At 73.0% G+C, this 43,813-nt stretch carries 38 protein-coding genes; 24 read left to right on the top strand and 14 right to left on the bottom strand.

What is annotated here, in order from left to right:
- Positions 1-833 (bottom strand): ABC transporter permease (locus CKO43_RS12735; protein WP_200378858.1); only part of this gene is annotated, 833 nt, incomplete at its 3' end.
- An 80-nt stretch (positions 834-913) separates the two neighbouring features.
- Here CKO43_RS12735 and CKO43_RS12730 point away from each other — a divergent pair.
- Both CKO43_RS12730 and CKO43_RS12725 read left to right on the top strand, forming a co-directional pair.
- Complete coding sequence (locus tag CKO43_RS12730; RefSeq protein ID WP_200378857.1) at positions 914-1,993, top strand: ABC transporter ATP-binding protein; 1,080 nt, start codon at positions 914-916, stop codon at positions 1,991-1,993.
- Positions 1,994-2,251: 258 nt separating this feature from the next.
- Entirely contained in the window at positions 2,252-3,691 is a 1,440-nt protein-coding gene (locus CKO43_RS12725; protein ID WP_200230044.1) for a S41 family peptidase, read from the top strand.
- A gap of 44 nt (positions 3,692-3,735) precedes the next feature.
- Here the strand turns inward: CKO43_RS12725 and CKO43_RS12720 are convergent, their stop codons facing one another.
- On the bottom strand, positions 3,736-4,320 hold the full coding sequence (locus CKO43_RS12720) for a PEP-CTERM sorting domain-containing protein (protein ID WP_200378856.1): 585 nt from the start codon (positions 4,318-4,320) through the stop codon (positions 3,736-3,738).
- Positions 4,321-4,431: 111 nt separating this feature from the next.
- Between CKO43_RS12720 and CKO43_RS12715 the strand changes: the two genes are divergently transcribed.
- The 3 genes from CKO43_RS12715 to rocF are packed head-to-tail and all read left to right on the top strand — an operon-like array spanning position 4,432 to position 7,008.
- A complete protein-coding gene (locus tag CKO43_RS12715; RefSeq protein ID WP_200378855.1) occupies positions 4,432-5,190 on the top strand; it encodes a molybdopterin-synthase adenylyltransferase MoeB in 759 nt (252 codons plus the stop codon).
- Positions 5,187-6,086: an LOG family protein gene (locus tag CKO43_RS12710; protein WP_200230037.1), complete on the top strand. Its 900-nt coding sequence runs from the start codon at positions 5,187-5,189 to the stop codon at positions 6,084-6,086. The genes CKO43_RS12715 and CKO43_RS12710 overlap by 4 nt, the downstream gene beginning before the upstream one ends.
- Entirely contained in the window at positions 6,076-7,008 is a 933-nt protein-coding gene (rocF, locus tag CKO43_RS12705; RefSeq protein WP_200378854.1) for an arginase, read from the top strand. Before CKO43_RS12710 ends, rocF begins: the two co-directional genes overlap by 11 nt.
- 3 nt (positions 7,009-7,011) lie before the next feature.
- Here rocF and CKO43_RS12700 read toward each other — a convergent pair whose 3' ends face one another.
- Positions 7,012-7,218 (bottom strand): hypothetical protein, encoded by a 207-nt coding sequence (locus tag CKO43_RS12700; protein ID WP_200378853.1) that lies wholly within the window; start codon positions 7,216-7,218, stop codon positions 7,012-7,014.
- Positions 7,219-7,474: 256 nt separating this feature from the next.
- On the opposite strand from CKO43_RS12700, the gene CKO43_RS12695 reads away from it, so the two are divergent.
- A complete protein-coding gene (locus CKO43_RS12695; RefSeq protein WP_200230034.1) occupies positions 7,475-7,858 on the top strand; it encodes a DUF4398 domain-containing protein in 384 nt (127 codons plus the stop codon).
- Positions 7,859-7,878: 20 nt separating this feature from the next.
- On the top strand, positions 7,879-8,745 hold the full coding sequence (locus CKO43_RS12690; RefSeq protein ID WP_200378852.1) for an OmpA family protein: 867 nt from the start codon (positions 7,879-7,881) through the stop codon (positions 8,743-8,745).
- Positions 8,746-8,761: 16 nt separating this feature from the next.
- On the opposite strand, the gene CKO43_RS12685 is transcribed toward CKO43_RS12690, so the two are convergent.
- The 3 genes from CKO43_RS12685 to CKO43_RS12675 are packed head-to-tail and all read right to left on the bottom strand — an operon-like array spanning position 8,762 to position 17,741.
- A complete protein-coding gene (locus tag CKO43_RS12685; RefSeq protein WP_200378851.1) occupies positions 8,762-16,993 on the bottom strand; it encodes a GH36-type glycosyl hydrolase domain-containing protein in 8,232 nt (2,743 codons plus the stop codon).
- Positions 16,993-17,223, bottom strand: coding sequence for a hypothetical protein (locus CKO43_RS12680; RefSeq protein ID WP_200230031.1), 231 nt, complete (start codon positions 17,221-17,223; stop codon positions 16,993-16,995). Before CKO43_RS12680 ends, CKO43_RS12685 begins: the two co-directional genes overlap by 1 nt.
- The gene (locus CKO43_RS12675; RefSeq protein WP_200230029.1) at positions 17,220-17,741 is read right to left on the bottom strand and encodes a sterol desaturase family protein; all 522 of its coding nucleotides are present in this window, start codon (positions 17,739-17,741) and stop codon (positions 17,220-17,222) included. Before CKO43_RS12675 ends, CKO43_RS12680 begins: the two co-directional genes overlap by 4 nt.
- Before the next feature lie 213 nt (positions 17,742-17,954).
- On the opposite strand from CKO43_RS12675, the gene CKO43_RS12670 reads away from it, so the two are divergent.
- The 3 genes from CKO43_RS12670 (at position 17,955) to CKO43_RS12660 (ending at position 20,405) form a co-directional block, all read left to right on the top strand.
- Positions 17,955-18,671, top strand: a complete 717-nt coding sequence (locus CKO43_RS12670) for a Crp/Fnr family transcriptional regulator (protein ID WP_200230028.1) — start codon at positions 17,955-17,957, stop codon at positions 18,669-18,671.
- Between the two features lie 110 nt (positions 18,672-18,781).
- Complete coding sequence (locus CKO43_RS12665) at positions 18,782-19,471, top strand: helix-turn-helix domain-containing protein (RefSeq protein WP_200378850.1); 690 nt, start codon at positions 18,782-18,784, stop codon at positions 19,469-19,471.
- A 166-nt stretch (positions 19,472-19,637) separates the two neighbouring features.
- The gene (locus CKO43_RS12660) at positions 19,638-20,405 is read left to right on the top strand and encodes a GGDEF domain-containing protein (RefSeq protein ID WP_200378849.1); all 768 of its coding nucleotides are present in this window, start codon (positions 19,638-19,640) and stop codon (positions 20,403-20,405) included.
- 47 nt (positions 20,406-20,452) lie between these two features.
- Here the strand turns inward: CKO43_RS12660 and CKO43_RS12655 are convergent, their stop codons facing one another.
- Positions 20,453-20,863 (bottom strand): PRC-barrel domain-containing protein, encoded by a 411-nt coding sequence (locus tag CKO43_RS12655; protein ID WP_200230023.1) that lies wholly within the window; start codon positions 20,861-20,863, stop codon positions 20,453-20,455.
- A gap of 113 nt (positions 20,864-20,976) precedes the next feature.
- On the opposite strand from CKO43_RS12655, the gene CKO43_RS12650 reads away from it, so the two are divergent.
- The 6 genes from CKO43_RS12650 (at position 20,977) to CKO43_RS12625 (ending at position 26,482) form a co-directional block, all read left to right on the top strand.
- A complete protein-coding gene (locus CKO43_RS12650) occupies positions 20,977-22,089 on the top strand; it encodes an NAD(P)/FAD-dependent oxidoreductase (protein WP_200378848.1) in 1,113 nt (370 codons plus the stop codon).
- A 321-nt stretch (positions 22,090-22,410) separates the two neighbouring features.
- Positions 22,411-22,854: a type IV pilin protein gene (locus tag CKO43_RS12645; protein WP_200378859.1), complete on the top strand. Its 444-nt coding sequence runs from the start codon at positions 22,411-22,413 to the stop codon at positions 22,852-22,854.
- Positions 22,851-23,321: a prepilin-type N-terminal cleavage/methylation domain-containing protein gene (locus CKO43_RS12640; protein WP_200378847.1), complete on the top strand. Its 471-nt coding sequence runs from the start codon at positions 22,851-22,853 to the stop codon at positions 23,319-23,321. The genes CKO43_RS12645 and CKO43_RS12640 overlap by 4 nt, the downstream gene beginning before the upstream one ends.
- The gene (locus CKO43_RS12635) at positions 23,296-23,718 is read left to right on the top strand and encodes a type IV pilus modification PilV family protein (RefSeq protein ID WP_200230018.1); all 423 of its coding nucleotides are present in this window, start codon (positions 23,296-23,298) and stop codon (positions 23,716-23,718) included. Before CKO43_RS12640 ends, CKO43_RS12635 begins: the two co-directional genes overlap by 26 nt.
- Positions 23,715-24,365, top strand: a complete 651-nt coding sequence (locus CKO43_RS12630; protein ID WP_200378846.1) for a PilW family protein — start codon at positions 23,715-23,717, stop codon at positions 24,363-24,365. Before CKO43_RS12635 ends, CKO43_RS12630 begins: the two co-directional genes overlap by 4 nt.
- 11 nt (positions 24,366-24,376) lie before the next feature.
- Complete coding sequence (locus tag CKO43_RS12625) at positions 24,377-26,482, top strand: hypothetical protein (RefSeq protein ID WP_200230016.1); 2,106 nt, start codon at positions 24,377-24,379, stop codon at positions 26,480-26,482.
- Here CKO43_RS12625 and CKO43_RS12620 read toward each other — a convergent pair.
- Positions 26,460-28,178 carry a SulP family inorganic anion transporter gene (locus CKO43_RS12620; protein WP_200378845.1) on the bottom strand — a complete coding sequence of 573 codons (1,719 nt, stop codon included), beginning with the start codon at positions 28,176-28,178 and terminating at the stop codon, positions 26,460-26,462. The two genes, CKO43_RS12625 and CKO43_RS12620, sit on opposite strands and share 23 nt — an antisense overlap.
- A 21-nt stretch (positions 28,179-28,199) precedes the next feature.
- On the bottom strand, positions 28,200-29,870 hold the full coding sequence (locus CKO43_RS12615) for a Na/Pi cotransporter family protein (RefSeq protein ID WP_200230014.1): 1,671 nt from the start codon (positions 29,868-29,870) through the stop codon (positions 28,200-28,202).
- A gap of 119 nt (positions 29,871-29,989) precedes the next feature.
- Here CKO43_RS12615 and CKO43_RS12610 point away from each other — a divergent pair, with 119 nt between their 5' ends.
- Both CKO43_RS12610 and CKO43_RS12605 read left to right on the top strand, forming a co-directional pair.
- Positions 29,990-30,799 (top strand): gamma-glutamyl-gamma-aminobutyrate hydrolase family protein, encoded by an 810-nt coding sequence (locus CKO43_RS12610; RefSeq protein ID WP_200378844.1) that lies wholly within the window; start codon positions 29,990-29,992, stop codon positions 30,797-30,799.
- A gap of 40 nt (positions 30,800-30,839) precedes the next feature.
- Complete coding sequence (locus CKO43_RS12605; RefSeq protein WP_200378843.1) at positions 30,840-32,429, top strand: ABC transporter substrate-binding protein; 1,590 nt, start codon at positions 30,840-30,842, stop codon at positions 32,427-32,429.
- A gap of 242 nt (positions 32,430-32,671) precedes the next feature.
- Here CKO43_RS12605 and CKO43_RS12600 read toward each other — a convergent pair whose 3' ends face one another.
- Genes CKO43_RS12600 through CKO43_RS12585 form a run of 4 tightly spaced genes read right to left on the bottom strand, consistent with a single transcriptional unit; the run spans position 32,672 to position 36,831 of the window.
- Complete coding sequence (locus CKO43_RS12600; protein ID WP_200230007.1) at positions 32,672-33,154, bottom strand: thermonuclease family protein; 483 nt, start codon at positions 33,152-33,154, stop codon at positions 32,672-32,674.
- A gap of 16 nt (positions 33,155-33,170) precedes the next feature.
- Positions 33,171-33,563 (bottom strand): YkvA family protein, encoded by a 393-nt coding sequence (locus tag CKO43_RS12595; RefSeq protein WP_200378842.1) that lies wholly within the window; start codon positions 33,561-33,563, stop codon positions 33,171-33,173.
- Complete coding sequence (locus CKO43_RS12590) at positions 33,560-36,007, bottom strand: ligase-associated DNA damage response DEXH box helicase (RefSeq protein WP_200378841.1); 2,448 nt, start codon at positions 36,005-36,007, stop codon at positions 33,560-33,562. Before CKO43_RS12590 ends, CKO43_RS12595 begins: the two co-directional genes overlap by 4 nt.
- A complete protein-coding gene (locus CKO43_RS12585; protein WP_200378840.1) occupies positions 36,004-36,831 on the bottom strand; it encodes a DUF429 domain-containing protein in 828 nt (275 codons plus the stop codon). Before CKO43_RS12585 ends, CKO43_RS12590 begins: the two co-directional genes overlap by 4 nt.
- Before the next feature lie 33 nt (positions 36,832-36,864).
- On the opposite strand from CKO43_RS12585, the gene CKO43_RS12580 reads away from it, so the two are divergent.
- From CKO43_RS12580 to CKO43_RS12555, 6 genes are all read left to right on the top strand, one after another.
- Positions 36,865-37,881, top strand: a complete 1,017-nt coding sequence (locus CKO43_RS12580; RefSeq protein WP_200378839.1) for an asparaginase — start codon at positions 36,865-36,867, stop codon at positions 37,879-37,881.
- A 115-nt stretch (positions 37,882-37,996) separates the two neighbouring features.
- Complete coding sequence (locus CKO43_RS12575) at positions 37,997-39,265, top strand: ABC transporter substrate-binding protein (RefSeq protein ID WP_200378838.1); 1,269 nt, start codon at positions 37,997-37,999, stop codon at positions 39,263-39,265.
- A gap of 7 nt (positions 39,266-39,272) precedes the next feature.
- On the top strand, positions 39,273-40,187 hold the full coding sequence (locus CKO43_RS12570; protein ID WP_200378837.1) for a carbohydrate ABC transporter permease: 915 nt from the start codon (positions 39,273-39,275) through the stop codon (positions 40,185-40,187).
- Positions 40,184-41,023, top strand: coding sequence for an ABC transporter permease subunit (locus CKO43_RS12565; RefSeq protein WP_200378836.1), 840 nt, complete (start codon positions 40,184-40,186; stop codon positions 41,021-41,023). Before CKO43_RS12570 ends, CKO43_RS12565 begins: the two co-directional genes overlap by 4 nt.
- 5 nt (positions 41,024-41,028) lie before the next feature.
- Positions 41,029-42,168 (top strand): ABC transporter ATP-binding protein, encoded by a 1,140-nt coding sequence (locus CKO43_RS12560; RefSeq protein WP_200229990.1) that lies wholly within the window; start codon positions 41,029-41,031, stop codon positions 42,166-42,168.
- 58 nt (positions 42,169-42,226) lie between these two features.
- Positions 42,227-43,375: an MFS transporter gene (locus CKO43_RS12555; protein ID WP_200378835.1), complete on the top strand. Its 1,149-nt coding sequence runs from the start codon at positions 42,227-42,229 to the stop codon at positions 43,373-43,375.
- A gap of 3 nt (positions 43,376-43,378) precedes the next feature.
- On the opposite strand, the gene CKO43_RS12550 is transcribed toward CKO43_RS12555, so the two are convergent.
- A partial coding sequence (locus CKO43_RS12550; protein ID WP_200378834.1) for an MFS transporter occupies positions 43,379-43,813 on the bottom strand: 435 nt, incomplete at its 5' end.

The following is a 43,813-nucleotide window of genomic DNA, read 5'->3' as shown; positions in this document are numbered from 1 at the left end:
CGCAGCCGCAGCGGCCGCGTCTCGGCCGAGCCGGCGCCGCCCGGGCGCGCTGCGGCGAAGCGCAGGCGGCGCTGCGCGCGCCGCTCGACGAACAGCAGCAGCGCCACCGCAGCCAGCAGCAGCGAGGCCAGCTGCGCCGCCGCGACCCGGTCGTACATCACCAGCCAGGCTTTGTAGATGCCGGTGCTGAAGGTGGACAGGCCGAAGTAACTACCGACGCCGTAGTCGGCCAGCGTCTCCATCAGCGCCAGCGCAACGCCGGCGGTGATCGCCGGCCGCGCCAGCGGCAGCGCCACCTCGAAGATGCGCCGGCGCAGCCCGGCGCCGAGCAGGCGCGCCGCTTCCATCATCGGCGCCGCGCGTTCGCCGAGCGCGGCCCGCGCCAGCAGGTAGACGTAGGGGTAGAGGCAGAGCACGAACAGCAGCACCGCGCCCCAGAGGCTGCGCACGTCGGGCCACAGCGCGCCCTGGGCGCCGGTGAGCGCACGCAGGCCCACCTGGACCGGGCCGCTGTACTGCAGCGCGTCGGTCCAGGCGTAGGCCAGCACGTAGGCCGGCATCGCCAGCGGCAGCAGCAGCGCCCATTCGAAAGCGCGCCGGCCCGGAAAGTCGAACAGCGCTACCACGACCGCGGCCCCGGTGCCGACCAGCGTCACGCCCAGGCCCACGCCCAGCACCAGCAGCGCCGACTGCAGCGTGTAGTCGGCCATCACCGTCTGCGCCTGGTGGCGCAGCAGCGCCAGCGCCGCTTCGTCGAGTGCGGCCCAGGCGCCGAGCACGCCCAGCACCGGCAGCGCCAGGGTCACGCAGAGCAGGGTCAGCAGCAGGCGCATCGCGATGGAAACCCGGGCCGGGCGGCGCGCCTCCCGGTGATCTGGATCAATTAAAAGATGCGAACGATTATCATCTTCCGATGTTTCTGAGCGTGGAATCCGTATCGGTGCGCTACCCGCGCGCCGCCACCCGCGCCGCGGTCGACCAGGTCTCGATCGCGCTCGCGCCGGGCCAGATCGGCGTGCTGCTGGGGCCTTCGGGCTGCGGCAAGACCTCGCTGCTGCGGGCGGTCGCCGGGCTCGAACGCTGCGCCGGCGGCCGCATCACGATGGCCGGGCGCACGCTGTCGGACGCATCGGCCGGTGTGCACGTCGCGCCCGAGGCGCGCCGCATCGGCATGGTGTTCCAGGACTACGCGCTGTTCCCGCACCTGAGCGTGGCCGACAACATCGCCTTCGGCATCAAGCCGCTGCCGCGCGCCGAGCGCGAGGCACGCGTGGCGGCGATGCTGGACCTGGTCGGGCTCGCTCACGCCGCCAAGCGTGCGCCGCACCAGCTCTCGGGTGGCCAGCAGCAGCGCATCGCGCTGGCGCGGGCGCTGGCGCCCAGCCCGGGGCTGCTGCTGCTGGACGAACCCTTCTCCAGCCTGGACGCCGACCTGCGCGAGTCGCTGGCGCACGAGCTGCGCGCGATCCTGAAGGCCAGCGGCACGACGGCGCTGCTGGTCACGCACGACCAGTTCGAGGCCTTCGCACTCGGCGACCTGATCGGCGTGATGCAGCAGGGCCGGCTCGAGCAGTGGGACGATGCCTACACGCTCTACCACCGGCCGGCGAGCCGTTTCGTCGCCGGCTTCATCGGCCACGGCGTGTTCGCGCCGGCGCGCATCGAGGCCGTTGCCGGCGTGCCCAGCGTGCGCACGCCGCTGGGCACGCTGAAGAACGTCACCGAATGCCCCCTGCCCGGCGCTTACGCCGAAGGCGAATGCGAGCTGCTGCTGCGCGCCGATGACATCGTGCACGACGACACCAGCCCGGTGAAGGCCTGCATCGAACGCAAGGCCTTCCGCGGCGCCGAGTTCCTCTACACGCTGCGTCTGGCCAGCGGCGAACGCCTGCTGGCGCACGTGCCTTCGCACCACGACCACCAGATCGGCGAATGGATAGGCATCCGGGTCGAAGTCGACCACGTCGTGGTGTTTGGCCCCCAAGCTCGCTAGCGCTCGCTACCCCCCATGGGGGCCGTCCGCCTACGGACCGGCGGAGCCGGTCCGTGGCGGGTAGCTTGGTGGCGGGCGGGGGCGGGGGTGGTGCTGGCGGTTGACCGCGATCGCCGGGCGCGCGCGCGCCGCTGCGCCCGTATCCGTGCAGGACGCACGCCCGATGCGGGAAGTCCGCCATCTCCCTGTCGGGCCGCGGCACAACCCGGCCCCCTATACTGATGCGCAGAGCAGGTCTGCCATCGGAGTTGGACGTCTATGGGTGCAAAACTGAGAGTGGCCGGGCTGCTGGCCGTGGGCGCGCTGGCTGGCGCGATGACGACGCTGCAGTTGCAGGCGAATGCGCGCAGCACGCTGGCGCCGCTGCCGCTGGAAGAGCTGCAGCAGCTCGCCGCGGTCTTCGGCATGATCAAGAGCGACTACGTCGAGCCGGTCGACGAGAAGAAGCTGATCTCCGACGCCATCGGCGGCATGGTCGCCGGGCTGGACCCGCACTCGCAGTATTTCGACAAGAAGAGCTTCAAGGAATTCCGCGAGAGCACCGGCGGCAAGTTCGTCGGCATCGGCATCGAGATGGGCATGGAAGACGGCCTGGTCAAGGTGGTCTCGCCGATCGAAGGTTCGCCCGCCTTCCGCGCAGGCCTGAAGCCCGGTGACCTAATCACGCGCATCGACGACACCGCGGTCAAGGGCCTGTCGGTCGACCAGGCGGTCAAGCGCATGCGCGGCGAGCCCAACACCAAGGTCAGCCTGACGGTGCTGCGCAAGAGCGAGAACCGCAGCTTCCCGGTGACGATCACGCGCGAGGAGATCCGCGTGCAGAGCGTGCGCGCGAAGATGTTCGAGCCCGGCTACGCCTGGCTGCGCGTGAGCCAGTTCCAGGACCGTACCGTCGACGACTTCGTGCGCAAGCTCGATGAGCTCTACAAGCAGGACCCGAACCTCAAGGGCATCGTGCTCGATCTGCGCAACGACCCGGGCGGCCTGCTCGACGGCGCGGTCGCGATCGCCGCGGCCTTCCTGCCGCAGGACGTGGTCGTGGTCTCGACCAACGGCCAGATCGCCGACTCCAAGGCCACCTTCAAGGCCGCGCCCGAGTACTACCTGCGCCGCGCCGGCAACGACCCGCTGAAGAAGCTGCCGGCGGCGCTGAAGACGGTGCCGCTGGTGGTGCTGGTCAACGAAGGTTCGGCCTCGGCCAGCGAGATCGTCGCCGGCGCGCTGCAGGATCACAAGCGCGCGACCGTGATGGGCGCGCAGACCTTCGGCAAGGGCTCGGTGCAGACCGTGCGCCCGCTGTCGGCCGACACGGCGCTGAAGATCACGACTGCGCGCTACTACACGCCTTCGGGCCGCTCGATCCAGGCCAAGGGCATCGTGCCCGACGTCTGGCTCGACGAAACCGCCGAAGGCAACGTCTTCGCCGCGCTGCGCATGCGCGAAGCCGACCTCGAGAAGCACCTGCAAGGTGCCGAGGAGAAGAAGGACGCGGCGCGCGAGAAGGCACGCGAGGAAGCGCGCCAGAAGCTCGAGGAGCAGTTCGCCAAGAGCAAGGAAGTGCCCAAGCCGCTGCCCGAGTTCGGCAGCGCCGAGGACTTCCCGCTGGTGCAGGCCTTCAACCAGCTGCGTGGCAAGCCGGTGATCGTCAGCAAGACCGCCGTCGAACGCCAGGCCGAAGCGCCCGAAGACAAGCAGTGAAACGAAGTGCCGGCACGGACGACGGCGTCCGCGCCGGCCGCCCCTCAGCCCGGGCGCCGGCGCCTGGCCGCGCCCAGCGCCGCCAGGCCGAGCGCGAAGCTGGCCCAGGTGGCCGGCTCGGGCACCGCGCTGATCGTGATGTTGTCCAGCGCGACATAACCACCACCGAGCGAGCCGTCGGTGAGGTCGAAGTGCACCGCGGTGACCGCCAGCCCGCGCGCGAAGCTGCTGAAGTCGTGCGTCAGCGTCAAGGTTTCGCTCGTCGTGCCGCCGCCCACCCGGTCGTAGCTGACCGTGACCGACGCCGTCGGCGCGGACGTGAACCAGCTCTGGCCGATGTCGAAGCTGTCCAGCACGAACGCCTGGCCGTCGCTGCGAGCGAAGCCGAAGCTGCCGCGCGCGTCGACGAGGTAGGGCGTGCCGTTGTCGGCGCCGTTGGCCGGCGCGGCGATCTCGACGCCCAGGTAACCCGAGTCCGAGCTGAATGTCAGCGGGCCCGAGACGAAACTGGCCGCGCCCTGGAAACGTTCGCTGAACTCGTCGAAGTCGACGAGCTCGGCGGCCCGGGCGCTGCTGCCCAGGCCGGCGGCCAGCACAGCGGCCGCGACACAATGCTGCAAGGTCGGCACGGCAGTCTCCTGCAGGTGGTGAGGCCTCCGAGCCTGCCCAAGCCGCCGCCCGTGCCCCACCCCGCGTCCCGAGCCCGAAAGGGCTGTTTCTGGAAAGAGCTGTAGCCGGACGTGAGAGACGACCAGCTTCTGCGCTACTCGCGCCACATCCTGCTCGACGCCATCGGCATCGAAGGCCAGCAGCGGCTGCTGGCCGCGCACGCACTCGTCATCGGCGCCGGCGGCCTGGGCTCGCCGGTCGGGCTGTACCTTGGCAGCGCCGGCGTCGGCCGCATCACCGTCGTCGACGACGACCGCGTCGACACCACCAATCTGCAGCGCCAGATCGCGCACCGCATGGACCGCGTCGGCACGCCCAAGGCCGAGTCGCTGGCCGCGGCGATCGCGGCGCTGAACCCCGAGGTCGTGGTGCAGCCGCTGGTGCGCCGCGCCGACGCCGCGCTGCTGGCCGAACTGGTGCCGCAGGCCGACGTCGTCATCGACTGCAGCGACAACTTCCGCACCCGCCACGCCGTCAACGCCGCCTGCGTGCAGCACCGCCGGCCGCTGGTCTCGGGCGCGGCGATCGGCTTCGACGCCCAGATCGCGGTCTTCGACGCGCGCCGCGCCGACGCCCCCTGCTACGCCTGCCTGTTCGCACCCGACGCCGGCCACGAAGACGCCGCCTGCGCGACGATGGGCGTGTTCGCGCCGCTGGTCGGCATCGTCGGCAGCACCCAGGCCGCCGAGGCGCTGAAGCTGCTGGCCGGCATCGGCGAGCCGCTCGCCGGCCGGCTGCTGATGCTGGACGCGCTGGCGATGCGTTTCGACGAGATCCGCGTCGCGCGCACCGACGCCTGTCCGGTCTGCCGTTTAAGCTCGCCCACATGAACGATCCTGGACACCCGAACCTGACCTCGCGCAACTTCCCGACCGCCGAGGAAGACGCGCGCACGCTGGAAGCCCAGCGCTACGCCGGCCCCGAGAGCGCGTACCGGCTCGCGTTCACCGACACCCAGTTCCTGCTGCGCGAGGAGTTGCGCACGGTGCGCATGCAGCTCGAACTGCTCAAGCCCGAGATGGTGCAGCGCGAGCAGGGCATCGAGTCGACGATCGTGATCTTCGGCAGCGCGCGCGTGCTGCCCGAGCAGCAGGCACGCGAACGCCTGGAGGCCGCGCGCAGCACCGGCGACGCCACCGCGCTGGCGCGCGCCGAGGCGGCGCTGGCGATGAGCGCCTACTACGAGCAGGCGCGGCGTTTCGCCGCCATCGTCACCCAGCGTTCGGCCTCGCTCGAGACGCCGATCTACGTCGTCACCGGCGGCGGCCCCGGCATCATGGAAGCCGGCAACCGCGGCGCCTACGAGGTCGGCGGCAAGAGCATCGGCCTGAACATCGTGCTGCCGCACGAGCAGGCGCCCAACCCGTACATCACGCCGGAGCTGTGTTTCCAGTTCCACTACTTCGCGCTGCGCAAGATGCACTTCGTGATGCGCAGCATCGCGCTGGTGTGTTTCCCCGGCGGCTTCGGCACGCTGGACGAGCTCTTCGAGACGATGACGCTGATCCAGACCGGCAAGAGCCGGCCGCGCCCCATCCTGCTGTTCGGGCGCGCCTTCTGGGAGAAGCTGATCAACTTCGAACACCTGGTCGAGACCGGGATGATCGGCCCCGGCGACCTGAACCTGTTCCGTTTCGTCGAGACTGCCGAGGAGGCCTGGGAGCACCTGGCCTCGTTCTACGGTTTCGATTCCCGCCCCACCGAGGAGCCGCTGCATGCAGCCTGAACCTCTCCACCGGGTGAGCCTGATCGGCGCGCCGACCGACGTCGGCGCCGGCACCCGCGGCGCCAGCATGGGCCCCGAGGCGATGCGGGTCGCCGACCTGCAGGCCACGCTCGAATCGCACGGCGTCGAGGTGCTGGACCGCGGCAACCTCACCGGCCCGTCCAACCCCTGGCAGCCGCCGGTCGAGGGCTATCGCCACCTCGACCAGGTCGTCGCCTGGAACCAGGCCGTGCACGACGCGGTGCACGCCGAACTGGCGCAGGGCCGCATGCCCATCCTGCTGGGCGGCGACCACTGCCTGGCGATCGGCTCGATCAGCGCCGTCGCGCGCCACTGCCGCGAAGCCGGCAAACGCCTGCGCGTGCTCTGGCTCGACGCCCACGCCGACTTCAACACCAGTCTGCTGACGCCCAGCGGCAACATCCACGGCATGCCGGTGGCCTGCCTCTGCGGCCACGGCCCCCAGGAGCTGGTCGAGATCGGCGGCCACGCGCCGGCGCTGAACCCGAAGTGGGTGCGCCAGATCGGCATCCGCAGCGTCGACCCGGGCGAGAAGCGCTTCGTGCACGAGATGGGGCTCGAGGTCTTCGACATGCGCTTCATCGACGAGATGGGCATGCGCCACACGATGGAGCTGGCGCTGGCGACGCTGGACGCCAACACCCATCTGCACGTCAGCTTCGACGTCGACTTCCTCGACCCCGAGATCGCCCCGGGTGTTGGCACCACGATCCCCGGCGGGCCGACCTACCGCGAAGCCCAGCTGTGCATGGAGATGATCGCCGACACCGGCCGCCTGGCCAGCCTCGACGTGATGGAGCTGAACCCGGCGCTGGACCTGCGCAACAAGACCGCGGCGCTGGCGGTCGACCTGATCGAGAGCCTGTTCGGCAAGAGCACGCTGATGCGCGCGCCGCGCTGAGGCTCAGGGCAGCGCGGCGCGGCAGTCGCTGCGCTCCAGGCTCGCGGCCGGCAGCGCGCAGCGCCAGGCCGCAGCCTGGCGCTCGCGCGTCGCGGCGCGGCGCCGGTCGCCCTGCTCGACGCTGAGCTGCACCAGCTGCCCGAAACCGAGCAGCACGGCGACGGCGCAGATCGCGGCCAGCAAGAGCCGCAGCGCGGTGTTCCTCGACATGGCGGCTGCAGGTTCGCCCTGCCTTTCCTTTCCTGACCCGACGGCAGCGCCAGGACATGGCGCACAGCCCCCATTCGGCCCGCAAACCGGCGCGCCATCGGTGCGCTGCAGCACGCAGCCACCGGCTGCGGGGGCCTGTGTTCGCCTGCGCACCGACAGCGGGCGGCGCCAGGGCCATGCTGTCCGTAGCGGCCCTTCGCCGGTGCCGGCATCACGCCGCACAGCGAACGGGCCCGGTCCCATTGGAAGGGAAAGCATGAACACTCGAACAAACCACCCCACGCGCCGGCTGCTGCTGCCGGCACTCGTCGTCGCCGCGCTGGCGCTCGGCGCCTGCGCGACGACACCGCCTCCGGCCGAACTGGGGCTGGCCAACGCCGCACTCAGCCACGCGGTCGCCGCCGGCGCCCCCGAATTCGCGCCCGTCGAGATGGCGGCCGCACGCGAGAAGATGACCCGCGCCAACAAGGCGATGGCCGATCAGGAGCCCGAGCGCGCCCGCGCGCTGGCGCAGCAAGCCCAGCTCGACGCCCAGCTCGCCGAAGCCCGTGCCGAGTCGGAAAAGGCCCGCCGCGCCGATGGCGCGATGCGCGCCGCCGACGGCGCGCTGCGCGAAGAGATGGCGCGCCAACCCAAATGACTCCCCGTACAGGACACCTGATGAACACCTTCAAACAGCTCGGCATCGCCGTGCTCGCCGCCGCCGCCCTGGCCGCCTGCAGCACCACGCCCCCGGTCAACGCCGGCCTCGACCAGGCCCGCAGCGACTACCGCAGCCTGCAGGGTGACCCGCAGGCCCAGCGCCTGGCGCCGGTCGAGACCAAACAGGCCGGTGACGCGCTCGCCCTGGCCGAAGCGGCGCAGGCGCGCCGCGACGACGTCGCCCAGGTCGACCAGCTGAGCTACCTCGCCAAGCAGCGTGTCGCGCTGGCGCGCGAGACCGCACGCCGCAAGGCGTCCGAAGAAGCGGTGGCCAACGCCGCCGCCACGCGCGACAAGCAGCGGCTCGCCGCCCGCACCGTCGAAGCCGACGCCGCAGCGCAGACGGCGGCCGTCGCCCAGCGCGACGCCGCCAGCGCGCAGCGCCAGACCGGCGACGCCGAACGCCGCAACGCCGCGCTGGAAGAACAGCTGCGCGACCTGAAGGCGAAGAAGACCGAACGCGGCCTCGTCGTCACCGTCGGCGACGTGCTCTTCGACACCGGCCGCGCCCAGCTCAACGCCGGCGGCGTGCGCAACCTGCAGCCGCTGGGCAACTTCCTGAAGGAGCACCCGCAGCGCAAGGCGCAGATCGAGGGCTACACCGACAGCACCGGCAGCGAGAACGGCAACATGGCGCTGTCGCGCCGCCGCGCCGACGCCGTGCTCGCGGCGCTGCTCGACATGGGGGTGTCGCGCAACCAGCTGTCCGCCGAAGGTTTCGGCGAAGCACGCCCGGTGTCGGACAACGGCAACTCGCGCGGGCGCCAGATGAACCGCCGCGTCGAGATCGTGCTGCCCGACGACGCGCAGGCAGCCGCGCGCTGAAAACCCGGCCCCGGCTCTAGGGCCGGGGCGGCAGCGGCACGACAAACACGTGTTCGCCGTCGAGACCTGACCAGTCGAGCTCCTCTCCCACCGACAGCTCGCCCACCGAACCGGCGCCCCAGGCGCCGGTTTCCACGTCTGCTGCATCCGGCTCGGCGCGCCGCAGCAGGAAACGCAGCACCAGGCTGCCGCGACGCAGCGTCAGCTCGGCACGCGGCCAGTGGCCGGGCAGCGCCGGCTGCAGCCGCAGCCGCCCGGCGCCCATCACCAGCCCGAAGATCGACTCGACCGCGGCGCGCTGCATCCAGGCCGCCGAGCCGGTGTACCAGCTCCAGCCGGCGCGGCCGGTCCAGGGCGCGGCGGAATAGACGTCGCCGGCCATCACATAGGGCTCGGCCTCGTAGAGCGCGGCCTGCGCCGGCACCGCGGCGCGGTGCGCCGGGCTCAGGTACTGCCACCAGCGCCAGGCCTGGTCCATCGTCGCCTGCGGCTCGGCCGCACCGTGCGCCTGCTGCAGCAGCGCCATCAGCGCCCAGACGCCGGCGTGCGAATACTGGCCACCGTTCTCGCGCACGCCCGGCGGATAGGCCTGGATGTAGCCGGCGCTGGGCACGGCAAGCGCCAGCGGCGGGTGCAGCAGCCGGATCAGGCCGGCGTCGGTGTCGACCAGCTGCGCCTGCACCGCCGCCAGCGCCAGGCGCCGGCGGCCCGGCGCGGCGACGCCGCTCAGCACCGCCCAGGACTGGGCGACGAGGTCGATGCGGGCCTCGGCGTTGGCGCTGGAGCCCAGCACCGAGCCGTCGTCGAAGAAGGCGCGCCGGTACCACTGGCCGTCCCAGGCCGGGCCGCGCAAGGCCGCACGCCAGCCTTCGGCGGCGTCGTCCCAGCGCTGCGCGCGTTCGCCCTCGCCGCGGGTGCGCGCCAGCGGGCCGAAGTCGGCGACGACACGGCACAGGAACCAGGCGAGCCAGACCGACTCGCCGCGGCCTTCGTGGCCGACGCGGTTCATGCCGTCGTTCCAGTCGCCGCTGCCCATCAACGGCAGCCCGTGCACGCCGACACGCAGGCTGCGGTCTATGGCCCGCGCCGCGTGTTCGTAGACGCCGGCGCCAGCGGCGCTGACGCTGGGCGTGCCGTAAACGTCCTCGGCACCGGCGGGGATCTGCAGGCCCTCGATGAAGGGCACCTGCTCGTCCAGCAGCGCCGCGTCGCCGCCGCGCGCCAGATGCTGCGAGACGGCGTAGGGCAGCCACAGCAGGTCGTCGCTGAAGTGCGTGCGCACGCCGGCGCCGCCGGGCGCGTGCCACCAGTGCTGCACGTCGCCTTCGGCGAACTGGCGCGCGGCGCAGCGCAGGATCTGCTGGCGCAGCAGCTGCGGCGCGGCCCAGGCCAGCGCCACGGCGTCCTGCAGCTGGTCGCGAAAACCCGTGGCGCCACCGGCCTGGTAGAAGCCGGCCTTGGCCCACAGCCGGCAGGCCAGCGTCTGGTAGGGCAGCCAGCGGTTGACCATGACGTCGAACAGCGGGTCGGGCGTGGCCACGGTCACCGCGCCCAGCAGGGCCTGCCAGCGTCCGAGCGCGAGCGCCAGCCGCGCCGGCGCCGCGACGGCCACGGCGCGCGCCGCCAGCTCCAGTGCCTGGGCGGGCTCGGCGGCCCAGCCCAGCAGCAGCGTGTGTTCGACGCTGGCGCCGGGCGCCAGCTCGACGCCGAGCGCGAGCGCGGCGCAGGGGTCCAGCCCGCTGCCCTGGCGGCTGCCGAACCGGTTCGGCAGCACCGGGCGGCCGCGGCGGTCGAAGAGTTCGCGCCGGTGGCAGGTCCAGTCCGCGCCGGCGTCGCCGCCCGCCCAGGCGAGGAAGGCGGTGCCGGCGCCGAAACCGCCGCCATGCTCCTGCTGCGTCGCCAGCAGCACGCTGCTGGCACCGCCGGCCGCCGGCAGCCGGCAGTGTTCGGTGTGCACGCCGGCGCGGTCGCCGAGCCGGGCGCCGAGCTGCCACTCGCAGACGCCGACCAGGCGCAGCAGCTGGCGCTCGGCGCCGTGGTTGTGGATGCGCAGCTGCAGCTGCCGGACCGCGGCATCGGCGTCGACGCACCAACTGGCCTGGACCTCGAGATCGCCGCGGCGGTGACTGATGCGCGTGCGGCCGGGTTCGTGCACGACGCGGTAGTGCAGCCCGGGTTCGGCCGCGGCCGACGGCGCCGCGCTCCAGACCTGGCGCGTGCGCTCGTCCTGCAGCAGCAGCCATTCGCCGCTGGCGTCGGCGACGGCGTCGTTGGACCAGGGCGTGAGCTGGTTCATGCGGCTGTTGACGGCCCAGCTGCAGCCGCCGCCGGTTTCGCTGAGCACGCTGCCGAAGTTCTCGTTCGCGAGCACGTTGCACCAGGGCCGCGGCGGGCGCAGCGTGCTCGCGACATCGAAGCCGAAGGCGCCGTCGGTGTAGAAGCGGCCGGCGGGCGCCGGCACCGCCGCGGCGGCGTGCGGGGCCGCAGCCAGCGGCTCGTGCTCGTCGTCCGGGCGGCGCCCGAGTTCCAGCTCCAGCCCGTCGGCCCAGTCGTCCAGCTGCGCCGCCAGCGTGCGCCCGTCGGCGCGCAGGCTGATGCGGGCGATCGTGCGCAGCGTCGCCAGCTCGGCCGCCGACAGGTCGCTGGCGAGCAGCAGATGCCAGCCGCTGGCCGCCTGCTGCGGCCGCGCCGCGGCGTCGGCGTCGTGGCGTTCGCGCAGCGCCGTCAGCTCGCGCTGCAGCGGCATGTCGTAGGCGGCCGGCTCGGCGTTGATCACCACCAGGTCGCAGGCCACGCCGCCCCAGGACCACTGCCCCAGCGCCTGGCTGAGCGAGCGCACCAGGCCGAGACCGGGCAGCGTCGCCGCCGCCACCAGCACCAGCGGGCGTTCGCCCGACAGGCCGAAGCGCCACAGCAGCCGGCGGTCGCTGGGGCCGGCGTCGGCCGGCTGCGCCCGCGTCAGCGTCAGCATCAGCGCGGTGGTCAGCGACTGCAGCCGGGTGAAGCTGTCGGCGCCCAGGCGCAGCGCGCGCAGGCGCACGCCGGCCAGCGTCGCCGACAGGCGCGAGGCGCGTTCGACGTGGCTGGGCTCGAGGTATTTGTCGACCATGGCCTGCAGCGTCTGCGCGTCCTCGGCGGCGGCGGTGGCGAAGGTCAGCCGGACCTTGGCACCCGGCGCCAGGCGCAGGCGCAGGCCGAGAACGCAGACCGGGTCCAGCCCGGTGTCCAGGGTCTCGAAACCGTCGGCATCGGCCACGCCGCCGTCCTCGAGCGCGCCGCGCGGCAGCCAGGCGGGGCGGTTGCGGCCCAGCCAGCGCCGGCGGTCGACCTGGTGGCGCAGCTGCAGCACCTCGGGCGCACTCTCGGCCAGGAAATGCGCCATGTGCAGCGCGGGCTCGTTGGCCAGCCGCGGCCGGCGCTCGAACAGCAGCGCACGCTGCGCGCCGTGGCGGCGTGCACTGACGAACAGGTTGCCGAAGGCCGGGTGCGCCTCGTCGGCCGCGGGTTCGGCCAGCGTCACCTCGAAGGCCGAGACGAGTTCGATCTCCAGCGCCTCGTCGCCGTCGTGGCTCAGCTCGACGCGGCGGAACTCGACGTCGTCCTCGGGGCTGACCCAGACCGTCAGCTGCGCGTGCACGTCGCGCCAGCGCGCCTCGAAGCTGACGCGGTCGGCGTGGAAGACGCTGCGGTAGGTGGCCGCGGGGTCGGGCGCCGGGTGCTGGGTCAGCGACACCAGCGCGCGCTCGTCGCCGCGGCGCAGGTAGAGGAAGTGGCCGTGGGCGTCGCGCAGCGCGTCGTCGCGGCTGCGGTGGATGTCGCGGCCGCCGCAGCGGCTGCGGCCGGCGCCGTTGGCGCGCAGCGCGACGCTGTAGCGGCCGTTGGACAGCAGGTGCGTGGGCTCGACCGCGTGCACGCCCGGGCGCACCTCGCGCAGCAGCGTCGGCGCCGGCCGGTGCGGCAGCGGCTGCTGCAGCAGCGCCGGCAGCGCCGCCAGGCGCGAGACCTCGCGCGGCGCACGTTCGTGCAGCAGCGAGCTCACCGCCTCGACGTGCGGGTCGGCCATGCCCCAGCGCTGCGGCGCGCCGTCCAGCAGCACGTTGGCGAGCGCGACGATGCTCATGCCCTGGTGGTGCGCCATCACCGTGTGCACCAGCGTCAGCGCCTCGCCGCCGGTCTGGCGCGCCGGCGTGAAGTCCAGCGCCTCGATGAAACCCATGCCGCCGCGTGCGCCCAGGCCCTGCAGCGCGGCGTAGTTGCGGCTGGCGCGGTGCGGCTGCAGCTGCGCCGCCAGCGCGGTGGCATAGGGCGCGACCACCAGCTCGTCGGGCGGCGTGCGCCGCAGCGCCAGCCGCGGCACGCCCTGCGGCGCGTACTGGTAGGCCAGCGTGTGGTCGCAGCCGGCGTAGGCCGACTCCGAGATGCCCCAGGGCACGCCCAGCGCCGCGGCGTAGTCGCGCTGCTCCTGCAGGGCCGCCAGCCCGGCCTCGTACAGCACGCTGCCGTGCGGCTCGGCCAGCACCAGCGTCGGCATCAGGTACTCGAACATCGAGCCCGACCAAGACCGCAGCCCGGCGGTGACGCCGACGGCGTAGAACGGCCGCGCCAGCGCCGCCCAGTGGCGCACCGGCACGTCGCCCTTGGCGATCGCCAGCAGGCTGGCGACGCGCGACTCCGAGGCCAGCAGGTCGTACAGGCCGCTGTCGGCCTGCAGCTCGGCGACGCGCCAGCCGATGTGCAGCAGGTGGCGCTGCGGGTGGTAGAGGAAAGCGAAGTCGGGCGCCCAGGCCAGGCCCTGGCAGCGCGCGGCCAGGGCCTGCAGCCGCGCCTGGTCCTCGGCCAGCGGCACGGGTGCGCTGCCGCGCGCCAGCTCCAGGCAGGCCTGGGCCACCGCCAACAGGTGGGCGCTGAGGTTGCCGCTGTCGGCGGTGGACACGTACATCGGCAGCAGCGGGTTGCCGGTGGCGGTGTCGTACCAGTTCAGGAAGTGGCCGCGGTGCCGCGCCAGCGTGTCCAGCGTGTCGAGGGTCGCCTCCAGGCGCTGCAGCATCTCGTCGCGGTCTATCCAGCCGAAACGCTGGGCGCAGGCGGTGGCCAGCAGGTACAGGCCGATGTTGGTCGGCGAGGTGCGCCGCGCCAGCATCTCCTGCGGCTGGGTCTGCAGGTTGTCGGGCGGCAGGTGGTGGTCGGCCGGGCCGACGCAGCGCTCGAAGAAGCGCCAGGTGTCGCGCGCGACGCCGCGCAGATAGGCCATGTCCTCGGGCGGGCAGGCCTGCGGCTGGCGCGTGAAGCCGGTGCGGCTGACGGCCCAGCTCCACAGCGGCGCGCCGGCCCACAGCGTGCACAGCAGCGCGGCGCACACCGGGTACGGCGTCGCCAGCAACCACAGCCCGGCACCGGCCAGCGCCGCCAGCGCCGGCACGTCCCAGTGGCGGCGCAGCGCGGCCGACAGCTCGTCGCGCGCCGCGGCCTGGGCCGCGGCGGCGGTGGTCCATTGCAGCAGCAGCCGGCGGCTGAAAAACACGCGCCACAGCGCCAGCCCGATCGCGTCCAGCGCCAGCAGCGCGTGCTGCAGCAGCATCGCCAGGTGCCAGAGCACGCCGCCGAGTGCCCGCGCCAGGTCGCGCCCGGCCTGGGCGTAGAAGTGGCGCCGGGCGACGTGTTCGCGTCCGGGCACGGTGGCGGCCAGCGCGCCCATCAGCGGCCCGGCGCCGAAGGCCGTGGCCACCAGCGCCAGCGTCGTCAGCGGCGCCAGCCCCAGGCCGGCCAGCGCCAGCAGCAGCAGCGCCAGCGACACCGGCGCCACCAGCGAACGCCGCAGGTTGTCGGCCAGCTTCCAGCGGTTGACGGCCCCCAGCGGCAAACGCCCCGGCTGCAGCAGCGAGCGCAGCAGGATGGGCAGCAGCTGCCAGTCGCCGCGTGTCCAGCGCTGCACGCGCGAAGCCGCGACCTCGGCGTGGAAGGGTGCGTCCTCGACCAGCGTGATGTCGGTGACGACGGCGCAGCGCGCCAGCGCGCCTTCGAGCAGGTCGTGGCTCAGCACCTCGCCCTCGGGCAGGCGGCCGGCGAGCACCGCGTACACCGCCTGCACGTCGAGCAGGCCCTTGCCGCTGAAGCTGCCTTCGCCGAACAAGTCCTGGTAGACCTCGGAGCTGGCGGCGCTGTAGGGGTCGACACCCGACTGGCCGGCGAACAGGCGGTGGAAGAAGGTGTCCTCGCGCGGCTGCGGCAGCGGCGTCACCAGGCGCGGCTGCAGGATGCCGTAGCCGGCGCCGACACGCCGCGCGCCAGGCGCCAGCCGCGGCCGGTTGGCCGGGTGCGCGGCGACACCGACCAGCTCGCGCAGCCGGCCCGGCGGCAGCTGGGTGTCGCCATCGAGCGTGACGACGTAGCGCGTGTCCGGCGCCGGCACCGACAGCGGGCCCAGGTCGACGAAGGCATGCGGCAGGTCCTCGGGGCCGCCGGCGCCTTCGACCAGCACCGCCACCAGCTGCTCGAGCTTGCCGCGTTTGCGTTCCCAGCCGATCCAGCGTTTTTCGCTGCGGCTGAAGCGGCGCGCCCGGTGCAGCAGCAGGAAACGCGATGCCGCGGCGCCCTGCGTGCGGTTGAGCGCGCCGACCGCGGCCACCGCGTGCGCCAGCAGCTCGGCGTCGCCGGCGGCACCGGCGGCCTCGGCGTCGGCCCAGTCGCTGAGCAGCGCGAACTGGGCGTTCGGCTCCGGGTTCGCCAGCTGGTGCAGCAGCAGCCGGTGCACCAGCGCGTCTATCGTGCCGCGGTCGCCGAGCAGCGCCGGCACGACCACCAGCACGCGGTGTTCGACCGGAATGCCGCCAGCCAGCGCCAGGCGCGGCAGATGGCGCGGCAGCGTCGACTCGCTGAGCAGCCGGTGCAGCAGCGCGATCGCCGCCTCCGACGCCGGCCAGGCGAGCAGCAGCAACAGCCACGGCGGCTGCGCACCCGGCGGCAGCACCGCCGCGACCAGCAGCGCCGTGCCCAGCGCGACGGCGGCCAGGTAGACCGGCAACAGCACCCCGGGGCGCAGCCGGCGCCAGGCCGCGGCCACCGGCTCGGCCAGGCCGAGCGCGCGCGCCAGCGCCGGCCGCCCCGGCCCGTCCAGCCAGTGGCCGGCTGCGGCGCTGGCGCCCTCGCCGCCGCGCACCAGCTCCAGCAGCACGCCGGCGACCTGCATCTCGCTGCAATGGCAGCGCCGGGCCAGCTTCTCGACCGCGTGCAGCGTCGCGTCGCGGCTGCGGTGGTGCTCGGCGGCGAACAGCGGGTTGCCCATCAGGCGCTGCATCAGCGGGCTGCAGCGCGCGACGATCTCGGGCCAGTCGGCGTCGCCGATGGTGCGCAAGGTGTTGACGGCGTTGCCGACGCTCAGGTTGTCGGCCGCCTGCTCGACACCCAGCTGCAGCTGCAGCGCCGCCAGGTTGGGCAGGCGCTGCTGCAGCCAGTCGCGCACCGCGTCGGGCACCCGTTCGCCCAGGCCCAGCGGGTATTCGCGCAGGCGTTCGCCGAGCTGCGCCAGGAAGACGTCGCCGGCGCCGCGCTCGACCATCTGGCGGTGCAGCGGCTCCAGCGCCGCGACGGCATCGGCGCCGTCGCCGATGTGTTCGGCGCAGCGGTTGGCGAGCTCGCGTGCGGCCTGGTGCGTGGCCAGGCGCTCGGCCAGCCGGCGCAGGTTCTCGACCAGCACCACACGCAGCACCGTCGGCAGCGCCCACATCTCGGCCAGCACCAGCTCGCGCGTCTCCTGGTAGGCGACCAGGAAGGTGACGAGCAGGCCTTCGTCGAAGGCACTGTCGGTGTGCGCGACATAGGCCCAGGCGACGCCGTAGATGCGCGGCAGCCCGGCCAGCGGCTCGGCCTGCAGCAGCGGCAGGCGGCGGAAGTAGCTGCGCGGCAGGCCGTCGTGGATCGCCTCGAGCTGGGCGTCGATCAGGTAGAAGTTGTCCAGCAGCCAGAGCGCCGCCGGGCTCGGCTCCTCGCCCGCGGCCGCCTGCGCCGCGATCACCGCGTGCGCCCGGCGCAGCATGCCGATGTTGCTGCGCAGCCGCGGGAAGAAGCTCGCCCCGGCCCAGGCCGGCGCCCGGGCCTCGTGGGTCAGCCCGAGGCTGCGGCCGTGCTGGGCGAAACGCTGCGGGCCGAAGATCTCGGAGCGCACCGGCGGCAGCAGCGGCGCCAGCCGATCCTGCAGCAGCGCCTGCAGCGCCGGCGGGACCACGGGCTCGGCCGCCGGGCGCGCGGCCATCAAAGCAGCACGAAGCCGATGCCCACCACCGCGACGGCCAGCGCCAGCGTCGTCACCAGGTGCGAACCCACCAGCGCCTGCAGCCGCAGCCAGCCGCAGTGCAGCGCGACGATGCGCGCGTCGCGCGCGCTGCACTCGGCGAAGTGCTGGCGCAGCGCCTCCAGTTCGTCCGGCCGCGTCTCGGCGCTGTCGCCGAAGGCCGAGGTGGTCCAGTGCGGGGGCGTGTTCATCGCCCGCTCCCGCCGCCGGTGCTGCCGAAGACGTGGTCCCACAGCCGCACGCTGACGCCGTAGCAGGCCGGCTTGCCGGCGCGGTGGTGCAGCGCGTGCCAGTGGCGCTGGCGCCGCAGCCACGGCGTCGCCGCCGGCGCGTGGTGCACCGCGTGGTGCACGCCGATGTAGACCAGGTAGCCCAGCATCACGCCCCAGCTCAGCGCCAGGCCGCGCCAGGTGGGCGCCAGCCAGGCCACCGGCAGGAACACGGCGACCAGGAACAGCGCCGCGGTCAGCACGGTCGGCGTGCCGATGAGCGCGCACGGGCGTTCGTGGTGCAGCGCGTGCCAGCGCCGGAACGGCGGCAGGCCGTGCAGCACGAAGCGGTGCAGGCCGTATTCGGCCAGCGTCCAGGCGCCGGCTCCGGCCGCCGTCCAGAGCAGCGCCTGGGCGCCGCCGCCGGGTGGCGTCAGCGCCGGCACGACAGCAGCCAGGCCCAGCACCAGCAGGCCGTAGAAGGCGAAATCGGCGCGCATCCACGCCCGATCCTGTCGCAGTGAAAACAGACCCATGCAGCTCCCGCAGGCGGCTCGGCGTCCGCCACGAAGAGGCAGGCGACCGGCCCGGTAATTGAATCTGGTGCCAGGGGACTTGGGGGTCTGTGCGCTGGCGAACATACTGGGTGCCACCCGCGACCTAAAGTGAAACCGCCGGGCGCCAGTCCGCGCCACCGGCCGCACACCGCCACCATGCCCAACACCCACGCGCAGGAAAACCACCTCCTCGCCGCCCTTCCCGCCGCCGAATGGCAGCGCTGGCAGCCGCTGCTGGAATGGGTGGCGCTGCCGCTGGGCCAGGTGGTCTACGAGTCGGGGCGGCAGCTGGCCCACGTCTACTTCCCGACCACCGCCATCGTCTCGCTGCTCTACGTGATGGAAGACGGCGCCTCGGCCGAGATCGCCGTCGTCGGCAACGAGGGTGTGGTCGGCATCTCGCTGTTCATGGGCGGCGAGACCACGCCCAGCCGGGCCGTGGTGCAGAGCGCCGGCGAAGGCTGGCGGCTCAGCTCCGCGGCGGTGAAGAGCGAGTTCGCGCGCCCCGGCCCGGTGATGCACCTGCTGCTGCGCTACACCCAGGCGCTGATCACGCAGATGGCGCAGACGGCGGTCTGCAACCGCCACCACTCGCTGGACCAGCAGCTGTGCCGCTGGCTGCTGCTGAGCCTGGACCGGCTGCGCGGCAACGAGCTCGTGATGACGCAGGAGCTGATCGCCAACATGCTGGGCGTGCGCCGCGAAGGCGTCACCGAGGCGGCGCTGCGGCTGCAGCGCCGCGGCCTGATCCGCTACGCCCGCGGCCACATCACCGTGCTCGACCGCGCCGGGCTCGAAGCCAGCACCTGCGAGTGCTACGCCGTCGTCAAACGCGAGTACGACCGGCTGCTGCCCGAACGTCCTGCCACCTGAAGGCCTGCGTGCGCTGCAGCACCGACGGCCCGGCCACGGCGCCGACACACTCGGCACCGGGCCCCCGGCCGTGCCGCGGCGCGGTTCCCGCTTCGCACCGAAAGGGCGCCGTGCCCGCCGCCAACCACCTGATCGAACGCCTGCCGCCGCACGAACGCGGCCGCCTGCTGGCGCTGTGCGAGCCGGTGCAGCTGGCGCTGGGCGAGGTGCTGTGCGAGGCCGGTGCCACCACCGGCCACGTCTACTTCCCGACCGGAGGCTTCATCTCGCTGGTGGCGCCGGTCGACCCGCACGTCGGCCTGGAGGTCGGCATGGTCGGGCGCGAAGGCATGCTGGGCACGCCGCTGCTGCTGGGTCTGGCGGCGTCGCCGGTGCGCGCGCTGGTGCAGGGCGCGGGCAGTTCCTGGCGCGTCGAGGCGACGGCCTTCCTGCGTGAACTCGCCGCCAGCGAGGGCCTGCGCGCGCCACTGCTGCGCTACGTCTACGTGCTGATGGCGCAGATGGTCTCGGCCGCCGGCTGCCTGCACTACCACCCGATAGGCCAGCGCCTGGCGCGCTGGCTGCTGATGAGCCAGGACCGCGCCGACGGCGACCGCCTCCACGTCACCCACGAGTTCCTCGCCTACATGCTGGGCGTGCGCCGCGTCGGCATCACGCTGGCCGCCGGCGAGCTGCAGCGGCGCGGGCTGATCCGCTACCACCGCGGCGAGCTGAGCGTGCTCGACCGCGGCGGGCTCGAAGCCGCGGCCTGCGGCTGCTACCGCAGCGACCGGCTGGCCTACAGGCTGAATCTGGAGTGAAACGCAGCCCGGCTTGCGGGCTGCGTTCGGCAACGCACCGACCCCGGCGCCGGCAGCGGCGACAGTCGGGCCGTCGACGCTGCCGTTCCCTGGCAGCCAAGGAGTGCAACATGAGCCTGTCCACCAGCCTGCAGCAATACGTCCCGGCGTCAGCCGGAGGCCGGTGATGGACGCAGGCGACCTCCAAACCCTGCTCGCCGCCATCGCCTGGCGGCTGCGCACGCGCGCCGACGACAACGCGCTGGCTTGCAGCGCCCTGCGCGAGATCGTGCGCGAATGCGCCCAGGATCTGCAGCGCCTGGGGCCGGAAGCGCAGTCGCAGGGCCAGGCACTGGCCCAGTCGCAGGACAACGAACGCCGTGAACGCCGCCGCGCCGAGCACGACAGCCTGACCGCGCTGCCCAACCGCAGCCGCTTCGACAGCCAGCTCAGCGACCAGCTGGAAAGCCGGTCGCGCCCGTCGCGCTCGCTGGCCGTGCTGTTCCTGGACCTGGACCAGTTCAAGGCCATCAACGACCGCCACGGCCACGCCGTCGGCGACGCGCTGCTGCGTGTCGTCGCGCTGCGCCTGCAACGCGCGGTGCGTGTCGGCGACGTCGTCTGCCGCCTCGGCGGCGACGAGTTCGGCTGCCTGGTCTCGGGGCCGATCGAACGGCGCGCGGTGGCGCGCCTGGCCGGCAAGCTGATCGCCGCGGTGGCGGCGCCGTTCCGGATCGGCCGGCTCGAGCTCAGCGTGCGGCCCAGCGTGGGCATCGCGATGTGCCCGACCGACGGCGACAGCGCCTCGGTGCTGCTGCAGCGTGCCGACGCCGCGATGTTCCGCGCCAAGCAGCAGCCCTCCGGCATGGCCTTCTACGAACCGGTGGCCGACGTGCCGAACCGGAGCCCGGCCGCCGTGGCGCCGGCGGCGCTCACCTGGGCCGCGGCCCACTGACAAAAACGCCCGCCGCGGCGCAAACCGCGGCGGGCGCCGGCTCGTGTTCAGGCGATGGGTTCGGTGGTGCCGTAGAACTCGTGCAGGCTGCGCGCCCAGGCCTTGTCGGCCATTTCCGGCCAGTGGCCCTTGTCGAAGCCCGGTGCGTCCTTCAGCAGCGCCTTGGGCACGCCGAGCGTGAAGCGCTGGTTCACGGTGTCCAGCGCCAGCGCCGCCCAGGGCACGGCGAACAGCTTGTCGCCCAGGCCGAGCACGCCGCCGAAGGACAGCACGGCGTAGGCGACACGGCCGCTGGCCATGTCGATCATCAGCTCCTTGATGTCGCCCAGGCTTTCGCCGTCGCGGTTGAAGACGTCGTTGCCCATCAGGGTGTCGGCGCCCATCAGCGCCGGGCCGGGGCCGCCGTGGCCTCGGGTGTACATGCCGTAGCGGTCGCGTTTCTGGAAGTTCGTTTGCATGCTGTGCTTTCGGGGTTGAGCCCCGATGCTGGGCGCCGCGGGCGGCCACGGTCTGTCTGCCAGCCCACGCTGGCGGCGACGCACAATCGGCGCCAGGCTGCCCACCACCCGCCATGAGCCACGACACCGCCTTCGACTTCGCCATCGTCGGCGCCGGCATCGCCGGCGTCTCGCTCGCCGCGCGCCTGGGCCGCCACGGCTCGGTGCTGGTGCTCGAGCGTGAACCCCAGCCCGGCACCCAGTCCAGCGGCCGCAGCGCGGCGATGTTCATGGAGAGCTACGGCCCGCCGCAGGCGCGCGCGCTGACACGCGCCAGCCGCGCCAGCTACGCCGCGCCGTCTATCCTGCCCATCCTGTCGCCGCGCGGCGTGCTCTACGTCGCCTGGGCCGGCCAGCAGGCCGAACTCGACGCGCTCGCCGCCGGCCCCGGCGTCGAGCGCCTGGATGCGGCGCAGGCGCTGGCGCGCGTGCCGGTGCTGCGGCCCGAGGGCCTGATCGGCGCCGTCGCCGAACCCGACGCGATGGACATCGACGTGCACGCGGCGCTGCAGGGCTGGCTGGCGGTCGCCCGCGCCCACGGCGCGGCGCTGTGGACCGGCGCCGAACTCGCCGCCGCGCGCCGCGACGCCGGCGCCTGGCGGCTGCTGCTGACCGACGGCCGCACGGCCACCGCGACGACGCTGGTCGACGCCGCCGGCGCCTGGGCCGACCTCGTCGCGGCTTGCGCCGGCCTGGCGCCGCTGGGCCTGCAGCCGCGGCGCCGCAGCGCCTTCACCTTCGATCCGCCGCCGGGTGCCCTGCACCGCGGCTGGCCCACGGTCTGCGCCGTCGACGACGGCTGGTACTTCAAGCCCGACGCCGGCCAGCTGCTGGGCTCGCCCGCCAACGCCGACCCGGTCGAGCCGCACGACGTCGTCGCCGAGGAACTGGACATCGCCATCGGCATAGACCGCATCCAGGAACGCACGACGCTCGTGATCCGCCGCCCGCGCCACACCTGGGCGGGGCTGCGCACCTTCGCGCCCGACGGCGAGCTGGTGATCGGCTTCGATCCGGCCGCCGACGGTTTCTTCTGGCTCGCCGGCCAGGGCGGCTACGGCATCCAGAGCGCCGCCGGCGCGGCGCTGCTGGCCGAGTCGCTGATCCTCGGCGCGCCGCTGCCCGAGGCGCTGGCGCGTGAAGGCGTGCTGCCGGCGGCGATGTCGCCGGCGCGGCTGCGGGCCTGAGGCCGTACGGACCGCGCCCGTAAGCGCGGCCATGACCGTCCGATGCGGATCGTCCATGCGTTTGCGGCGCCGGCATGCGGACCGTGACTGAAACCACGGTCATGGCCCCCTAGGCTGTTAATGAATGTAACCTTGTCTAACGCCCTGATTTAAGATAGGCGTTCGCTACCGAGCTTCCCGGCCCCTTGCCGCGACGCAGGCGCTGTCCGGCCATGGCTGGAGCGGACCCGCAGGCAAGCCGTCACGCTCGCACGAGCCCGGACACCCGAACGAAGACCGGGCCGCTCTATCCCGCTGCACCTCAGCAGCCAGAACAACCAGATGCACGCTGCCGTATTTCAGCCACGCCGCCCCCGCGGCTTCACCCTGATCGAGCTGATGGTGGCGCTGGCCGTGCTGGCGATCCTGGCCGCGATCGCCTTCCCGAGCTACCGCCAGTACATCGCCAAGCAGCGCGTCACGTCGGCGCAGGCCGATCTCGTGTCGCTCGGCCTGAACCTCGACGGCCACCTGCTCAACCAGACGACTTATCCGGCCGCCGTCGCCGGCACCGCGAATCTGAAGTCCACGCTGGCGGGCTGGAAACCGGTGGCGGCCGACGACTTCGACTACGAACTCGTCGCCGTCGACAACACCAGCTTCCCGCCGAGCTACCAGGTCAAGGCCAGCGGCACCTCGTCGGCCGTCTCGGGCTGCGAGATCCTGCTGAGCAGCGACGGCAGCCGCAGCAAGTCGGGCTGCCCCGGCGGCGCAACGACGTGGTGAAGGCGGCCGCCGCCCCGGCGCGGCGCCGCCAGCGCGGGCTCACGCTGGTGGAGATGATGATCGCGCTGGCGCTGATGGCGATGCTGGCGCTGATGGTGGCCCAGCTGGGGTCGTCCTGGACCGACAACGCCCGGCTGACACGCGTGCAGGCCCTGTTTCAGCAAGCCTACGACAGCACCAAGTCGGCGGCACTGCAGAACCACCTGGCGCGTGCGCGCGGCGAGGGCGCGGCCAGCCTGTGCCTCGCCGCCGGCAGCTTCTCGGTGGTGCTCGGCGACGACTGCTCGGCCCACCCGATCTGGAGCTTCGCGCACGATGCCGGAGCCGGCGTCGAGCTGGCCGACGGCAGCAGCTGCATCGCGCTGGACAGCGCCGGCATCGCGGTGCCGGCCACCGACTGCAGCACCGACCTCAGGTACTCGATCACGACCGGGTCCGCCCATGTCGAAAACCAGAGCTTCCACTGAACGCCGCCACCGCGCACAGCGCGGCTTCGCGCTGCTGGAGTCGCTGGTCGGCATGCTGGTGCTGAGCCTCGCGGTCATCGGCTCGCTGCTGACGCTGGCCAACGGCACGCGCGCCCAGCAGGTCAACAACGGCCGGGCCGAAGCGATCGACCAGATCCGCGGCCAGGTCGTCACGCAGGGCCTGGACCTGTGCGGCAGCGAGCTCACGCTGACGGTGCAGTCGGCGGCCGTCGCCGACACCAGCGTCAGCTGCCGCAGCTACGGCAACGTCACGATCACGCTGCCGGGCGACAGCGCACGTTCGGTGGCGATCACAGACACCGACGCGCGCATCATCGACGTCACCGTCGACTCGCCGCGGGTCGGCGGCAGCCTGTCGCTGGGGGCGTCGCCATGACGCCGGCCCGGCGCCGGCGCGGCGTGTCGCTGGTCTCGCTGATGGTCGCGCTGGCGCTGGCGATGATCTGCCTGGTGACGGCGTTGCAGGCCTACCGGACGATGGTCGTCGGGTCGCGCAGCGCCACCACCTCGGCGCGCAGCACCGGCTCGGCATCGGCACTGGCCGTGCAGCTCGGCCGGGTTCTACCGGCGGCCGGCTGGGGCCTGGGCGCCGACAAGAGCCCGCCCGGCGGCACGATGAACGAGGACCTGGTGCTGCTGGCCGACGCCACGCTGAGTTCCTCGGGCAGGCTCTCGGGCAGCGTGCAGACGCTGGCTGCGGGCACGCGCAGCGGCAACGCGCTCGCCTGGTCCAGCCTGCTGGACGGCACGCTCAAATGTTCGGCCCTGGTCAGCAGCCAGACGCTGGGCCTGCGCCTGCTCGGGCCCAAGGCCTGTGCCAACGCCGCGGCGGCGATCGACAGCAGCTGGGACGAGACCGTCGTGCTGGCTCCGGCCGGAGCGTTCCCGCTGCTCGCCTTCGAGGTCGCGAGTTCGGACTGCTGGCCTTACGGCGGCCCGCTCAGGCGCAGCGCCGCCAGCGTGCACGTCGCCGGCGTGCGCGGCACGCTGCCCGGGATCTGCCTGCCCAACATCCACAGCTGATGAGGCCCGGCGTGCAACCCTTCCCCCGCAGCGCCCGTGGCGCAAGGCCGGTGCCGCGGCGCCGGCGCGGCGTCGCCACGCTGCTGATGATCGTGCTGATCGCGCTCGGGCTGGCGGCCGCCTCGGCGATGACCGCCTGGGCGATGCAGGGTTCGCTGCGGCTGCAGCAGGCCGAACACACCGTGACCCAGGCCGAGATGAATGCCTGGAACGGCGTCGTGCTGCTGTCGCGCGCCGTCGCCGCGATGCCCGCCGACACTGCGCTGACGAGCGGCGGCCGCGTCAACTTCGGCGGTGCGTCCTCGGGCCTCGCCGCCACCCTGGTCGGCAAGACCGACGGCCTCTACGTCTTCGACGTCGTCGGCGCCAGCGCCGGTGCACGCAGCGTCGTGCGCGTGGCGATACGCCCGCCCGCCAGCGGCGGCAGCGGCAACGAGACGACGCTGCCCGGCGGCGCGACCTTCCACGGCAACACCCGGCTCGACGGCTCGGTGAACTACACCGGCAGCGAAGCCCGCAACCTCTACGTGCTCGACGGCTCGCTGACGCTCAACGGCTCGGTCTCGGGCCTGCAGCAGGTCTGCGCCACCGGCGACATCACGGTCGACGCCGCGATCTCGGTGGAGGAGCTGTGCAGCAACGGCAACATCACGCTGGGCGGCGCCGCCACCGTCAAGACGATCAGCGCCAAGGGCAACGTGACGCTGGCCGGCGGCGCCGCATCGACGGTCGGCAGCATCGTCAGCAACGGCACGGTGACGCTGAGCGGCGGCTCGGCCAGCGCCGGCAGCATCCGGGCCCGCGGCAAGGTGACGGTCAGCGGCGGCGCGGCCCGGGCCACCGAGATCTACACCGAGGACAGCATCGACTGGACCTCCACCGCCACCGCGACCACGCTGGCGGCCAACGGCACGGTCAACTACCGGCCCTCGGGCACCGGGGTCGCGACCGACATCACCGCGATCGGCAACGTCACGCTGACGTCGGCGCGCAACGTGCGCGCCGGCGGCTCGACGGTGCTGGTCGGCTACTGGGGCCAGGGCATCAGCGGCCGGCTCGACGCCGCCGGGCTGCTGAGCGGCTCGTCCTGGGGCGCCTACGGCGGCGCCGTGGTCGGCTCGGGCAGCGTCGGCAGCATCGTCTCGCCCTACCCGGGCACGGTGCGCGTGACGGTGACGCCGGGCTATACGGTCGTCATCAACCCGGTGACAGTGGAAACCGTCGCCACCTTCGAACGCCCGCGCATCACCGTCGACGCCTACGCGCTGCAGTCGCAGGCCAACTTCGTCTTCCTCGGCGTCGACGCCAGCGGCAACCCCCGGGTGCAGGTCGCGCAGATCAACGGCCTGGAAGACGGCAGCTACTACGTCGCCGCGAACGCCAGCGGCGGCCGCAACTACCTGTGCAAGGCGGTGTCGGGCAGCACCTGCATCTCGCCACTGATGAAGATCTGCCAGGGCTACTCCGACTACAACAACTGCCTGGACTACGCCTCGGGGCGCTGGACGCTGCAGGGCACGACGATGCTGCCGGGTGTGCTGTGGTTCGCGGGCGACCTGACGATCAGCAACGGCACCTGGGTCAACACCTTCCTGGCCACCGGCGACATCGGCACCGCGGGCGGGGTGAAGGTGTACGCGCCGAACTACATCGGCTCGGCCTATACCTGCCAGGGCCAGGCCGCCAGCAGCCAGGGGCTCAACTCGTGGACCGGCTACGGCTTTGCCCGCGACGCCTACGCGCGGCAGCTGTGCACGGGTTCGCCGGCGGTGCTGTCAGGCGCCTCGATCGGCAACATCGCGCTGCTGTCGGGCGGGCTGAAGGACGACGGCAGCTTCGTCGGCGGCAACATCGCGCTCGGCGCGTCCAACGAGATCTACGGCTCGGTGCTCGCCGGCCAGTACCTCAACACCTCGGGCAGCACGCTGGTGGCGGGCTCGACCTACTCGGCGGCGCAGGGCGGCTCCAAGACGGCGACGTCCAACCGCGAAACCGGCTCGACGACGATCAAGCTCGGCGGCGGCTCCAGCGCCTACGACCCGGACACCACCCCGTGCACGACGAACTGCGGCAGCGGCACGAGCGCCGACAACGTCATCTGGGCGGCACCGATGTGAGACCCTGGTCGGCCGGTGCCGGCTGCGCCGCGCACTCCGCGTACAGCCGCACCCGGCAGCCGGCGCAGACCGCCGGGTCCAGGCGCGGCACGATGCTCGCCAGCGCGCTGTGTTTGGCGTCGAAGACGTGCTCCGGGCCGAGGCGCTCGACGAAGCGGCGCCGCTGCCAGGTCTGCATCACCTCGGGGCGCGGGCGGTGGAAGTACAGGTCGCCGCCCATCGCCAGGCGCCGCGCGTGTTCCTGCTCCCAGAGCGTGGCGCCGGCGTGGTCGATGAAGTTCATGCTCTTGGCCATCACCAGCAGGTGTTTGGCCGCGCCGGGCGCGGCGCGCAGCGCCTGCAGCCGTTCGCCGACGTGGGCCACGGCGCCGAACCAGACCGAACCTTCCATGCGCAGCATCTTCAGCTGCGGGCACTCGGCGCCGGGCTGCTCGTCGACGACGACCATCGCGCGCTCCGGCCCCGGCCGGTCGAAGCCCATCGTGCGCAGCGCCGGGCGCGAGGTGCGGTAGAGGTAGACGACGAGCGACAGGCCGACGCCGCCCAGGATCGCCTGCTCCAGCGGCAGCGCCAGCGTCGCCGCCAGCGTCGCCGCGGCGATGGCGGCCTCGGCGCGGTCGAGCTGCAGGCGCTCGCGCCACTGCTCGCGGTCGATCAGCGTCGCCGCCACCCACAGCAGCAGGCCGGCGATCGCGGCCATCGGGATCCAGGCGATCGCCGGCGCCGCCAGCAGCGCCAGCGCGAGCACGAACAGGCCCGAGAAGACGGACGCCAGCGGCGTGCGCGCGCCGGACTCCAGGTTGGGCATGGACCGGTTGAGCGAGCCGCTGACGACGAAGCTGGAGCTGGCGGCACCGGCCAGGTTGGCCAGGCCCTGGCCCAGGCACTCGCGGTTGACGTCCAGCGGCTCGTCGGTGCGCAGCGCCAGCGCCTTCGCGATCGCGATGCTCTGGCCGAGCGCGACCACCGTCAGCGCCATCGAGATGCCGGCCAGCCGCGGCAGGTCGCTCCAGGCCAGCGCCGGCAGGCCCCAGGACGGGCCGCCCTGCGGCAGTTCGCCGACGAACTCGAGCACGATGCCGGCGCGCATGCCCAGCCAGGCGGCGACCGCCGCCAGCAGCAGCGTGATCAGCAGGAAAGGGCCGCGCGCCCAGACGTGGCGCAGCAGCCAGGCCACGACCAGCGTCGCGCAGGCCAGCGCCACCGCGGCACGGTCGCCGGCCAGCGACTCGATCGCGTGCCAGGCGATCAGCAGCGCCGCGCCGCTGGTGAAACCCAGCAGCACCGACGGCGAGATGAAGTGCGCCAGCGTGCCCAGCCGCAGCAGCGCGACCGCGGTCTGGATCAGGCCCACGCCCAGCGTCGCCACCAGCGCCAGGCGCAGGTACTCGGGGCTGCCGCGTGCGGCCAGCGGCAGCAGCATCGCCGCCAGCGCGATGGACACCGCGTTCGTCGGCCCGGTGGCGACGAGCCGGCTCGAGCCCGCGAGCGCGGCGACGATGCAGGGCAGCACCGCGGCGTACAGCCCCCAGGCCGGCGGCAGCCCGGCCAGCGTCGCGTAGGCGATGGCCTGCGGCAGCGCGAGCACGGCGCCCAGCAGCCCGGCGCCGACATCGGCGCGCAGGCTGCGCCGGTCGACTTCGTATACCCACGGTCCCAACCGGGCCAGCACCCGGCCCGCCAACGTCTGCTGCATCGGCCGAGGATAGCGGCAGCTTCAGCGCGCCGGCTGCTCGGCAGCGGCGGCAGCCGCGGCCGGGCGGATGCGCGTGTCGGCCAGCGCGCCGGCCGACTCGAGGATGGGGTAGGCCACCGAGCACAGGTGCGAGTTGATGCGTTTGAGCTCGGAGAGCAGGTCCAGGTGCAGCGAGCTGGTCTCGACGCTGGAGGCGGTGTTCTCGCGCAGCCGGCCCAGGTGCCGGGCGGCGTAGTGGCGCTCCAGGTCGCGGAATCGCGCCTTCTCCTGCAGCAGCCGCTGCGCGCCGTCCAGGTCGCCGTCGAGGAAGACGCTCATCGCCAGCCGCAGGTTGCCGAGCAGGCGCTCGTGCAGGTCGCAGATCTCGGCCATGCCGGCGGCGCTGAGGCGGCGCTGCTTGCGGATCTTGCGGTCCTCGATGTCCTGCAGCGCACGCTCGACGGCGTCGCCGATCTGCTCCATCTCGATCGTGAACGAGACGATGTCGGTCCAGCGCCGGCTCTCGCGTTCGGACAGCGACTCCTGCGAGATCTGCGTCAGGTAGAACTTGATCGCGACGTAGAGCTCGTCGACGGCGTCGTCCATGCGCCGCAGCCGCGCGGCCAGCGCCAGGTCGTTGTCGCGCAGCACCGGCACGATGCCGCGCACCATGGTCTCGACCAGGTCGGCCTGGTGCAGCGCCTCGCGTGCGGCGCAGGCGATCGCCAGCGACGGCGTCGCCAGCGCCGAGGGGTCAAGGTGGCGCGGGCGGTCGCCACGCTGCGGCGGTGCGTCGGGCAGCAGCTGCTCGACGAGCCGGCCCACCGGACCGGTGAAACCGATGAAGACCAGCACCAGCGCGGCGTTGAACACCAGGTGGAAGGCGACGACGCGGGTGCCGGCGTCGGGCCAGGCCTGGGCCAGCAGCGGCTGCAGCAGCGGCAGCAGCGCCGCCGCGACGAGCGCGCCGCCGAGTTTGAAGACCAGGTTGCCGGCCGGCAGCCGGCGTTCGGCCGGCGGCGCCGCGCGTGTGGCCAGCAGCGCCAGCAGCGCACTGCCCAGGTTGGCGCCGATGACGAAACCCAGCGCCGCCGAACCCGGCAGCAGGCCCTGCTCGGCGAGTGCGGCCACCAGCAGCACGATCGCCAGGCTGGAATAGGTCAGCACCGTCAGCGCGGCGCCGACGGCGATGTCCAGCGTCAGCTCGGCCGGCAGTGCCGCCAGCAGCGTGCGCAGCGCCGGCGAGGCCATCATCGGCTGCGTCGCCTGCGCGATCAGCTGCAGCGCCAGCGTGATCAGCCCCAGGCCGATCAGCACCCGGCCGACGCGCCCGGCGGCACTGGCCTGGCGCGACACGAACAGCACGACGCCGGTAAACAGCAGCAGCGGCGACCACCACGACAGGTCGAGCGAGAACACGACCGCCATCGCCGCGCTGCCCAGGTCGGCGCCGAGCATCGCCGCCAGCGCCGCGCCGGCCGGCACCAGGCCCTTGCCGACGAAGGACGCGAGGATCAGGCAGGTGGCGGTGCCCGACTGCACCAGGCTCGTGACGCCGAAACCGGCAGCGACCGCGGCCAGACGCTGGCGCAGGCTGGCCTGCAGTACCGAGCGCAGGCGCTCGCCGAAGACCCGCAGCATGCCGGTGCGCACGTTGTGCGTGCCCCAGACCAGCAGGGCGATCGCGGCGAGCAGGTTCAGCAGGTGGAGCAAGGTCGGATGGGCCAGGGACACGCGGCGTGCACCGGCACACCGCCAGGGGGATCAAAGGGCATTCGGCGTACCCGCCCCGGTGGCGGCAGGGGGCGCGGGTCTTGCTTAAGATCACGGCGATGGCCTCCCCGCTGCTGATCGGTTTTTCGGCCCGCATCTACACGCCGGGCACGCCGGGCATCCACCTCGACGGCGTCTGGACACGCACGCTGCACTTCCTGGAGCAGTCGGTGGCGCACTGGGTGCTGCGCGGCGGCGCGGTGGCGCTGATGATCCCGGCGGTCAGCGCCGGCAGCGTCGTCAAGCGCGGCGACCTGAACCTGCGCGACTACGCACGCGCGCTCGACGGCCTGGTGCTGCAGGGCGGCAACGACGTCGCGCCCGAGACCTACGGCCAGACGCCGCAGCACCCCGACTGGCACGGCGACCGCGTGCGCGACCTGTACGAGATCGAGCTCGTCAACGCCTTCGTCGAAGCCGGCAAGCCGGTGTTCGGCATCTGCCGCGGGCTGCAGCTGCTCAACGTGATGCACGGCGGCACGCTGGTGCAGGACATCCCCAGCCAGCGCCCGAATGCACGCGCGCACCGCGACAGCTCGAATTACGAGCGCCACTTCCACGACATCGAGATCCTGCCCGACACGCGGCTGGCGGCGCTCTACGACGGTCTGGCGCGCGCCCGTGTCAACAGCATCCACCACCAGGCGATCGAGCAGCTGGCGCCGGGTTTCGTCGTCGAGGCGCGCTGCCCCGACGACGGCACGATAGAAGCCGTGCGCCACGACGGCGCGGCCTGGATCGCCGCGGTCCAGTGGCACCCCGAGTTCCACGTGCCGGGCGACCCTTCGACCTTCGACGACTCGCCGCTGCTGGCCGACTTCCTCTCTGCTGCGCATGCGGCGCGGCGGCGCGCCGGCCCGGCTTCCTAGAATCGACGCGCCGCAGCCCGCGGCCGTCCGAGGAGTGCCCGTGCGACTGCTGCGCCCCCTGCTCGCCCTCGTCTTCGCCGTGCTCGCCGCCGCCGCCGCGGCCGCCGCGCCGCTGCGTGTGGCCTCGGCATTCGACCCGCAGACGATGGACCCGCACGCCGTCGCGCTGCTCTACCACCAGCGCATCAGCTCGCAGGTCTACGAGTCGCTGGTGACACGCAACGAGCAATACGAACTCGAACCCGGCCTGGCCAGCGCCTGGCAGCCGGCCGGGCCGCGCGCCTGGCGCTTCACGCTGCGCCGCGGCGTCGTCTTCCACGACGGCACGCCTTTCACCGCCGCCGACGCGGTGTTCTCGATCGAACGGGCGCTGGCGCCGCCGTCGCAGCGTGCCTTCCAGTTGCTGGGCGTCGAGAGCGTGCGCCAGCTCGACGAGCAGACGATCGAGATCCGCACCGGCCAGCCCGACGCGGTGCTGCCCGAGAAGCTGCAGTTCGTCGGCATGATGAGCCGCGCCTGGAGCCAGCAGCACGGCGTCACGCGGGCGCAGGACTTCAACGGCCGCCAGGAGACCTTCGCGGTGCGCAACGCCAACGGCACCGGGCCCTTGCGGCTGCTGCGCTACGAACCCGACCAGCGCACCACGCTTGCGCGCCACGAACGCTGGTGGGGCTGGGCCGACAAACGCCGCCACGGCAACGTCGGCGAGGTCGTGTTCACGACCATCAAGTCCGACGCCACGCGGCTGGCGGCCCTGGCCTCGGGCGAGGTCGACCTGGTGCTGGACCCGCCGTTCCAGGACGTCGAACGCCTGATGCGCGACCCGCGCCTGACGGTGCTGCGCGGCGCCGACCTGGGCCAGCAGTACCTGGTCTTCGACCTCGGCCGCGACGAACTCGAGTTCTCCGACGTGCGTGGCCGCAACCCGTTCAAGGACCTGCGCGTGCGCCAGGCGGTCTACCACGCGATCAACGTCGACCTGATCGTGCAGAAGGTGCTGCGTGGCCAGGGCGTGCCCACCGGCAGCTTCCTGTCGCCGCGTGTCGAAGGCTCGCCGGCCGAACACGACCGGCGGCTGCCCTACGACCCGGCCAAGGCGCGTGCGCTGCTGGCCGAAGCCGGCTATGCCGCCGGCTTCGCGGTCACGCTGGACTGCGTCAACGTCGCCTGGCGCGAGGCCGTCTGCCAGGCCGCGGCGGCGATGCTGACCCAGGTGGGCATCCGCACGACGCTGCGCTCCAGCCCGAGCAACCAGTTCTTCCCCAAGCTGACGCAGGCCAGCGCGAGCTTCGCCGAGTTCGGCTGGACGCCGACCACCGACGCCTGGTCCTCGCTGAACGCGCTCTACCGCAGCCGCGAGCGCGACGGCCGCGGCGCGTTCAACGCCGGCAGCTACTCGAACCCGAAACTCGACGCGCTGATCGACGCCATCCGCGTCGAACCCGATCGCACGCGCCGGCGCGCGATGGTCGCCGTCGTGCTGCAGCAGCTGCGCGAAGAACTGCCGGCCGTGCCGCTGTACCGGCGCACGCTGTCCTGGGCGATGAAACACGGCATTCACGCCGTGATGCGGCCCGACGACGTGCTCGAGCTGCGATGGGTGCGCCTGCCCCAGGAGTCTGCGCGGTAGAAACCGGCCGTGGCCGATGTCGCGGGATCAAGAGCGTGCCCGGGTCCGACGTTTCAGCCGCGAGCAGACGAGCGCCGGATGAAGCGCGGTACAGCAGTCGTCAGACTGGCTGGAGCCTCCCTCGCGGAGGGAGGCTGGAGGGTGCGGTCCGACACGCTGGAGCACCCTCGCGGAGGGGGCTCGGGGGAGCCCTGCGTTCAGCCGCAGGCTAGGAGTCTGGGCGGCTTCTGCCGCGCAGACTCCTAGCAAGGGCCGTGCTGGCGCCTGAACTCGGCCGGCGTCTGCGCGCCGCGCAGCGCGTGCAGCCCACGCTGCAGCGCCTTTGCCATGCGCTCCTCCTTGACGAAGGGGCCGCGGTCCCACTTCACGCGTGTGCTCCAGGCGTGGCCTTCGGCGACCATGCGGCGCGCCAGGTCCTCGCCGTCCAGCCGCACCGAGCCGCTGACGACGCCGTCGCGCCCCGCCACCGGCCGGGTGACGACGACCTCGTGGCCCTGCGCCCAGTCGCGCAGCGCCGAGCGCGCCTCGCGGCCCCAGTCCTGGCAGGCCAGCGGCGCCTCGGCACCGGCCAGGCGCACCCGCTGCGGCGTGCCGCCGGCGGGGGTGACGACGACGCTGCCGCCGTCGGGCACCTGGGTGACGCGGCCTTCTATCGTTTTGGCCGGCGGCGCCGCCAGCGCCGTGCCGGCGGCCAGCACGAGCGCCGCGGCGATCAGCTTGTTCATGTCGGGTGGAAGTGGTTCAGAACGCGAGCGCGATGATCCCCGCGACCACCCCGGCCAGCAACAGCAGCCAGATCAAGACGACCGCGACCGCGCCCCAGACCAGCCGCGGCAGCTGCTCGCGCCCGGCCTCGGCTTCGCGCAGCCGCGCCTGCCAGAGTTCGGGCGGCGTCAGCCTGACGACCAGCGCGATGCCCAGCGGCACCAGGATCAGGTCGTCGAGCAGGCCCAGCACCGGGATGAAGTCGGGGATCAGGTCGATCGGAGAGATCGCGTAGGCCAGCACCGCGACCGCGATCCAGCGCACCGCACGCGGCGTGTCGCGGTGTTTGAACAGCTTCCACAGTGCCAGCAGATAAGTGCCCAGGCGCGCGGCGTTGCCGGCGGCGAACAGGCGTTTGACGCGTCTCATCGGCGTGCCCGCCGCGGTGCGTCCAGCGCCGCCTCGGACGCAGCCAGCAGCCGCGCCAGCCGGTCCTTCATCTGCTCGGTCGACAGGCGTTCGCGCAGGCGCTCGACCAGCAGCGGCAGCGCGAAGGGGCTGGCCACCTTCAGCTCGACGATCTCGATGGGCATCTGTTTCATCACCTCCAAGGTGGCGGCAAGCCGCCCGATTTCCAGTTCCTGCGCCAGCACCTCGGCTTCGGCCTGCTGGAGCAGCCGGTTGCCGGCGTCGTAGCGCCGGAACACGCCCCAGAACAGCGAGCTCGAAGCCTGGAGCTGGCGCAGGCTCTTGGGCGCACCCGGATAACCGCCGAACACCAGCCCGGCGACACGCGCGATCTCGCGAAAACGCCGCTGCGCCAGCTCGCCCGAGTTCAGGCTGGCGAGCACGTCGGCCAGCAGCGAATCGGTGGCGAAGAGCGAACCGTCGGCCAGCGGCGCCCAGTCGGGCGGCTGCGCGGCCAGGATCTCCAGCCCGTAGTCGTTGACGCTGAGCGAATAGGTGTTGGGCTGCTGGCGCGCCAGCCGCCAGGCCAGCAGCTGCGCCAGGCCGACGTGCACGTTGCGGCCGGCGAAGGGGTAGAGGAAGAGGTGGTGGCCTTCGCGCGACCGCAGGCGCTCGACCAGCAGCCGGCCACGCCGCGGCAGCTGCGACAGCCGCTGCTGCGCGGCGAGCATGGGCCGCGCCGCTTCCAGCTCGGGTTCGCCGAAAACGCCGCCGGCGACCTGCTCCAGCAGCGCCTGCACCGCGCCGGCCAGCTCCGAGGACAGCGGCATGCGGCTGCCGTTCCAGGCCGGCACCAGGCCTTTGGGTTTCGTCGCCTTGCGCACGTAGGCCGCGAGGTCCTGAGTGCGCACGTACTCCAGCAGCCGGCCGGCGAAGACGAAGACGTCGCCGGGCTTCAGGCGCGCGATGAAACCTTCCTCGACGCTGCCGATCGTGCCGCCCGACAGCCACTTCACCTGCATCGTCGCGTCGGCGACGATGGTGCCGACCTGCAGCCGGTGGCGCTGGGCGATGCCGCGGTCGACGACGCGCCAGACGCCGTCCACCTGCTGCACGCGGTGGTACTCGGGGTAGGCGCCCAGGCTGTCGCCGCCGCGTTCGACGAAGGCCAGCGCCCAGTCGAACTCGGAGCGCGTCAGCGTGCGGTAGGCCGGCGCGCCGCGCACTTCGTCGAACAGCGCGTCGGCCTCGAAGCCGCCGCCGAGTGCCACCGTGACCAGGTGCTGCACCAGCACGTCCAGCGGCTTGTCGGGCGTGCGCCGCGCCTCCACCTGCCCGGCCAGCGCTGCGCGCCGCGCCGCGGCGGCCTCGACCAGCTCCAGCGTGTTCGTCGGCACCAGCGTCACGCGGCTGGCACGCCCGGGCGCGTGGCCGCTGCGGCCGGCGCGCTGCAGCAGCCGTGCGATGCCCTTGGCGCTGCCGATCTGCAGCACGCGTTCGACCGGCAGGAAGTCCACGCCCAGGTCCAGGCTGGAGGTCGCGACCACCGCCTTCAGGCTGCCCTGCTTCAGCCCGGCCTCGACCCATTCGCGCACGCTGCGGTCCAGCGAGCCGTGGTGCAGCGCCACGAGACCGGCCCAGTCGGGGCGTGCGTCCAGGATCAGCCGGTACCAGATCTCGGCCTGCGAGCGCACGTTGGTGAAGACCAGCGTCGTCGACGCGGACTCGATCTCGTCGACCACCGGCTGCAGCATCTGCGCGCCCAGGTGCCCGCCCCAGGAGAAGCGCCCGGGCTCCTGCGGCAGCAGCGTGTCGATGACCAGGTGTTTGTCGAGCTTGCCCTGCACCAGCGTGCCGGCCTCGTGCCCGACCAGCGTCGCCATCGCCTCGGCCAGGTTGCCGATGGTCGCCGACAGCCCCCAGACGGCGAGGCCCGGGTTCCAGCGCCTGAGCCGCGCCAGCGCCAGCTGCAGCTGCACGCCGCGTTTGCTGCCGATCAGCTCGTGCCATTCGTCGACGACGACGCTGTGCACCCCGGACAGATCGGCCTGGGCCGAGGCGCGTGTCAGCAGCAGCGACAGCGATTCGGGTGTCGTCACCAGCGCCTCGGGCAGGCGGCGATCCTGGCGCGCACGTTCGGCGCTCGGCGTGTCGCCGGTGCGCTGGCCGACGGTCCAGCCGGCGGGGGCGGCGGCCTGCAGCGCGCGCGTGGTGTCGGCGGCCAGCGCGCGCATCGGCGTCAGCCACAACACCTGCAGCCCGCGCCGCGGCGCCGCGCGTGCGAGTGCGCGTGCGGTTGCGCCGAACCACACCGCATAGGTCTTGCCGCTGCCGGTGGTGGCGTGCAGCAGGCCGCTGTCGCCACCGGCGAGGGCCCGCCAGACGCGGCGCTGGAACTCGAACGGCTGCCAGCCGCGGGCCGCGAACCAGGCCTCGGCAGCGTCGGGCCCGGTCGCGTCGTTCATGCGGTGGTGATCCAGCCTTCGACCGGGTCGACCACGGCCGGCAGCCCGGCGCCGGGACGCAACGCCGCCCAGCCGGCCTGCAGCAGGCACAAGGCGGCGTCGAGCCGGTCGCCCGAGGCGTCGGCGACGAGTGCGTCGCGCTGCGCGTGCGTCAGTTTCAGCCGCAGCCCCAGCCGCGTGCGGCCCTGTTCGAGCGCGTCGACCAGGTCCTTGCGTGCGATCAGGCGGTCGGCCTCGGCGCTGTTCTTGTACGAGCGCCGGCCCAGGATCTCGCTCGCCAGCAGCCCCGGATAGGCCTCGACCGCGGTGCGGGCCGCATCGCCTGCGGCCAGCCCCGGCAGCTGCACGCCGGCCGCGACCAGGCGCGAAAAACCTTCGTAGTACATGAAACCCACCGGCACGTAGCGGGTCTGCAGCGGGCTGGTGCTCGTCGTGCCCGGCAGCGAGAGGTCGGCGCGCCGGTGCACCAGGCGCTGGCCGGCCGGGCGGCCGTTGCCCCAGGCGTCGACCAGCGCCCGAAACGCCATGCGTGTCGGGCAGCGGCGCTGCAGCTCGGCGATCACCTGTGCCGCCGTCGTGCCCAGGCCGTGTTCGTCGACGAACAGGCGCGGCAGGCCGAAAGGGAAGTCGAAACCGCCGAACCAGGGGCTCTCGGCCAGCAGCGCCTCGAAGCCAGCCAGCGTCTGCAGTTCGTCCACACGTTCGAGCCGCAGCACCGCGCCGTGCAGCGTGCCGCGCGCGACGGTGATCGGCTTGCGCCGCGACGGCGCGCAGCTGAAATCGACGCCGATCAGCGGCGGTGCGGAGACGGAGCTTGTGGTCATCGCGGCGATTGTCGGTGCCGCTACAGTGCAGCCATGACCGCCAACCCCACCCTCGTCGAGGCGCTGCGTGGCAGCGCCGTCGAAAGCGCCCACCGCGGCGCCTGGGCCGTCGTCGACGCCGACGGCGACCTCGTCGCCTCGGCCGGCGACATCGACCGGCCGATCTTCCCGCGCTCGGCCGTCAAGCTGCTGCAGGCGCTGCCGCTGGTCGACAGCGGCGCCGCCGAGCGCTATGGCCTGAACGCCGAACAGCTCGCGATCGCCTGCGCCTCGCACAACGGCGAGCCGCGCCACGTCGCCGTTGCGGCCGCCATGCTGGCCGCCGCCGGCGTCGACGAAGCGGCGCTCGAATGCGGCGCGCACTGGCCCTACCGCGATGTCGTGCAGCGCGAGATGGCCGCCGCCGGCCAGCTGCCGGGCGCGCTGCACAACAACTGCTCGGGCAAACACGCCGGTTTCGTCTGCCTGGGCTGCCTGCTCGCAGGCGACAACGACAAACACGCCTTCCTGTCGGGCTACGTCAAACCCGAGCACCCGGTGATGCGCGAGGTGAGCGACGCGATCGAGGCCACGACCGGCTGGCGCCTGGCCGATGCACCGCGGGGCACCGACGGCTGCTCGATCCCGACCTACGCCGTGCCGCTGCGCCAGCTGGCGCTGGGTTTCGCGCGCACCGCCACCGGCATCGGCCTGCGCGAAGGCCGCGCGCGCGCCGCCAAGCGGCTGATGGCGGCGGTGGCCGAACATCCCTTCATGGTCGGCGGCAGCGGCCGCTTCGACACCCGGGTGATGGAGCGCCTGGGCGAACGCGTGTTCTGCAAGGTCGGCGCCGAAGGTGTCTATTGCGCCGCCTTCCCCAAGTCCGGCCTCGGGGTCGCGGTCAAGATGGACGATGGCGGCACCCGCGCCTGCGAGGTCGTGATGGCGGCGCTGATCCAGCGTTTCGTGCGCCTGGATGCGGCCGAACACGGCTTCGTCCAGGCCTTCGCCGACCAGCCGCTGGTCAACTGGAACGGCATCGAGGTCGGCCGGCTGCGCTGGGCAGCCTGAGGCAGCGGGAACGGCGCTTGCCGGCGCCGGGCGCGGTGAGCGGCTCAAGAGAAGCCGCCGCAGCCCTGCCGGCGCCTCTCCGGCGGGTTCGAAGAGAACCGACGGAGACCAGGACATGCCCCAAGCGAGCGGGTGCGCCGTCGTCGTCGCGGCCCTGCTCGTCGGGGCTGCCGGCGGCCAGGCGGCGACGCTGACGATTTCCTGCGGCTCGAACGCCGCCGATGCCGAGTTCTGCGGCCGCTACGCGCAGGAATGGGGCCGCCAGCACGGCCACGAGGTGCGCATCTATTCGGCACCGGCCAGCGCCACCGACAACCTGGCGCTGCTGCGCCAGCAGTTCGCGGCGCGCTCGGCGAGCCTGGACGTGGTCACGATCGACGTCGTCTGGCCCGGCGTGCTCAAGGACCATCTGGTCGACCTGAAGCGCTACAGCGGCGGCGCCGAGGCCCAGCATTTCCCGGCCATCGTCGCCAACAACACGATCGCCGGCCGGCTGCTGGGCATGCCCTGGTACACCGACGCCGGGCTGCTCTTCTACCGCAAGGACCTGCTGCAGAAGTACGGGCTGGAGCTGCCGCGCACCTGGCCCGAGCTGGCGGCCGCGGCGCGCCGCATTCAGGACGGCGAACGCGCCGCCGGCAGCGCCGACTTCCAGGGTTACGTCTTCCAGGGCCGGGCCTACGAAGGCCTCACCTGCAATGCGCTGGAATGGATCTCCAGCTACGGCGGCGGCAGCGTCGTCGACCCCCACGGGCGCGTGACCATCCACAACGCCCAGGCCGCGCGCGCCCTGGACGAGGCGGCGTCGTGGATCGGCACGATCACGCCGCGCGGCGTGCTCAACTACGGCGAGGAAGAAGCGCGCGGCGTCTGGCAGAACGGCCAGGCGGCCTTCATGCGCAACTGGCCTTACGCCTGGGCGATGAGCCAGGCCGGCGACAGCGTGATCCGCGGCAAGGTCGGCGTCGCGCCGCTGCCCGCGGGCGACGGCGCGGGCGCACGCAGCGCCGCGACGCTGGGCGGCTGGCAGCTCGCGGTGTCGCGCTACTCGCGCCACGTGCCGGAGGCGGCGGCGCTGGTGATGTACCTGACCAGCGCCGAGATCCAGAAGCGGCGCGCGATCGGCGGCGCCTACAACCCGACGCTGCCCGCGCTCTACCGCGACCCGGAGCTGCTCGCCGCCAACCCCTTCATGGGCGAACTGGCCGAGGTCTTCGAGAACGCCGTCGCGCGCCCGGCGACGCCGACCGGGCTCAAGTACCCGGCCGTCAGCCGCGCCTTCTGGGACGCGACGCACGAGGTGCTCAGCGGCCGCATGGACGGCGCGGCCGCGGTGCGCCGGCTCGAGGGCCGGCTGCTGCAGACGCGGCGCGCGAAGTGGTGAGCGGCGCATGAATCCGCGCACCCGCAGCGCCTGGCTGTTCCTGGCGCCGACGCTGGTGGCGATGCTGCTGGTGGCCGGCTGGCCGCTGGCGCGCACGATCTGGTTCAGCCTCAGCGACACCAACCTGAACGACATCTCGGCCGGCGACTTCGTCGGGCTGCAGAACTACGTCGGCGAATACGGCCTGTTCGGCAACGCCGGCTACACCGAGGGCTTCTGGGCCAGCGACTGGGGCGTCTCGATCGCCAACACTTTCCAGTTCGCCGTCGTCTCGGTGGCGCTGGAGACGCTGCTCGGCCTGGCCGTCGCCTTGCTGCTGAACCAGGAGTTCCGCGGCCGCGGCCTGGTGCGCACGGCGGTGCTGGTGCCCTGGGCGATCCCGACCATCGTCTCGGCCAAGATGTGGGGCTGGATGCTCAACGACCAGTACGGCGTCGTGAACCAGTGGCTGGTCGACTGGGGCGTCGTGGCGCAGAAGATCGCCTTCACCGCCGAGCCCGCGTACGCGCTCTGGACCGTGGTCGCGGTCGACGTCTGGAAGACCGTGCCCTTCATGGCGCTCCTGATCCTGGCGGCGCTGCAGACGCTGCCGCGCGACATCTACGAAGCCGCACGTGTCGACGGCGTGCACCCGCTGCGTGTGTTCTGGCGCATCACGCTGCCGCTGATCAAGTTGCCGCTGCTGGTCGCGGTGGTGTTCCGGCTGCTCGACGCGCTGCGCATCTTCGACCTGATCTTCGTGCTCACCGCCAACAGCAGCGCGACGATCAGCATGTCGGGTTTCGTGCGCCGCGAGATGGTCGACAACGGCGACCTGGGCTTCGGCTCGGCGGCGGCGCTGTCGCTGACGGCGATCATCTTCATCACCGCGCTGCTCTTCATGCGCGCGGCGCGCGTGCGCCTGGCCGAGGACCCGGCGTGAGGGCGCGGCCGCTGTGGGCGAGCGTGGCGCTGTACGCCTTCGCGGCGCTGGTCGTCGTGGTCTCGGTCTACCCCTTCGTCTACGCCTTCGCGACTTCGCTGAAGACCGGCAACGCGATCTTCGACACCAGCCTGTGGCCGCGCGAGCCGACGCTGCGCAACTACGTCCAGCTGTTCGCGCCCGGCGGCCAGCCCTTCGGCCGCCACCTGCTGAACTCGATCATGGTCGCGACGCTGACGGTGGCGGTGTCGATGCTGCTGGCGATCAGCGCCGCCTACGCGCTCGGCCGCATCCGCTTTCGTGGCAAGGGCGTGCTGCTGATGGCGATCCTGGCGGTGTCGATGTTCCCGCAGGTGGCGGTGCTGTCGGGGCTGTTCGAGCTGATGCAGGCGCTGGGCCTGTACGACCGCGCCGTCGGTCTGGTGCTGCCCTACCTGATCTTCACGCTGCCCTTCACCGTCTGGATCCTGACGACCTTCATGCGCGGTCTGCCGATCGAGCTGGAGGAGGCGGCGATCATGGACGGCTGCGGGCCGCTGCGCATCATCTTCAAGGTCTTCCTGCCGCTGCTGGTGCCGGCGCTGGTGTCCACCGGGCTGCTGGCCTTCATCGGTGCCTGGAACGAGTTCCTGTTCGCGCTGACCTTCGTCTCGGCGACCGAGCAGCGCACGGTGCCGGTGAGCATCTCGCTGCTGACCGGCGCCACCGCCTGGGAAGTGCCGTGGGGCAGCATCATGGCGGCGTCGGTGATCGTCACCGTGCCGCTGGTCGCGCTGGTGCTGCTGTTCCAGCAACGCATCGTCTCCGGCCTGACGGCCGGCGCCGTCAAGGGGTGAGCCGCATGGCCCGCATCGACTTCCGCCACATCGACAAACGTTATGCGCCGGGGCAGCCGCTGACGATCAAGAACGTGACGCTGGGCCTGGACGACGGCCAGTTCTGCGTCTTCGTCGGCCCCTCGGGCTGCGGCAAGTCGACGCTGCTGCGGCTGGTCGCCGGGCTGGAGGCGATCAGCTCGGGCGACCTGGAGATCGCCGGCAAACGCGTCAACGACGTGCCGCCGGCCAAACGCGGCGTGGCAATGGTGTTCCAGAGCTACGCGCTGTACCCGCACATGACGGTGGCCGAGAACATGGCCTTCGGGCTGCGCGTGCGCGGCGCCGACAGCGCCGACATCGAGCGTCGGGTGAAGAAGGCGGCGACAACGCTGCAGCTGGAGGCGCTGCTCGACCGCCTGCCCAAGGCGCTGTCGGGCGGCCAGCGCCAGCGCGTCGCGATCGGGCGTGCGATCGTCAAGGAGCCCGAGGTCTTCCTGTTCGACGAGCCGCTGTCCAATCTGGACGCGGCACTGCGGGTGCAGACACGGCTGGAGATCGCCAAGTTGCACCGCGAGGTCGGGCGCGCGAGCACGATCTACGTCACCCACGACCAGGTCGAGGCGATGACGCTGGCCGACCGCATCGTGCTGCTGCGCGCCGGCGAGGCGGTACAGCGCAAAGGCAGCGTCGCCCAGTACGGCACGCCGATGGCGCTGTACCACCGGCCGGCGAACCGCTTCGTCGCCGAGTTCATCGGCAGCCCGAAGATGAACGTGCTGCCCGGCCGACTCGTCGCCGCCGAGCCGGGGCAGGCCATCGTCGACGTCGGCGGCACCCGCGTCGCCGCCGCGGTCGACGCGCGCCGCGCGGCGCCGGGGGCGACGGTGGCGCTGGGCATCCGGCCCGAACACCTGGTCGTCGGCGGCGACGACGCGGCCGGCACGCTGCTGCCGCTGCCGCTGCGCCAGATGGAGCGGCTGGGCGACAGCTCGCTGCTGTACCTGGAGGCCGGGCCGGGCGCGCCGCTGCTGACGCTGCGTGTCGACGGTGCGGCCACGGTGCCGCCGGGCACACGCGTGCCGCTGCGCCTGCCGGCCGAGGCCTGCCACCTGTTCGACGCCGACGGCGAAGCCTTCGAGCGCACCCCGGACCTGCCCGTCTGAACCCGAGCCCGGCGCTGCGACGGCGGCGGCCGGGCATCATCGCGGCCGCACGCCGCCCATGAACCTGCCCTCCTCCCCCGCCCGGGCATTGCGCCCGGCACGTATCGCCGTCCGCTGCCTCTTCTTCGCCTTCGGCACCGTCACCGGCGCCTGGGGCGCGCACGTGCCCAGCGCCAAGGCGCGTTATGCGCTGTCCGAGGCCGAGCTCTCGCTGGCGCTGCTGGCCGCGGCCGCCGGCGCGGTGATGGCGCTGCTGGTGGCCGGCCGGCTGATCGGCCAGCACGGGCCGCGGCGCGTGGTGCCGGTGGCCACCGTGGTGCTGGCCGCGGCGCTGGGCACGCTGCTGCTGCACGGCGGGTTCGCCGCGCTGCTGGCGACGATGTGGCTGTTCGGCGTCGCCGGCGCGTTCTACGACGTCTCGATCAACGCCGAGGGCACGCTGCTCGAGGAGCGCAGCGGCTTCAAGGTCGTCAGCGGTTTCCACGGCATGTGGAGCCTGGGCGCGATGGCCGGCGCCGGCGGCTGCTCGGCGCTGCTGGCGGCCGGGGTGCCGGCGGCCTGGCAGCTGGCGGGGCTGGCCGTCGGCGTGCTCGTGCTGTCGCTCGCGGCGGCACCGGCGCTGCTGCCCGACCACCCGCCGGTGCCGGCACGCGCAGGCGGCTGGCGGCTGCCGCCGCGCCGGCTGCTGCTGCTGGGAGCACTGGCCGCCTGCGGCCTGCTCGCCGAAGGCGTGATCTACGACTGGAGCGTGCTCTGGTTCACGCAGTCGCTGGCGCAGAGCCAGGCCGTCGGCGGCCTGGGTTATGCCGCTTTCGCGGCGGCGATGGCGGCCTCGCGTTTCGGCGGCGACGCGCTGCGCAGCCGGATCGCGGCGCCGCGGCTGCTGGCCGCCAGCGCGCTGCTGGCCGCCGCGGCGATGGCGCTGGCGCTGCTGGTGCAGCAGCCGGTGCTCGCGATCGTGGCGATGGCAGTGGTCGGCGCCGGCCTCGCCAACGTCGTGCCCATCCTCTTCGTCGCCGGCGGCCGCCAGCCGGGGGTCGCGCCGGCGGCGGGCATCGCCGCGGTGTCCTCGATCGGCTACGTCGGCCTGCTCGCCGGCCCGCCCATCGTCGGCTTCATCGCGCACGCGAGTTCGCTGAACACGGCGATGGCGACGCTGGTCGCCGCGGCGCTGGCGCTGGCCGCCGGCGCGCGGCTGCTGCGCTGAGACTCAGCGCGCCGGCAGCAGGCGCAGGCCGAGTGCGCCGAGCGCGGCCACAGTCGCCAGCGCGACGACGCCGAGCCAGCCGCCGTGCTGCAGCGCCAGCCCGCCGAGCGCCGAGCCGGCGGCCATGCCGATGAAGATCGTCGTGAACAGCAGCGCGTTGAGCCGGCTGCGCGCCTCGGGCTCCAGGCTGTAGACCAGGGTCTGGTGCGCCACCAGCGAAGCCTGGATCGCGAAGTCGAAACCGACCGCGGCCAGCGCGATCAGCGCCAGCGCCGCGGCCGTCGGCAGCAGCGGCTCGGCAGCCAGCAGCGCGAACGACAGCACCGCCAGCGCCGCGGCGAAGCGGGTGACGAAGATCGGCCCGCGGCGGTCGGCCAGGCGCCCGGCCAGCGGCGCCGCCAGCGCGCCGGCGGCACCGGCCAGGCCGAAGGCGCCGGC

The sequence above is a fragment of the Rubrivivax gelatinosus genome (genome assembly GCF_016583785.1).
Classification (GTDB): Bacteria; Pseudomonadota; Gammaproteobacteria; order Burkholderiales; family Burkholderiaceae_C; genus Rubrivivax; species Rubrivivax gelatinosus_B.
Note: the sequence above shows the minus strand (reverse complement) of the source record. Positions and strands in the feature narration are given on the sequence as shown.

Bases quoted from the DNA above. Each gene is read 5' to 3' on its own strand.
- CKO43_RS12730 (WP_200378857.1), top strand. From the start codon at position 914: ATGTTTCTGAGCGTGGAATCCGTATCGGTGCGCTACCCGCGCGCCGCC.
- CKO43_RS12725 (WP_200230044.1), top strand. From the start codon at position 2,252: ATGGGTGCAAAACTGAGAGTGGCCGGGCTGCTGGCCGTGGGCGCGCTG.
- CKO43_RS12710 (WP_200230037.1), top strand. From the start codon at position 5,187: ATGAACGATCCTGGACACCCGAACCTGACCTCGCGCAACTTCCCGACC.
- rocF (WP_200378854.1), top strand. From the start codon at position 6,076: ATGCAGCCTGAACCTCTCCACCGGGTGAGCCTGATCGGCGCGCCGACC.
- CKO43_RS12700 (WP_200378853.1), bottom strand. From the start codon at position 7,218: ATGTCGAGGAACACCGCGCTGCGGCTCTTGCTGGCCGCGATCTGCGCC.
- CKO43_RS12695 (WP_200230034.1), top strand. From the start codon at position 7,475: ATGAACACTCGAACAAACCACCCCACGCGCCGGCTGCTGCTGCCGGCA.
- CKO43_RS12690 (WP_200378852.1), top strand. From the start codon at position 7,879: ATGAACACCTTCAAACAGCTCGGCATCGCCGTGCTCGCCGCCGCCGCC.
- CKO43_RS12685 (WP_200378851.1), bottom strand. From the start codon at position 16,993: ATGGCCGCGCGCCCGGCGGCCGAGCCCGTGGTCCCGCCGGCGCTGCAG.
- CKO43_RS12680 (WP_200230031.1), bottom strand. From the start codon at position 17,223: ATGAACACGCCCCCGCACTGGACCACCTCGGCCTTCGGCGACAGCGCC.
- CKO43_RS12675 (WP_200230029.1), bottom strand. From the start codon at position 17,741: ATGCGCGCCGATTTCGCCTTCTACGGCCTGCTGGTGCTGGGCCTGGCT.
- CKO43_RS12670 (WP_200230028.1), top strand. From the start codon at position 17,955: ATGCCCAACACCCACGCGCAGGAAAACCACCTCCTCGCCGCCCTTCCC.
- CKO43_RS12660 (WP_200378849.1), top strand. From the start codon at position 19,638: ATGGACGCAGGCGACCTCCAAACCCTGCTCGCCGCCATCGCCTGGCGG.
- CKO43_RS12655 (WP_200230023.1), bottom strand. From the start codon at position 20,863: ATGCAAACGAACTTCCAGAAACGCGACCGCTACGGCATGTACACCCGA.
- CKO43_RS12650 (WP_200378848.1), top strand. From the start codon at position 20,977: ATGAGCCACGACACCGCCTTCGACTTCGCCATCGTCGGCGCCGGCATC.
- CKO43_RS12645 (WP_200378859.1), top strand. From the start codon at position 22,411: ATGCACGCTGCCGTATTTCAGCCACGCCGCCCCCGCGGCTTCACCCTG.
- CKO43_RS12635 (WP_200230018.1), top strand. From the start codon at position 23,296: ATGTCGAAAACCAGAGCTTCCACTGAACGCCGCCACCGCGCACAGCGC.
- CKO43_RS12630 (WP_200378846.1), top strand. From the start codon at position 23,715: ATGACGCCGGCCCGGCGCCGGCGCGGCGTGTCGCTGGTCTCGCTGATG.
- CKO43_RS12620 (WP_200378845.1), bottom strand. From the start codon at position 28,178: ATGCAGCAGACGTTGGCGGGCCGGGTGCTGGCCCGGTTGGGACCGTGG.
- CKO43_RS12610 (WP_200378844.1), top strand. From the start codon at position 29,990: ATGGCCTCCCCGCTGCTGATCGGTTTTTCGGCCCGCATCTACACGCCG.
- CKO43_RS12600 (WP_200230007.1), bottom strand. From the start codon at position 33,154: ATGAACAAGCTGATCGCCGCGGCGCTCGTGCTGGCCGCCGGCACGGCG.
- CKO43_RS12595 (WP_200378842.1), bottom strand. From the start codon at position 33,563: ATGAGACGCGTCAAACGCCTGTTCGCCGCCGGCAACGCCGCGCGCCTG.
- CKO43_RS12590 (WP_200378841.1), bottom strand. From the start codon at position 36,007: ATGAACGACGCGACCGGGCCCGACGCTGCCGAGGCCTGGTTCGCGGCC.
- CKO43_RS12585 (WP_200378840.1), bottom strand. From the start codon at position 36,831: ATGACCACAAGCTCCGTCTCCGCACCGCCGCTGATCGGCGTCGATTTC.
- CKO43_RS12580 (WP_200378839.1), top strand. From the start codon at position 36,865: ATGACCGCCAACCCCACCCTCGTCGAGGCGCTGCGTGGCAGCGCCGTC.
- CKO43_RS12575 (WP_200378838.1), top strand. From the start codon at position 37,997: ATGCCCCAAGCGAGCGGGTGCGCCGTCGTCGTCGCGGCCCTGCTCGTC.
- CKO43_RS12570 (WP_200378837.1), top strand. From the start codon at position 39,273: ATGAATCCGCGCACCCGCAGCGCCTGGCTGTTCCTGGCGCCGACGCTG.
- CKO43_RS12560 (WP_200229990.1), top strand. From the start codon at position 41,029: ATGGCCCGCATCGACTTCCGCCACATCGACAAACGTTATGCGCCGGGG.
- CKO43_RS12555 (WP_200378835.1), top strand. From the start codon at position 42,227: ATGAACCTGCCCTCCTCCCCCGCCCGGGCATTGCGCCCGGCACGTATC.